Origin of the sequence: Streptomyces sp. CC228A (assembly GCF_021390935.1) — a bacterium.
In the GTDB taxonomy this organism is placed as follows: Bacteria; Actinomycetota; Actinomycetes; order Streptomycetales; family Streptomycetaceae; genus Streptomyces.
Genome location: NZ_JAJPUI010000015.1, coordinates 1 through 56,852, shown reverse-complemented (window position 1 = coordinate 56,852; position 56,852 = coordinate 1). Strand labels below are relative to the sequence as shown.

The 56,852-nt window shown below is 70.3% G+C and carries 53 protein-coding genes and 4 pseudogenes (1 of these 57 running past the window's edge); 23 read left to right on the top strand and 34 right to left on the bottom strand.

The window, feature by feature from the left end; translation table 11 throughout:
* The 5 genes and pseudogenes from L6E17_RS29085 to L6E17_RS29065 form a co-directional block, all read right to left on the bottom strand.
* Positions 1-1,067: pseudogene (locus tag L6E17_RS29085) on the bottom strand (IS1182 family transposase) (it extends 515 nt beyond the left edge of the window).
* 90 nt (positions 1,068-1,157) lie between these two features.
* Positions 1,158-2,252, bottom strand: coding sequence for an IS630 family transposase (locus L6E17_RS29080; RefSeq protein ID WP_236239806.1), 1,095 nt, complete (start codon positions 2,250-2,252; stop codon positions 1,158-1,160).
* A gap of 137 nt (positions 2,253-2,389) precedes the next feature.
* On the bottom strand, positions 2,390-2,563 hold the full coding sequence (locus L6E17_RS29075; RefSeq protein WP_236243621.1) for a hypothetical protein: 174 nt from the start codon (positions 2,561-2,563) through the stop codon (positions 2,390-2,392).
* Positions 2,564-2,565: 2 nt separating this feature from the next.
* Entirely contained in the window at positions 2,566-8,667 is a 6,102-nt protein-coding gene (locus L6E17_RS29070; protein WP_236243620.1) for a DNRLRE domain-containing protein, read from the bottom strand.
* Between the two features lie 473 nt (positions 8,668-9,140).
* A complete protein-coding gene (locus L6E17_RS29065) occupies positions 9,141-9,374 on the bottom strand; it encodes a hypothetical protein (RefSeq protein ID WP_236243619.1) in 234 nt (77 codons plus the stop codon).
* A 94-nt stretch (positions 9,375-9,468) separates the two neighbouring features.
* On the opposite strand from L6E17_RS29065, the gene L6E17_RS29060 reads away from it, so the two are divergent.
* From L6E17_RS29060 to L6E17_RS29050, 3 genes are read left to right on the top strand one after another with little or no spacing between them, the layout of a single operon-like run.
* Positions 9,469-9,930, top strand: a complete 462-nt coding sequence (locus tag L6E17_RS29060) for a hypothetical protein (protein ID WP_236243618.1) — start codon at positions 9,469-9,471, stop codon at positions 9,928-9,930.
* 4 nt (positions 9,931-9,934) lie between these two features.
* Positions 9,935-10,486 (top strand): TIGR02679 domain-containing protein, encoded by a 552-nt coding sequence (locus tag L6E17_RS29055; protein WP_268985778.1) that lies wholly within the window; start codon positions 9,935-9,937, stop codon positions 10,484-10,486.
* A 59-nt stretch (positions 10,487-10,545) separates the two neighbouring features.
* Complete coding sequence (locus tag L6E17_RS29050; protein ID WP_236241953.1) at positions 10,546-11,091, top strand: hypothetical protein; 546 nt, start codon at positions 10,546-10,548, stop codon at positions 11,089-11,091.
* Here L6E17_RS29050 and L6E17_RS29045 read toward each other — a convergent pair.
* Both L6E17_RS29045 and L6E17_RS31750 read right to left on the bottom strand, forming a co-directional pair.
* Positions 11,048-11,839 carry an IS5 family transposase gene (locus tag L6E17_RS29045; RefSeq protein WP_236241954.1) on the bottom strand — a complete coding sequence of 264 codons (792 nt, stop codon included), beginning with the start codon at positions 11,837-11,839 and terminating at the stop codon, positions 11,048-11,050. The genes L6E17_RS29050 and L6E17_RS29045 overlap by 44 nt on opposite strands.
* Positions 11,840-12,417: 578 nt before the next feature.
* Positions 12,418-12,870, bottom strand: coding sequence for a DUF2399 domain-containing protein (locus tag L6E17_RS31750; RefSeq protein ID WP_374109180.1), 453 nt, complete (start codon positions 12,868-12,870; stop codon positions 12,418-12,420).
* An 88-nt stretch (positions 12,871-12,958) separates the two neighbouring features.
* Here L6E17_RS31750 and L6E17_RS29040 point away from each other — a divergent pair, with 88 nt between their 5' ends.
* Entirely contained in the window at positions 12,959-13,750 is a 792-nt protein-coding gene (locus L6E17_RS29040; RefSeq protein WP_236241954.1) for an IS5 family transposase, read from the top strand.
* Here the strand turns inward: L6E17_RS29040 and L6E17_RS29035 are convergent.
* Positions 13,707-14,252, bottom strand: a complete 546-nt coding sequence (locus L6E17_RS29035) for a hypothetical protein (RefSeq protein WP_236241953.1) — start codon at positions 14,250-14,252, stop codon at positions 13,707-13,709. The genes L6E17_RS29040 and L6E17_RS29035 overlap by 44 nt on opposite strands.
* A 135-nt stretch (positions 14,253-14,387) precedes the next feature.
* Between L6E17_RS29035 and L6E17_RS29030 the strand changes: the two genes are divergently transcribed.
* Positions 14,388-14,717: a hypothetical protein gene (locus L6E17_RS29030; protein ID WP_236243617.1), complete on the top strand. Its 330-nt coding sequence runs from the start codon at positions 14,388-14,390 to the stop codon at positions 14,715-14,717.
* A 32-nt stretch (positions 14,718-14,749) separates the two neighbouring features.
* Here the strand turns inward: L6E17_RS29030 and L6E17_RS29025 are convergent, their stop codons facing one another.
* Complete coding sequence (locus L6E17_RS29025) at positions 14,750-16,252, bottom strand: ISL3 family transposase (RefSeq protein WP_374109182.1); 1,503 nt, start codon at positions 16,250-16,252, stop codon at positions 14,750-14,752.
* 216 nt (positions 16,253-16,468) lie between these two features.
* A complete protein-coding gene (locus L6E17_RS29020) occupies positions 16,469-16,747 on the bottom strand; it encodes a hypothetical protein (protein ID WP_236243616.1) in 279 nt (92 codons plus the stop codon).
* Between the two features lie 294 nt (positions 16,748-17,041).
* Between L6E17_RS29020 and mobF the strand changes: the two genes are divergently transcribed.
* On the top strand, positions 17,042-19,018 hold the full coding sequence (gene mobF / locus L6E17_RS30765; RefSeq protein ID WP_268985769.1) for a MobF family relaxase: 1,977 nt from the start codon (positions 17,042-17,044) through the stop codon (positions 19,016-19,018).
* A gap of 170 nt (positions 19,019-19,188) precedes the next feature.
* Here mobF and L6E17_RS29005 read toward each other — a convergent pair whose 3' ends face one another.
* A complete protein-coding gene (locus L6E17_RS29005; RefSeq protein WP_236243614.1) occupies positions 19,189-20,022 on the bottom strand; it encodes a transposase family protein in 834 nt (277 codons plus the stop codon).
* Between the two features lie 72 nt (positions 20,023-20,094).
* The gene (locus L6E17_RS29000; protein WP_236243613.1) at positions 20,095-20,331 is read right to left on the bottom strand and encodes a hypothetical protein; all 237 of its coding nucleotides are present in this window, start codon (positions 20,329-20,331) and stop codon (positions 20,095-20,097) included.
* Here L6E17_RS29000 and L6E17_RS28995 point away from each other — a divergent pair.
* A pseudogene (locus L6E17_RS28995) lies at positions 20,300-20,752 on the top strand (MFS transporter); the annotation flags it as partial. The gene L6E17_RS29000 and the pseudogene L6E17_RS28995 overlap by 32 nt on opposite strands.
* Positions 20,753-21,091: 339 nt before the next feature.
* Here the strand turns inward: L6E17_RS28995 and L6E17_RS28990 are convergent.
* Positions 21,092-22,039, bottom strand: a complete 948-nt coding sequence (locus L6E17_RS28990; RefSeq protein ID WP_236243612.1) for a ScbA/BarX family gamma-butyrolactone biosynthesis protein — start codon at positions 22,037-22,039, stop codon at positions 21,092-21,094.
* 130 nt (positions 22,040-22,169) lie between these two features.
* Between L6E17_RS28990 and L6E17_RS28985 the strand changes: the two genes are divergently transcribed.
* The 3 genes from L6E17_RS28985 to L6E17_RS28975 all read left to right on the top strand — a co-directional run bounded on the left by L6E17_RS28985 (position 22,170) and on the right by L6E17_RS28975 (position 25,885).
* Entirely contained in the window at positions 22,170-22,769 is a 600-nt protein-coding gene (locus L6E17_RS28985) for a ScbR family autoregulator-binding transcription factor (RefSeq protein ID WP_308310523.1), read from the top strand.
* Complete coding sequence (locus tag L6E17_RS28980; protein WP_236243610.1) at positions 22,766-24,490, top strand: NAD-dependent epimerase/dehydratase family protein; 1,725 nt, start codon at positions 22,766-22,768, stop codon at positions 24,488-24,490. The genes L6E17_RS28985 and L6E17_RS28980 overlap by 4 nt, the downstream gene beginning before the upstream one ends.
* Positions 24,491-24,703: 213 nt before the next feature.
* Entirely contained in the window at positions 24,704-25,885 is a 1,182-nt protein-coding gene (locus L6E17_RS28975) for a transposase (RefSeq protein WP_236243609.1), read from the top strand.
* 76 nt (positions 25,886-25,961) lie between these two features.
* Here the strand turns inward: L6E17_RS28975 and L6E17_RS28970 are convergent, their stop codons facing one another.
* The 8 genes from L6E17_RS28970 to L6E17_RS28935 form a co-directional block, all read right to left on the bottom strand.
* A complete protein-coding gene (locus L6E17_RS28970; protein WP_236243608.1) occupies positions 25,962-26,225 on the bottom strand; it encodes a DUF6253 family protein in 264 nt (87 codons plus the stop codon).
* Positions 26,222-27,031, bottom strand: coding sequence for a maleate cis-trans isomerase (locus L6E17_RS28965; RefSeq protein ID WP_236243607.1), 810 nt, complete (start codon positions 27,029-27,031; stop codon positions 26,222-26,224). Before L6E17_RS28965 ends, L6E17_RS28970 begins: the two co-directional genes overlap by 4 nt.
* A 10-nt stretch (positions 27,032-27,041) precedes the next feature.
* A complete protein-coding gene (locus L6E17_RS28960; protein WP_236243606.1) occupies positions 27,042-27,719 on the bottom strand; it encodes a transglutaminase family protein in 678 nt (225 codons plus the stop codon).
* 43 nt (positions 27,720-27,762) lie between these two features.
* Positions 27,763-28,881 (bottom strand): acyl-CoA dehydrogenase family protein, encoded by a 1,119-nt coding sequence (locus L6E17_RS28955; protein WP_236243605.1) that lies wholly within the window; start codon positions 28,879-28,881, stop codon positions 27,763-27,765.
* A gap of 94 nt (positions 28,882-28,975) precedes the next feature.
* The gene (locus L6E17_RS28950) at positions 28,976-29,350 is read right to left on the bottom strand and encodes an ectoine synthase (protein WP_236243604.1); all 375 of its coding nucleotides are present in this window, start codon (positions 29,348-29,350) and stop codon (positions 28,976-28,978) included.
* A gap of 137 nt (positions 29,351-29,487) precedes the next feature.
* On the bottom strand, positions 29,488-29,754 hold the full coding sequence (locus L6E17_RS28945) for an acyl carrier protein (protein ID WP_236243603.1): 267 nt from the start codon (positions 29,752-29,754) through the stop codon (positions 29,488-29,490).
* Positions 29,751-31,235: an AMP-binding protein gene (locus L6E17_RS28940; RefSeq protein WP_236243602.1), complete on the bottom strand. Its 1,485-nt coding sequence runs from the start codon at positions 31,233-31,235 to the stop codon at positions 29,751-29,753. Before L6E17_RS28940 ends, L6E17_RS28945 begins: the two co-directional genes overlap by 4 nt.
* Positions 31,236-31,616: 381 nt before the next feature.
* Positions 31,617-32,066, bottom strand: coding sequence for a MarR family winged helix-turn-helix transcriptional regulator (locus L6E17_RS28935; RefSeq protein WP_236243601.1), 450 nt, complete (start codon positions 32,064-32,066; stop codon positions 31,617-31,619).
* Positions 32,067-32,207: 141 nt separating this feature from the next.
* Here L6E17_RS28935 and L6E17_RS28930 point away from each other — a divergent pair, with 141 nt between their 5' ends.
* From L6E17_RS28930 to L6E17_RS28900, 8 genes and pseudogenes are all read left to right on the top strand, one after another.
* Entirely contained in the window at positions 32,208-32,528 is a 321-nt protein-coding gene (locus tag L6E17_RS28930; protein WP_114059150.1) for a multidrug efflux SMR transporter, read from the top strand.
* A 145-nt stretch (positions 32,529-32,673) separates the two neighbouring features.
* Positions 32,674-33,084, top strand: coding sequence for a multidrug efflux SMR transporter (locus L6E17_RS28925; RefSeq protein WP_236243599.1), 411 nt, complete (start codon positions 32,674-32,676; stop codon positions 33,082-33,084).
* 111 nt (positions 33,085-33,195) lie between these two features.
* Entirely contained in the window at positions 33,196-33,681 is a 486-nt protein-coding gene (locus L6E17_RS28920; RefSeq protein WP_236243598.1) for a nucleoside deaminase, read from the top strand.
* Positions 33,678-34,403, top strand: coding sequence for a DsbA family protein (locus tag L6E17_RS28915; RefSeq protein ID WP_236243597.1), 726 nt, complete (start codon positions 33,678-33,680; stop codon positions 34,401-34,403). Before L6E17_RS28920 ends, L6E17_RS28915 begins: the two co-directional genes overlap by 4 nt.
* A 1-nt stretch (position 34,404) precedes the next feature.
* On the top strand, positions 34,405-34,677 hold the full coding sequence (locus L6E17_RS28910; protein WP_236243596.1) for a hypothetical protein: 273 nt from the start codon (positions 34,405-34,407) through the stop codon (positions 34,675-34,677).
* A gap of 211 nt (positions 34,678-34,888) precedes the next feature.
* Positions 34,889-35,491 (top strand): annotated as a pseudogene (locus tag L6E17_RS31260) (transposase); the annotation flags it as partial.
* Positions 35,492-35,564: 73 nt separating this feature from the next.
* Positions 35,565-36,757, top strand: a protein-coding gene (locus L6E17_RS28905; RefSeq protein ID WP_374109179.1) for an IS3 family transposase whose coding sequence is annotated in 2 segments (ribosomal slippage) — positions 35,565-35,829 and positions 35,829-36,757 — 1,194 coding nt in all. Because the reading frame shifts where the segments join, the coding sequence is not laid out codon by codon here.
* A gap of 125 nt (positions 36,758-36,882) precedes the next feature.
* The gene (locus L6E17_RS28900) at positions 36,883-37,884 is read left to right on the top strand and encodes an IS630 family transposase (RefSeq protein ID WP_236240391.1); all 1,002 of its coding nucleotides are present in this window, start codon (positions 36,883-36,885) and stop codon (positions 37,882-37,884) included.
* Positions 37,885-38,537: 653 nt separating this feature from the next.
* On the opposite strand, the gene L6E17_RS28895 is transcribed toward L6E17_RS28900, so the two are convergent.
* Entirely contained in the window at positions 38,538-38,693 is a 156-nt protein-coding gene (locus L6E17_RS28895) for a hypothetical protein (protein WP_236243595.1), read from the bottom strand.
* A gap of 79 nt (positions 38,694-38,772) precedes the next feature.
* Complete coding sequence (locus L6E17_RS28890) at positions 38,773-39,153, bottom strand: peptidoglycan-binding protein (RefSeq protein WP_071283655.1); 381 nt, start codon at positions 39,151-39,153, stop codon at positions 38,773-38,775.
* Between the two features lie 301 nt (positions 39,154-39,454).
* On the opposite strand from L6E17_RS28890, the gene L6E17_RS28885 reads away from it, so the two are divergent.
* Positions 39,455-40,336 carry a GNAT family N-acetyltransferase gene (locus tag L6E17_RS28885; protein ID WP_236243594.1) on the top strand — a complete coding sequence of 294 codons (882 nt, stop codon included), beginning with the start codon at positions 39,455-39,457 and terminating at the stop codon, positions 40,334-40,336.
* Positions 40,337-40,479: 143 nt separating this feature from the next.
* Here L6E17_RS28885 and L6E17_RS28880 read toward each other — a convergent pair whose 3' ends face one another.
* On the bottom strand, positions 40,480-40,692 hold the full coding sequence (locus tag L6E17_RS28880) for a hypothetical protein (protein ID WP_143066050.1): 213 nt from the start codon (positions 40,690-40,692) through the stop codon (positions 40,480-40,482).
* Between the two features lie 230 nt (positions 40,693-40,922).
* On the opposite strand from L6E17_RS28880, the gene L6E17_RS28875 reads away from it, so the two are divergent.
* On the top strand, positions 40,923-41,111 hold the full coding sequence (locus tag L6E17_RS28875) for a hypothetical protein (protein WP_071283652.1): 189 nt from the start codon (positions 40,923-40,925) through the stop codon (positions 41,109-41,111).
* Positions 41,112-41,917: 806 nt separating this feature from the next.
* On the opposite strand, the gene L6E17_RS28870 is transcribed toward L6E17_RS28875, so the two are convergent.
* The 3 genes from L6E17_RS28870 to L6E17_RS28860 all read right to left on the bottom strand — a co-directional run bounded on the left by L6E17_RS28870 (position 41,918) and on the right by L6E17_RS28860 (position 43,032).
* Positions 41,918-42,184, bottom strand: a complete 267-nt coding sequence (locus L6E17_RS28870) for a hypothetical protein (protein WP_236243593.1) — start codon at positions 42,182-42,184, stop codon at positions 41,918-41,920.
* Positions 42,181-42,483 carry a hypothetical protein gene (locus L6E17_RS28865; RefSeq protein ID WP_236243592.1) on the bottom strand — a complete coding sequence of 101 codons (303 nt, stop codon included), beginning with the start codon at positions 42,481-42,483 and terminating at the stop codon, positions 42,181-42,183. The genes L6E17_RS28870 and L6E17_RS28865 overlap by 4 nt, the downstream gene beginning before the upstream one ends.
* 132 nt (positions 42,484-42,615) lie before the next feature.
* The gene (locus tag L6E17_RS28860; RefSeq protein ID WP_236243591.1) at positions 42,616-43,032 is read right to left on the bottom strand and encodes a hypothetical protein; all 417 of its coding nucleotides are present in this window, start codon (positions 43,030-43,032) and stop codon (positions 42,616-42,618) included.
* 393 nt (positions 43,033-43,425) lie between these two features.
* On the opposite strand from L6E17_RS28860, the pseudogene L6E17_RS31745 reads away from it, so the two are divergent.
* Both L6E17_RS31745 and L6E17_RS28850 read left to right on the top strand, forming a co-directional pair.
* Positions 43,426-43,521, top strand: a pseudogene (locus L6E17_RS31745) (ParA family protein); the annotation flags it as partial.
* Between the two features lie 446 nt (positions 43,522-43,967).
* Entirely contained in the window at positions 43,968-45,068 is a 1,101-nt protein-coding gene (locus tag L6E17_RS28850) for a ParB/RepB/Spo0J family partition protein (RefSeq protein WP_236243589.1), read from the top strand.
* A 485-nt stretch (positions 45,069-45,553) separates the two neighbouring features.
* On the opposite strand, the gene L6E17_RS28845 is transcribed toward L6E17_RS28850, so the two are convergent.
* The 3 genes from L6E17_RS28845 to L6E17_RS28835 all read right to left on the bottom strand — a co-directional run bounded on the left by L6E17_RS28845 (position 45,554) and on the right by L6E17_RS28835 (position 49,286).
* A complete protein-coding gene (locus L6E17_RS28845; protein ID WP_236243588.1) occupies positions 45,554-45,778 on the bottom strand; it encodes a hypothetical protein in 225 nt (74 codons plus the stop codon).
* Between the two features lie 224 nt (positions 45,779-46,002).
* Positions 46,003-48,216, bottom strand: a complete 2,214-nt coding sequence (locus tag L6E17_RS28840; protein ID WP_236243587.1) for a hypothetical protein — start codon at positions 48,214-48,216, stop codon at positions 46,003-46,005.
* Positions 48,213-49,286 (bottom strand): hypothetical protein, encoded by a 1,074-nt coding sequence (locus L6E17_RS28835; RefSeq protein WP_236243586.1) that lies wholly within the window; start codon positions 49,284-49,286, stop codon positions 48,213-48,215. Before L6E17_RS28835 ends, L6E17_RS28840 begins: the two co-directional genes overlap by 4 nt.
* Positions 49,287-49,921: 635 nt before the next feature.
* On the opposite strand from L6E17_RS28835, the gene L6E17_RS28830 reads away from it, so the two are divergent.
* Positions 49,922-50,923, top strand: coding sequence for an IS630 family transposase (locus L6E17_RS28830; RefSeq protein WP_236240391.1), 1,002 nt, complete (start codon positions 49,922-49,924; stop codon positions 50,921-50,923).
* 38 nt (positions 50,924-50,961) lie between these two features.
* On the opposite strand, the gene L6E17_RS28825 is transcribed toward L6E17_RS28830, so the two are convergent.
* From L6E17_RS28825 to L6E17_RS28810, 4 genes are all read right to left on the bottom strand, one after another.
* On the bottom strand, positions 50,962-52,164 hold the full coding sequence (locus tag L6E17_RS28825) for an IS110 family transposase (RefSeq protein WP_236243585.1): 1,203 nt from the start codon (positions 52,162-52,164) through the stop codon (positions 50,962-50,964).
* 543 nt (positions 52,165-52,707) lie between these two features.
* Positions 52,708-53,205, bottom strand: a complete 498-nt coding sequence (locus L6E17_RS28820) for a hypothetical protein (protein WP_236243584.1) — start codon at positions 53,203-53,205, stop codon at positions 52,708-52,710.
* Positions 53,206-53,454: 249 nt separating this feature from the next.
* Entirely contained in the window at positions 53,455-53,751 is a 297-nt protein-coding gene (locus L6E17_RS28815) for a hypothetical protein (protein ID WP_236243583.1), read from the bottom strand.
* A complete protein-coding gene (locus L6E17_RS28810; protein ID WP_236243582.1) occupies positions 53,751-56,276 on the bottom strand; it encodes a DEAD/DEAH box helicase in 2,526 nt (841 codons plus the stop codon). Before L6E17_RS28810 ends, L6E17_RS28815 begins: the two co-directional genes overlap by 1 nt.
* Between the last annotated feature and the right edge of the window lie 576 nt (positions 56,277-56,852).

Genomic DNA, 56,852 nt, shown 5'->3' with positions numbered 1-56,852 from the left:
GCTTCGAGGGCTTCGCGGAGTTCGCCGGTTCCGTAGGCGGTGTCACCGAGGACGGTCAGGTCCTGGTCCTCGTCGGCGAGGAGGTCTTGGGCGACGGCGGCCTCGTGGTTGCCGGCTCCGCTGCCGGCGGTGAGAGCGACCTCGGTGAACAGTCCCGCCTCGGGCTCGAACGCGGCATGCGCACGGAAGCCCTCCTGGTGGCGGGTCCGGTTCTTGTGGATGTGCCGGGCCTCGGGATCAACCGTGGAAACCACGCGGTCGGGTGCGGTCCCCCGGGTGATGCGCCAGCGTCCGTCACGGCCGTCGGACTCCTGGGCCGGTTCGACGTCCTGGCCTGCGACCAGGGCCAGCAGGCCGGCCGCGTTCGCGGCCTTCTCGCCGAGTTCCTGTTCGGGCAGGTGGCCCAGCAGCCGCAGTGCGTCACCGACGAGGGCGTCCACCAGGTCCGCCCTGGCCTGCCGGTCGTTCCAGGCGATCCTCGGTTTGCCAGGGTCGCTGTAGTCGTGGGCGGTGCACTGCACGGCCGCGGCAGGTCCGGCGCCGGGGACCTCACGGATCACCGCCCGCACGGCGGAGATCAGCTGGGTGACGGTGTCCTGGGTGGCCACCGCGTCATCGAGGACGGTGGAGTCCAGTGCCCGCCGGTGCTTTCCCTTCAGCACGCCGGTGGCCTTCACGACCTCGCGCACCGCCTCGAAGACCCGGTTCGGGCAAGCCGAGCGGGCCAGACGACGGCGGAAGTAGGCCAGCAGCGAAGGATCGAACGCCATATCGTGCAAGCCGAGCCCGCACGCGGCCTTCCACCGCAGGTCACAGCGTAATTCCTGGACCGTCTCGAAGTCCGACATCCCATGCAGGGCCTGCAGCGTGATCGCCGCGGCCAGGACCTGCGGAGGCATCGACGGACGGCCGTTCGCCGACGGATACATGTCCTCGAACATCACCGCGGGAAACAGCTGCCCACGATGCTCGGCCAGGAACGCGAAGACACTCCCAGCCGGGATCAACTCCCGGCAGGTCTCCCACACATCCGGCCCGATCGTCTCCCCAACCCACTCCCCTTGCACCACAAGACGAGTCTGGCCCCGCCGCTGACGCGGCGAGGCCAGAACCCAACATTTTCAGCAGTCTTCTAGTGTCTCGTGATCCTGTTCATGTCAGTTCGAGTTGTTATTGACGAGTTTCTTCACGTTGGTCGCGACGAGTTTGACCTTCGCAAGGACCTCGCCGGCAGTCGCGGTCCAGGTGAACGGCTTCGCCGTCGCGTTCCAGGAGCTGATGTAGTCACGGATCTGCTTGATCAGGACGTTGACGCTGGAGAACGTGCCGCGGCGGATGGACTGCCGGGTCAGGATTCCGAACCAGATCTCGATCTGGTTCAGCCACGAGGAGCCGACGGGGGTGAAATGGAAGTGGATGTGCGGGTTCTTGGCCAGCCACTCCCTGACCTCCGGAGTGGTGTGCGTGGAGAGGTTGTCCAGGACGACATGGATGTCCTTCCCGGCGTGCGGCTTCACCGCCTTCTTCAAGAAGGCCAGGAAGTCCTTGCCGTTCCGGGTCGGCTTGCACTCGCCAAGTACTTCGCCGGTGGTCACGTTCAGGGCAGCGAACAGATTTGTGGTGCCGTGCCGGACGTAGTCGGCGGTGCGCTTCTCGCTCGCCGCGAAGGCGACCGGCAGCACCGGCTGGGTCCGGTCCAGGGCCTGGATCTGCGTCTTCTCATCGATCGAGAGGACCACCGCGCCGCCCGGCGGGGCCAGATACAAGCCGATCACATCGGCCACTTTCGCCGCGAACGCGGGGTCTTTCGAAAGCTTGAAGGTGCCGGAGCGGTGCGGCTTCAGGTTCTCCTCCCGCCAGATCCGCGCGATGTAGTGCCAGGACACGGTGATGTTCTCGGTCCGCCTCAGGTACTTCGCCAACTCGCGCGTGGACCAGTGCGAAAGGCCGGTGCCGTCCGGCGGCGTCATGCGCGTCAGCGCGATCACGCGGGCCCGCACCCGCGCCGGCACTTGTTCCCGGGCTCCGCCGGGCCGGTCGCCTTCCAGCCCAGCCAGTCCGAGCTCGACATAACGCCGCTTCCAGCGGTCCACCGTCGGCAGGGATACGCCAAGCAGTTCAGCGATGTCCTTGCGGCGACGGCCTTCGCTCGACCACAGCACGATCCGGCCCCGCGTCGCTATGTCGGCGGGCACGTCCGGGCTATTTACCAACTCCCGCAACACGGCGGCCTGTTCTACAGAGAGCTCCACACCAAGCGACCCTGCCACACAGGATCAAGTAACGCCAACGGAATCACGAGACACTAGGCGGGGCCTCCCCCCTCAGTGCGTGGAGAGGGCCCGTCAGCCATGCCGACGGACCCTCTACAGCGGATCAATGTCCTAGATCATTGCTTCGACCCTGCCGAGTTACGCCGGTTGTAGACGCGTTTCACCGCGTCGGCGAGGAACGTCAGTGCCCCCGCGCCAAAGACCAGCGCCATCAGGTTGTCCCCTTGGGCCACGAAGATCGAGGCCAGGGAGCCGAGGACGGCGACCATGCCGACTTCGACGATGAGCACGATCAGTACCTTCCTCTAATGCATCCACGGGACCAAATCGTCGGTGGCGCAGGCAGCCACTGCCAGCCGTTCCAACGAACGAGTCCCGTGACGATCGTCGTGCATCTGCCGCGTGCGGCAGCGTAACCAGCAACGGTCGCGAAGTACCAGGAGTAGGCACGTGCTGCGTTGACCACGTGCTTCCAGTAGCCAGGTACGTAATCCTTGACGACGCCGAGTATGCCGCCAGCCGCTCCCGCGGCGAAGGCCATCCGGCGGGTCTCACGCTTGTTGAGGTTGATCCGCACCCAGTAGGTGGACGACCACCACGGACGCCACCATGAGACGGTGAACTGACCTGTCAGGTCGTACTGGTTGATCGGGTCGGCGGGGTAGCCGTAGGCGTTGGCGTTGCCCCCGTAGATGGGGTCCATGGAGAGGAAGCGGCCCGTGGCGGGGTTGTAGAGGCGCACGCCCATGAGGGTGAGGCCTGTAAGAGTCTCGCTGGAGCGTTGCTTGGCGCCGAGCCAGTCATAGCGGGACGCGGCTTGACCCACGCGAGGGTTGCCGTACTCGTCGCTGTCCAAGGCGACAGGGGCCTTGGAGACGTCCAGCGGGAGTTGGAGGGCCACATCGCCATGGACAGCCGTGAGCTGCAGAACGGTGCCCCCGGTCTTGCCGGTGACGGCCCCGAGGTCCCCAGAGCTCGATGCTACGTTTCGGGCGATCGCACCGGTTGTGGTGTCCTCGACGATCCAGCGTGGGTTGTCACCGTCGCTGTCGTAGTGGTTGATCTTGGACTGCTGTTGCGTCCAGGAAGTGCCACTGCCCGTCTCCACCTTCCAGGACCGGAAGCGGTGGGCGGCATCAAGCTGCCAGGTCTGGCGCTGGCCGTTCGCAGTCTGCTGGTAGGCGAGACCGTTGGCGTAATAGCCAATCGTGCCGTTACCTGGGGCCGCCGTAGTGCGGCCAAAACCGTCGTAGACGTAGCCAGCGTCGACGAGGCGGTCGGCGCTGTCATAGGCATGGCTCGTAGTTGTGCCTCCGGTCGCGGGGCAGTCGGCGCCCGGCATCCCTGTGGCCGCGGTGAGGGACTTGCGGTTGGCGCGGCTGTCGAAGACGTAGGTCCGTCGCGTGCAGACCGTGTCGGTGGTGTCTTCGACGGTGGTGAGGCGTCCAGTGGCGTCGTAGCCGTAAGTCTGGTCGGACCATCCGGCGTGGGCCGTGGTCTGGCCATGGACGGACTGGGTGACGGTGTCGGAGTAGACGGTCGTCCCGTCGCTGTCTCGTGTGTATGTGCGCTTCAGCGGGCTGCCGGTGGTGTCCTCTATCTGCGTGAGGGTGTACCCACCAGGAAGCTTCTCCGAGGTGACTGAGCCGTCGGCATCGTAGGTGGCTTGGAAGGCACCCGCGATGGAGTCGGTGGTCTTGGTGGCCAGGCCTCGCGGCTCGAGCGTGTGGTCGTAGGTGTAGGTGACTGTCGACGGGACTGTGTCGCTGACCTTGACTGGACGGTCCAGCAGGTCATATTCGGTGGTGGTGACGCCACCGTCGGCGTCGGTGTAGGACATCTGACGCCCGAGCTTGTCATACGCCTTGGTGATCGTTCCGCCCGTGGGCGAGACGGTCTTGACGGTGCGACCCGTGACGGGGTCGTACTCGGTTGTCGCCTCTGGTACTGCCTGGCCGAGGCCGCCCGTGACAGTCATCTTGGTGGTGCGGCCAGCGCTGTCCTGGGTGGACGTGATCGTGCGGGTAACGCCGTTCGCGCTCTCGGATACCTTGGCCGCGCTGCCCCACCAGCTGTACTCGGTCGTGGTAGTCGGCAGCTGCGCCGGGTTTGATCCGCCGCCGGTAATGGTGCCGGCGGGGCCGGTGGAGCACACCAGGTCAGCCCACTCCGGGCGCCCCTGGCAGGCACCTGTACCTGTTGCCGACCAGTAGGTTGTCAGCCTGGTTGCGGCATCCGTGCCGGTGGCGCCGGGCAGTTGCTGCTTGACGATGCGCCCCTGTGCGTCATACTCGGTGATGGTCGTGATCGCCAGGCCTCCCGGGTCTTGGATGGTCCGGGTAGGCAGGCCCTTCGCCCAGTCGTAGACCGTCTGAGTCTCCCTGGCCTCACCCTGGACGCCGGGGTACTCGCGCACCTCAGCGCCTGTGGTGACCTTGGTGATCTGGTCCTTCGTCTTGGCAGTGCCGTCGGTCGGACGAGCTGCGTCGTACTCGTTGACCGTCCATCTGCGAGCGGTGACCGAGGTGCCAGCAGCGACCAGTGTTGTCGTGCCGGACTTCAGATCCGCAGTGAGATCGACGCGGCGGAGCGGTCCGAACTCTTCCAGCTCTCGGGAACCCGCGGCGTTGTACACCGAGGTGCTGGACAGCAGGTTCGCACGTTCAGCGGTGGGAAGTTGCGCAATGCCCAGTTCGGCCTGGAGGGCGCGGTCAGCCGCGCTTAGCCCCAGGGCCACGGACCGGTTCGCGGCCGACAGCCCGCGGACGGTGTTGCCGAAGCGATCATACTCCGTGGTGGAGATGTACCCGCCCGGAGTAGCCGTGTTCACCGAACGCCCAGAGACACCCATGTACGTGACGGTGGCGCGCGCGTACGAGGCGGCGGTCAGCCCCGTGCCGTCATGCGACGCAGGAACCGAGTCGGCAGGGAATACGGCGGTTGCGTCGGTCGGGGAGTCCAGTTGGCCCCACGCCTTCACATCCGCCGAACCCATCTTGTAGGGGGCGTTCGTTCCGGTCAACGGAACGTCGTAGACAATCGAGGTGGACGCGGTACCGGACTCGATGTCCTTGCTGCCTTGCTGCAGACCGGATCGCGATGCCTTCAGAAGCATGCCGTCACCCGCGGTGGCGGCATTGCCCGCCTTGCCATAGGTGAATGTCCAGGGAATTTCACCGGCCGGGGTGAGGCCTGTGACCCGGCCCGCTGTGTCGTAGCCGTACTCGGTCTTCAGCGCGGGGCTGATCTGCGGATTCCACGCCTGGCGCAGCCGGCCGGCTGCGTCGTAGACGTACGTCTGCACGGCCTTGGATGTGGCCGAAGCCGCGCCGGGCTCCGTGGACCACAGGCGGATCTCCTTCACCTGACCGGCGAAGTCACCGAAGACGAGGTCTGTGGCCGTGGTTGAGGTGGCGTAGACGAACTCCAGCGCCCGGCAGCCCTTGGTCGATGGAGTCGCGGTGCACGTTGAGGCGCTCGTGGCGGAGGTCGGGGCGATCATCCGCTTGGGGCGGGCCAGCTTCTTGCTGTCCACGGTCACGATCTCGGAGACCACCGTGGTCGTGGTGTTCGCCAGACCGTTCAGGAGCGTGGAGGAAACCTGCCAAGTGGTGGCGGTCGCGTCCGGCTTGGTGAACGAGGTGACCGTTCCCTTGGTGTCCGAGAGCGTGAACGAGCTGGTCACACTGCCCGTGAGGGTCAGAGACTCAGACCCCACCTCGGGAATCCAGGCCGTCTTGGCCGCGTTCGCTGTGAAGTGCGTCTCGTTGTCCTCGGAGTCGACGACGGCGACGGCAGTGTCGGAGATCCGGCGGATGTGAGAGTAGTCGGACGCGGTGGCCTCGGCGACCACGCCGGAGACCCACTCCTTACCGAAGATCGGTACCTGGCCCTCTTGCTTGTCCCCGCTATCGGGGGTGCGGGAGGAGGCAGTGCGGGAGAGTGACATGCCGAACGCCGAAGCGTCGTCGGCGGACAGCGTGTAGTCGCCAGTGAGCAAGTTCAGCGAACCCGGGCCGACCTGCTCGGACGTGGCACTGGTCGCGTTGCGGTCGACAACGGCGGAGAGAGGCTGGGTGGCACCTGTGCCACCGGGGCCGGTGAAGTCGGCCTTGATCTGGACGGTGCCGTCGGGGTTGACGGTGTCTGTGGTGTTCCAGACCAGGGGAGCGTTCTTGCCCCCCGTCATCGAGACTGGCCAAGCAGTCAATGGCGTCCCGTCGGAGGTTACGTGACCTGCGGGGATCTGCACCCATGGGTCAGCTTCGGAACGCCTCCAGGAGAAGGACACCTTGTCGTACTTGGCGCTGTCGGCCTCGGCCGCCAGTGGCAGACGGCGTGCGGTGCGTTCGCCCTCGCTGGGCTGGACGAATCCGCCGGGGCCGGCGTGGAAGGTGTACTCGATCGCCTCGGACTTGTTGTCCGCCTTGTCGACCGACCGCACCTGCAAGGTATGGGTACCGTCCTTGGGCGGGGTGACCGTGATGGCCTTGGCACCGCTCGCGCCGCTGGTGGTCACCTTGGTCCAGGTCACGCCGTCCAGGGACCACTCCAGCCACTGGTGGTCCGCAGCGGGCGGGGTCACATTGAACGTGCCTGCCTGGCCGGCTCCCTTGACCCATGCGGTCGACGGGTAGTCCGTCGATGTGATCCCCGTCGGGGCGGACGGGGCGGAGGTGTCGACCGTGAAGGTCTTCCACTCCGACCAGCCCAGGTTGTAATGCGTGCCGTCGTAAGGGCTGGTGCGGAACTTGTACGTCTTGCCGTTGGTCAGCACTCCCGCCGGGACGGTCACGGAAGCGACCTGCCCGGAGTTCACCCACGGCGATACCAGAACGTTGCCGACCTGGGTATTGGAGGCCGAGTCGAAGATCTGGAAAGTGCCGTTGACCTTGTCACCGTTCGCGTCGACGAAGGTGTCGCGCAGCGTCGGTGTCACGCTGTTCACCACATAGGCACCGCCGTAGGAGAAGTACGGCGCACCGGCTTCCTGCTTCGTGCCGGTCCTCGGGCGGTAGTTGTACGTGACCGTCAGCTTGGGCACGTTGGAGGCGGCGTTAGCGGAGTTGACCCGCTTCCACTGCAGCGACGTGGTCTCGGAAGAGGCACGCAGGCCCATACCGGAGTAGGACCACTTTTCGTTCGCCCAGTGCTGCACCAGGTTGGTGACGTCCGCGTTGATCCACCCGTCCGCGGTACACGACGGATTGCCCTTGGTCTCAGTGGAGGTGGCCATCTTGGTCACCATCGCCGGCTGGTTTGTCCACCGCGAGGTAGTGGAGGCGTTGTTCGCCGTCCATACCTCCCAAGGCTCGGCCGTACACCCGGCGGTGCTGCTGTAGTTGGCCGAGTGGAAGTTCCACAGCGACAGCTTCGCGCTGGAGACCAGGGCGTCCGCGACCGGTGCCGTGTTCCAGGTGATGAACGAGCGCGCGATACGGTAGGTGCCGTCCGCGTTCTTCGTACCCGGGTTGCCGAGGTCGAGTTCGGTGTCGGCCGACCAGTCGACCGTCTCACCCTGCTGCACGTAGGTGTCGAACAGATTACCCAGCGACGACGTCGACGGGTCGACCGTGACCGGATACTTCGTGGCCGGGTCGGCCAGGAACGCCGCGTCGGGCGTGATGACCAGGTCCACGCCGCCCTTGGTTTGGACGACCTTCATGCCGACCTTGCCCCGACGGGTGTGCTCACCAGAGGCTTTGTCGACGGTGGCGTCCCACATCACCGGGGCCGGCATAACAGCGCTCTTCTTGGACTTCTTGTCGGTGAACAGAACACTGCCGTCGGCCTGCTGGGTGACCTTCAAACCCTTGGTCTTCAGCGGCAGTGTGTACGAGAACCCGGCCGCGGGCTTGGCCTTCACCTCGACGAACTGCTCGAACCCGGTACGCGTCGCCTCCACCACCACGTCCGCGGCAGGCACGGCTTCGGCATACGTGGCGCGCGTGCCGTCCAGCTTCGGGGCTGGCAGACCACCACGCCACTGCAGTGTGATCTGCTCGTCCCCCGCGCCCAACGTCACCAGGTCGGTGGCCGGTGTCGCCTGAGCCGCCTTCAGCGACGTGGCCTTGGTACCGGTCCTGCCCGCCAGCTTCAGCCCGCGCGGGTGGGCCTTCGAGACCACGGATCCGTCTGGTGCGGCAGCGAGTTCGACGTCGACGTCACGCCAGCGACCGGTGGCTGGGTCCTGGAAACGGGTCGGTCCGGCAGTCAGCTCCGTGGTGAGCGAGCCATCCTTGTTTACCCAGGTCGTCGAGGTATCCGTCCGCTCCGACAGCGCCTCTACCCGCTTGCCCGACAACCGTGCCGCCACACGCGCTGACGGAATGTCAGCTGCCTGAGTGACCGCTCCCTTCTTCGGCGCAGCGGACACCTGCCGCGACTCCGCCATGGCCGAGCTCGTGCCATCCAGTAGAGTGACGGCCAACGCCAGGGAAAGACTGCTCGCTATGTAGCGGTAACCCCTTCTGAGCCGGGTTCGCCTATGCCCTCTTAAGGAGGGTATGTGAGTCATTCGGATTCCTTAGATCTCTGTGGGCATTCACATCTGAACCACTTATGCGGCGCCGATGTGAACGTATCGACGACGAAAAGGGCACCAACTGGTACAGATAGCCACAAGATCCACTGCACGGTTCCCCATTGCTTTGTGATCTGCGCCACCATGATGGGTAGTGGCGGACTCGGTATTCGGTGTGCGACGTGGATGTCCACTTCATGACACCGCCCCAGCGAACCCAACTGTCGCTCATCCCCCTCGGCCTGACATCGGTTTTGACAGCCCCACCTCCTGAAGCTGATCGTCAACCCGTTGCCGTGCTCAGAAGGCCGTCGGCAGGACTGCAAACAACGCGAGCAGACTGGCTAGAGAACGTCCCCGGTGATGGCGTGGACGACGATCAGGTCCGACAGGTCCGGCTCCAGGCCGTGCGCGGCCGGATCGGGCCAGACCGGGACGCCGGCATACGCGACTACGTCCTGGCGACGCTGGGTGCGGCCCGCATCGTCGACGACGCCGTGCACGAGCTCACCGCCCTGCTCACTGCCGCGTACGGCCGCCCGGTCCAGCTCCTGGTGAAATGCTGGTACCGATGCCACCGCGCACCCGCCCTCGCCGAAGCGGTCGGCCGACGCACGCAGAGGGCAGGCGACCCGTGTCGCGGTCACCCACCACCACATCGACTGGCCCCCGGTGCCCGGCAAGCACCCGCGGCTCGACTGCCCGTTCTGCCAGATCGTCCACGACGCCGCCCCGGCACAGATCGTCCGCGAGTGGGCCGACACCCTCGCGATCGTGCCCCGCAGCGGCGGCTGCACCGAAGGCCACCTCCTAGTCCTTCACCGCGCCCGCTCGGCCGAGCGGGCCCTGCCGTTCCACAACCTCGGCGACGACACCGAGGTGGATGCGGAGGCCGCCCTGGACGTGATCGCCCTGCTGTCCCTGACGTCCAGCCGCCCCGGCGGCGCGGTCGTGCGCACCCGGTACGCGGACGACACCTCCCGGGTCCTCGGCTGGCGACTGCGCCACTGCACCGCCCACCCGCTCAACCGGGCCGAGATCTTCGACGCCTACTGCACGGACGCCGTCACCGGAGAGCCGATCCCGCCGGAGCCGGGCACGGAGTACGCCGACGCCCCGCCCGTAGGGGCCTGACGCCCTGGCCGCCGCCACCTCCCAGCTGCCGCACAGTCCCGCGGTCTCTCTGGCGAAGCTCTCGCACGACTGCGCGGGCGACCCGCACTACTTCGACCTGGACACCACCGCCGGCGCCCGACTGGTGGCAGCAGTCGCCGAACTGGCCAAGCGCCCCGAGCCCAGCCGCCCCGACCTGGTCCGGGTGCTGCTCGCCGACTACGGAGTGATCGCCGACCGGCTGTCGGCCACCGTGCTGCTGTATCAGGTGCAGGCTGTGGGCGACGGGCCAGTGGACCGGCGGCTACGAGAGGTGGCCACGCCCGTAGCCCTGACCCTGCTCGACCTGACCCACACCCCGCCGACGCTCGCGCCCCAGGTGCTCACTGTGGTCGAGAACCCCTCGGTCCTAGAAGCCGCCATGGCCTGTGACAGCCCCGGCCCGCTGGCATGTACCAGCGGTCAGCTCGGCAGCGTCGACCACACCCTCCTGCAGCTCGCGGTCGACCAGGGGATCCACCTGAGTAGCTGTTGTCGTACCGAACCTGAGGGCGGTGTTTTCGCTGGTCAGGCATAGGTTCGGTGCTCCCGTGGGAGGGGTGGCCTGTCGTGTCATCGTTCCTGGGGAGGCCGTGGATGCCGTCGGTCGTGGGGTTGCTCGAACAGCGTGAGCTGGGTGCTCGCCGTCGCGTGGACGAGTTGCGGGAGGAGGCCGACCGCGTCCAGGCCGAGCTGGTCGTGGCCGAGCGGGAATGGAAGGAGTGGGTCATCGCCCGCTCGCGGGTCGGCGAGGTGCTGGGTCCGGTGGACGAGACCGAGGACTACGCCCGGACCGAACGGGCAGTGCCGGCCCAGGGGCAGGCAGGGGAGGCATCATCGGTGTCGATGGCGGCGAAGCCGAAGTCGCAGGTGCCGGTGTGGCGTGAGGGGCTGGAGGTGTCCGTTCTGTCGATGGACTACCAGCGCATCCTGCAGGCCCTCGCGGACCGGCATCGCCTCCACCAAGGGCCTGTGACCTGCCAGGAGATGGCTGTCTTGTTCGGCCTGGACGCGGTGCCGGCCAAGGTGGAGGCGCTGCGGTCGAAGGCGAAGCGGCTGGTCGCGCGCGGCTGGCTGGCCGAGTCCGCGCCGGGCCGGTTCACCCTCGCACGGAGTGTGGCCGGGCCAGACGGCGGGTCATGATCATGGTCATCGACCAGTAGACCATCGCCTCGGCGCTGGTGGTGCGGCGTTCGAAGTCGCGCACCAGGCGGCGGCTTCGCATCAGGTGCGCGAAGAGCCGCTCGACGATCCACCGCTTGGGCAGCACCACGAACCCCTTGACGTCATCGCTGCGTCTGACGATCGCCAGAACCAGTGCGAACGCGGCCAGGCAGTGCCCGACGAGGCTGCCGGTGTAGCCGCCGTCGGCCCAGACGAGTTCCAGCCGGTGGCGGGCGTCGGCGACCTGGGCGAGCAGAACCTTCGCGGCGGCACGGTCTCCGATGTCCGCGCTTGTGACCATGACGCCCAGCAGTAGGCCGAGGGTGTCGACCACGACGTGCCGCTTGCGGCCGTTGACCAGTTTGCCGCCGTCGAAGCCACGGCTGTCGGCACCGACGACGGCGTCTGCCTTGACGGACTGCGAGTCGATCACACCGGCCGTCGGCTCCACATCCCGGCCCGCCTTCCGGCGGACCCGGTCGCGCAGCCGGTCGTGGAACTCCCTGACCAGTACGTGGTCGCGCCAGCGGCGGAAGAAGGCGTAGACCCGGTCCCACGGCGGGAAGTCGGCTGGCATAGCACGCCACTTGACGCCGTTGTCCACGAGATAGCGGATCGCGTCCAGTATCGCCCGGTGGCAGTACGCCTCCGGCTGCCCGCCCCGGCCCCGCAGCCAGCCCGGCACCGGCAGGAGTGGCCGGACCACGGCCCACTCCGCGTCCGTCATGTCCGAGGGATACCTCCGAACACGTTCCGGGTGATCGGCGGCATTCCCGAACCGGTGAGCGACGCAATCACACGACGGAGCAGCCGAGTTGAACTCCACCGGCGCGAGCACGTACAACTGCGGCAACAGGGTCTCCTGGATCTCGGTCGGCTTCGCAACCCCGAGCTACCAAGAGGCCCTGCCTTCATGCCCACGGCCGGCCGCGATCACCCGATCGAGACTCCCGTTCGACGCCCACCCCTCAAGATCGGAACGACAACAGCTACTTAGCAAAAAACTTTCGGCGGATCCGTTTTTGCCTCCTCTGCCTCCCGGCGGCCGGAAAGGCACAACAGATGCGGGGAGGGGGAGCCCGCTTCCTCTCAACTGAGCCGAGGCACCGGGCTCCCACTGCTCCGGCCGGGACAGCATCCGAGGGGGCACTCCGCCTCGCTGAGGTGCCGTCAGCACGCGCGCCGGCTCGAAGTCTTCCGCCACGGGGCGGCCGATCGTCGGGGTGCCGTCGATGACCTACTTGCGGCCATCCGGTTCCACCTGGAACGGCATCAGGCTTGGTGGCCGTTTGGCGTGAATGATACTCACGGGCCTGCCTCCGGCCAGCACTCAGCCTTTCCCAGCACCTGGCGCAGTACAGCGTCGTGCTCCTGGAAGACCACCCGCCCGCCTGCCCTCAAGGCATCCCGCACGGTGGCCTCTCCCGCTCCAAGAGCTGGCGCCAAAGGGACTGATGACGGCTCAGGGCCCGCCTCCTGCACCGTCGATGCATCCATCGCGATCAACTCGGCTCCGTACGTGCGGGCTACGTACTCAGCAATCCGCAGACCACTGCCATCCAGATCACCGCTGTATCTCAGTAGCTGTTGTCGTTCCGATCTTGAGGGGTGGGCGTCGAACGGGAGTCTCGATCGGGTGATCGCGGCCGGCCGTGGGCATGAAGGCAGGGCCTCTTGGTAGCTCGGGGTTGCGAAGCCGACCGAGATCCAGGAGACCCTGTTGCCGCAGTTGTACGTGCTCGCGCCGGTGGAGTTCAACTCGGCTGCTCCGTCGTGTGATTGCGTCGCTCACCGGTTCGGGAATGCCGCCGATCACCCGGAACGTGTTCGGAGGTATCCCTCGGACATGACGGACGCGGAGTGGGCCGTGGTCCGGCCACTCCTGCCGGTGCCGGGCTGGCTGCGGGGCCGGGGCGGGCAGCCGGAGGCGTACTGCCACCGGGCGATACTGGACGCGATCCGCTATCTCGTGGACAACGGCGTCAAGTGGCGTGCTATGCCAGCCGACTTCCCGCCGTGGGACCGGGTCTACGCCTTCTTCCGCCGCTGGCGCGACCACGTACTGGTCAGGGAGTTCCACGACCGGCTGCGCGACCGGGTCCGCCGGAAGGCGGGCCGGGATGTGGAGCCGACGGCCGGTGTGATCGACTCGCAGTCCGTCAAGGCAGACGCCGTCGTCGGTGCCGACAGCCGTGGCTTCGACGGCGGCAAACTGGTCAACGGCCGCAAGCGGCACGTCGTGGTCGACACCCTCGGCCTACTGCTGGGCGTCATGGTCACAAGCGCGGACATCGGAGACCGTGCCGCCGCGAAGGTTCTGCTCGCCCAGGTCGCCGACGCCCGCCACCGGCTGGAACTCGTCTGGGCCGACGGCGGCTACACCGGCAGCCTCGTCGGGCACTGCCTGGCCGCGTTCGCACTGGTTCTGGCGATCGTCAGACGCAGCGATGACGTCAAGGGGTTCGTGGTGCTGCCCAAGCGGTGGATCGTCGAGCGGCTCTTCGCGCACCTGATGCGAAGCCGCCGCCTGGTGCGCGACTTCGAACGCCGCACCACCAGCGCCGAGGCGATGGTCTACTGGTCGATGACCATGATCATGACCCGCCGTCTGGCCCGGCCACACTCCGTGCGAGGGTGAACCGGCCCGGCGCGGACTCGGCCAGCCAGCCGCGCGCGACCAGCCGCTTCGCCTTCGACCGCAGCGCCTCCACCTTGGCCGGCACCGCGTCCAGGCCGAACAAGACAGCCATCTCCTGGCAGGTCACAGGCCCTTGGTGGAGGCGATGCCGGTCCGCGAGGGCCTGCAGGATGCGCTGGTAGTCCATCGACAGAACGGACACCTCCAGCCCCTCACGCCACACCGGCACCTGCGACTTCGGCTTCGCCGCCATCGACACCGATGATGCCTCCCCTGCCTGCCCCTGGGCCGGCACTGCCCGTTCGGTCCGGGCGTAGTCCTCGGTCTCGTCCACCGGACCCAGCACCTCGCCGACCCGCGAGCGGGCGATGACCCACTCCTTCCATTCCCGCTCGGCCACGACCAGCTCGGCCTGGACGCGGTCGGCCTCCTCCCGCAACTCGTCCACGCGACGGCGAGCACCCAGCTCACGCTGTTCGAGCAACCCCACGACCGACGGCATCCACGGCCTCCCCAGGAACGATGACACGACAGGCCACCCCTCCCACGGGAGCACCGAACCTATGCCTGACCAGCGAAAACACCGCCCTCAGGTTCGGTACGACAACAGCTACTCAGCCGACAGGCGGCTGCGAACGTGACCGCGCTGAGGGAGAAGTTCCCAGCTCTGCCAGACGTCGTCCGATACCTGACGTCCAGGCCGGTGCGGCGGGGATTCCTCTGGGACTGCTTCGACGCCGGGATCGCGGCCGCTTTGGTCGGGGATCCGGACACGGCCCGCGATCACTTCGAGCGAGTCCTTCGAGAGAACCCGCTGGCCCCGTGGATGGTCGAAGCCCAGGAGAAGGCACGTGAGCTTCACGCGATCGCGCCAGATCGCGACGCCGTGACTGCCTGGGTCGCCCGTGCCGTCGACTCATGCCGGAGCAAGCTGGGCCTGGATCCTGTGCCGCTCGCGATCAGCTGAATGGACCCGCTCGTCGAGCTACAGAGCTGCGGTCAGGCCAGCAGGACTCGCTTCCGTAGCAACCCGAAGCCCGCGCGTCCGTACATCTGGCGCTTGATCATTTTGATCCGGTTGACGTGGCCTTCGACGACGCCGGAGCTCCACCGCAGGGTTAGGCCGGCGGTGACGGCGGCGAGATCGCGTTCGAGGCCGTTGACGAAGGTGTGGAGGCTGGGCAGGTCGTCGGCGCGGACCGCCTTGATCCATTGCGGGAGCTGGTCACCCTGGAGCTGGGTGAGTATCTTCCCGAACGCGCGGACGTGCCCGGTGAGGGCATCCAGTTCGGGGCAGTCGGCGAGGACGGATTTGAGCTTCACTCGCTCGTTCTCCGGCAGGGTGTCGGGGTGGGTCAGGATCCAGCCGGTGACCGTGCGCGGGGACGGCGGACGGGCTGCCGGTGCAGTCGGGGTTGTGCGGAACGGCTGGAGGTAGGCGCGGACGGCTCCGTAGCCGCCGGTGTAGCCGTGAGTCTTGATCTCTTCCCAGAGGGTCCAGGCGTTCGTGCAGCCTTCGGTCCATCGCTGGTGCAGGTAGGGCTTGAAGTCGTCGAGCTTGGTCCTGCGGTTCTGCCACTGCCCTTGGAACAGGTCTTCCGGCCTCGCGGCGTCGGCCAGGCGTCGGACGGTGCGGTAGGTCATGCCGAGCTGGCGCTGGATCGAGCGTCGGCTGTGGCCGGCGGCCAGCAGCGCGTGGACGGTGGCGTGCTTGGCGCGGGTGCGGTCGGCGAACCGGTGCCCGGTGGGCCATGGCGACCCGCTCTCGGCCGGTGCCGGAGCCTTCTCCGGTACCGACACGGTGAAGGTCGCGCGGAGGCACGAGCGGTGGCGGGAGACGCACCGCTCGGCCGCTTCGCCAAGGTTGCGCCAGAGGTGGAACCGGTCGGCGACCTGGACTGCGGTGGGTGCCCCGATCCTGGCGCCCTCGGCGAAGAACGGGGCACGGTCACGACAGACGACCTCGATCCCCGGATGTTCCGCCAGCCAGGCCGCCACAGTGCCTGCCTCGCGATCCGGCAGTAGGTCAACCGGCCTGCGGGTCTCGACGTCGACCAGCACGGTCCCGTAGACACGGCCCTTGCGCATCGCGTACTCGTCGACGCCGACCACACGCGGAACTTGCGGCTGTGGTTCCGGGAGGGAGTCGACCAGCCGCAGGACCGTGTTCCGGCTGACCCTCGCCCCGAAGACGTCGGCCAGCCGGGCGCCGGCGCGACCGGCCAGGGCGAGGCCGACCTCGGCCAGCACCGACCGCATTCGTTCGGTCCGTTGGCTGTACCGCCGGGTCAGGCCCGCGACCTGCTCGACGAACGTCCGCCGCCCGCAGGAGACGTCTTCGCATGTGAAGCGCCGGACACGGAGCCGCAGCACCACCCGCCGTCCCGCCACAGGGAGGTCAGCTGGAAACCGCAGATAAGAGCCGTGCACCCGCCCGGACCAGCTTCCGCAGCCCGGGCACCGAGCCCCGGCTGTCCGGCATCTGACACCGACTCGGATCACCTCTCCGTCGTCCTGTACCGACACCACCTTGATCCCCGGATGCGCCAGGAAGAGCAGCTCTTCCAGCCGGAGCAGTACCTCGCCCACAGCCCAGAACCATCAGCCCGAACGCGGTCAGCACCGGCAGTTTCCAGACGATCTCGCGAGACCTATCAGCAAGACCAACAGTCACAGGGAGTAGGCACATCACAGAAGTTGGACCAGAACCCGAACTCATCAACATTGATCATGAAGCGGGACCGGAGACGACTCCGGAAGCCACGTACAAACGCCTCCCGTTCTCACGTACGTAGCCACGGTGCCCATGGACCAGGTCAGTTCGTAGACGCCCGGTGCTCGCTGGACGCGCTTGATCCGGAGGCCGGCGCGAAAGTGTCCGCCGGTGCGCAGGTCCTCGACGAAGGCCGCCACGGCGTGGCGGAATCGGCGGCGCTGTTCGGGGGTGAGGCGGTCCAGGTCGGCGGTGAAGCGCGGCAGGGTCTCGAAGGTGGGCACGTGGTCTCCTCCGGGCAGCACGACGAAGCCCCCGGCGGGCGCAGGGGGCTGCTGTAGGCGGTGCTCGTTGGTGGTGTTCGTTCCGTGGCGCGTGGTGGTGCTCAGTAGTGCTGGATGGTGTTGTCCGGGCCGGGGTGTGCGTGCTGCCGGAGAGCGATGACATTCGCGTCCGGCCTGGGGCCGCTTCCCGCCCGGCGGGCACCTGAGAAGAAAGTTCGGCCGCTGCTCCCGCCTGGCGGGACGTGCCGCTGATCGGTCTTTTCTTGCAGGTCAGAGCCGTGTGGCGTGGTCTGCATGACAGTGGATATCAGGGTGATCCGGGCCGGTCAGATGTACCGCTACTACCTGCGCGAGATCGTCGTCGGCGACGGCCGCCGCCCGGCCCGCACGCCGCTGCGCGCCGCCCAGGAGCAAGCAGGTGTCCCGGCCGGGCGCTGGATGGGCCGCGGTTTGGCCGCGCTCGGACTCGCGCCGGGTGAGGAAGTCACCGAGGCGCAGCTGCGGAACCTGTTCGGCGAGCGGGGCCGCCACCCGTACGCGGACCGGATCGAGGCCGAGCAGCTCGCCGCGGGCGACTCCTCCCCGAAGAAGGCATTCAAGGCCGGCGCCCTCGGACGCCGGGTCACGGTTACGGGCGTGGACTTCGTGTTCCGGCCGCAGCCGACGATCTACCTCCTGTGGGCGTTCGGGGATGAGGAGACCCGTCTGGTGATCGAGGCCGCGCACGAGCGGGCGATCGAGCGGGTGCTGGAGTGGATCGAGGACGAGGTCGCCGTGATCCGGTACGGCAAGGACGGCATCTACCGGGCGCGGCCGCCCGGCGGTCTGGTCGCCGCCCGCTTCCGCCACTACGAGGCGCGTTCCGGGCGGCCCTTGTTGCATGACCATCTGCTGCTGTCGGTGAAGGGGCAGCGCCTGGACGGGAAGTGGGGCTCGATCCACACCACGGCCCTGCACGAGACCACGGTCGCGGCCTCCGCGCTCTACAACGAGCTGGTCGCCTCCGAGGTCTGCGAGGCGCTGGGGCTGGCGACCGAGCCGCGGATCGTCACCCCGGGGCGCCGGCCTGTGATGGAGATTGCGGGGGTGCCGCACGAGCTGATCCGCTGGACTGCCCGGCGCAGTGACCAGATCGCCGCCTGCCTGGCCGAGCTGGAGCACGAGTACGTCACCGCCGTCGACGACGACGGCGAGCCGCTGTTCCTGCCCGTGGTCTCCGAGCGGGCCCGCGCCAAGCTGAACGCCATCGCCGCCCGCAAGACCCGCCCGCCCAAGCAGTCGGCCCGGCCGCTCGCGCAGCTGCGCGCGTGGTGGAAGGCGAGCGCGATCCTCACCTCCGGTGTCGCCGCCGACGTCATCACCTCCCTCCTCGAGTACGCCCGTGCCGCAGCCGCCGTGGTCCGGGCCCGGGTCGCTGCCGTGGTCGACGTCGCCCTGGCGGCCGTCGACGTCACCGCGACCGTGTTCGTGATGAACGACGGGGGCCGCTTCCACCGCCGCCACCTGCTCGCCGAAGCCCGCCGCCACCTCGCGTTCGTCCTGCGCGGCCGCCGCCGCGACCCCGGCCTGGACGACCAGGTCGTGGCCGCCGCCATCTCCACCCACTGCCTGGACATCAGCGAGCCGAAGACCGTACGCGGCCTGGAGGCCGGCTATCGCCTCTACACCGCCCGGTGGGCCCTGTCCGACCTCCCCGCCCGGCCCCGCCCACCCACTCCCGCACCTGACCCGGACCGGCAGCCCCCGGCCGATCCCGGCGAGCCGGCTGCGCTCCGGCCGCCGGGCCAGGACGCGGGGGAGTGGGAGGTACCCCGCATCCCGCTCCAGTACGACCGTGCCGTCCTCGCCGGTGCGATGGTGCGGGAGAAGCTGCGCACCATCACTACCGCCACCGCCGTGCGGGGCCGGGCGTACGACGTCGTCGCCCACCAGCAGGCGGCGATGCCCGAGCAGCTGCTCGCGCCCGAGCCGGCCGACCCCGAACACGACGACCAGGAGCCGGAGGCCGGTCGCGGGGACGCGATCGACATGACGGCGCTGCGGGCCTTGCGGAAGTCCCGCACGGACGTGGAAGCCCTCGATCTCACCGCCGACCGACTGCGCCGCATCCGGGAGGCGGGGACCAAGATGGTCAACGACTCCCGCGCCCGCGTGGACCGCCGCACCCCACCAGCCGACACCGACGCGGTGCGCCCGGTGCGCCCGGACGACCAGCAGGCGCACCGCCCACAGCCGCCCGCACCGCACCGCGGCCGGGAGGCCGGCCACTGAGTGGACCCGATGGTGCGCACCTGGTGCGGTGGTGCGCACCGACGACGCCCGGCTCCACTCCACTGAGTGAGCCTCCGCCAACTTGAAGTCGCAGGTCAAAGGGCTGGTGTGACCGGTCCCCGGGGCGCTCATGCTGGTCGTGGGCGGAAGTCCACGAAGAAGATCATCCGTCAGCGGTTGACTTCGAGGTTCGTCAAGACGAGCAGGGCTCGCAGGAGCTGGGTGGCGCGGGCGGGGTCGGTGCGGAGCTTGGTGAGGATCCGCCAGTTCTTGAGGTGGGCGAAGCCGTGTTCGACCGGCGCGCGTCCGACGGCGAGGACGCGGTTGGCTTCCTTCTCGCCTGGGGTGAGCTTGTGGGTGCGGCTGGCGGCGTAGCCGGTGACGATCACGGGGTCGAGGATGTCGTTGTCCAGGCCGCGGAAGCCGAGGTCGGCCAGTGCCCCGAGGCCGGCGGCGCGCAGGTGGGCCAGGATGCGATCCTGGCGGGCGGCGGTGTTGTCGTGGGTGCGGCCGGGCCGGGCAGCGGATATCCAGATCAGGCGACCGTTCTCGTCGGTCAGGGCGAGGAAGTGCAGGCCATGAGTGCGGTGCTTGCCGGAGTAGTTCCGCCGGTCGGCTCTACCTGTACGGCGCTGGGTGCGTATGAGGGTGCCGTCGATCAGGACCACCTCCCCACCCTGCTTGACGACCTTCCGCAGGGCGCGGTCCAGGCGCGGGGCCTGTGCGGCGAGCAGTCCGATCAGCTCATCGCGCCAGCGGCGGACGGTGGACTCGGACACGTCGTTGCCGCCGGCGATGTCGGCCAGGCGCTGGTCGTGGCGCAGTACGGCCAGGACGATCACCGCGATCCTCCCGGGCGGCAGGATCCGCCATCGGGACCGAATCGTCTTCAGATGACGCCGCAGCAGGTCGGCGAGGTGGTTGACGGTGCGCGTGGACAGCGGCAGACGGCACTGGTAGACAAGCGTGCAGGTGTCCTCGGCGCGCTCTTTGGTATTCGTCACACAATTCCAACGGCCGCCGGGGGCACCCCGGTTACGCGCGTGCTGAGCCGCTCCGAGTGGCGGTGCTGCTGGTCACAGGCGGGTGGTGAACCGGCCGTCGGGCAGTTTGCGGAGCCAGCCGCGGTCGACGAGCCTGACCAGCTTGGCGCGCAGCGGTTCCAGCTTGGACTTCACGCTGACGTCCACCCCCACCACCTCGCCGACCTCGCGGGCCATGACCCTGCTGGCGGCGGCCGTCCGGCGGGCGACCGCGACCAGGGCAAGTCGCCCGCAGGGGGGAGCACTGGCGTCCCAGCTCGGATCGGTCACCGTGTCCGCAGTACCGCAGGCACAGAGCGCAGAGGTCGGCGGCGTCCAGAACGCCGTCACCAACCTCGGCGCCTCGATGGGTACGGCCCTCGCCGGATCGATCATGATCGCCGCACTCACGACCTCCTTCCTGACCACCATCGAGGCGAACCCGGCGGTCCCCGACAGCGTCACGAGCCAGGCGACCGTCCAGCTCCAGAGCGGCGCACCGTTCCTTTCCGACGCCCAGCTCCAGACCGCCTTCGACGAAGCGGGCGTGAACCCCGAGCTGTCCCAGGCAGCACTGGACGCGAACGCGGAAGCCAGGCTCGACGGGCTGCGCGCGGCGCTCGCCATCCTGGCCTTCGCCGCACTCATCTCGCTGTTCTTCACCCAGCGCATCCCGTCGACCCAGCCCCGCTCGCCGGAACCGTCGCCGTAGCCGCTGCGCGCATGCGACGCGTACACCCCACCACGCGCGCCCCGGAGGGCCGAGGCAGCTACGTGGCATGCGCCTCGTTCACAACCCGGCGTGCCGACGTGCGCCCCTCGCGCGCTGCTGCGCGCCCTGCCGTGTGCCGGACGGCTTCGCGATCACGGGCCGGACCGAAGTAGATCAGCAGCGAACCGCGCCACCGCGGGCGGGTCTTCCGCAGCACCTGGCACCGGTCATTGGCCCGGCTGACGATGGAGTGCCGGCGGGGACGCCAGACCTTGGCCCGTGCCGATTCGGCGGGCGGCACCCTGGCGGGGCGGCACCCGGCGGGGCCGCGCCCGGGGCTCAGCCCACGGGCGCCCCGACCAGGGTGACGATGTCGGCGAAGACCTCGACGTCGTGCTGGTGGGCGGTGACCAGCACGCGCGGCCGCCCGGCCTCGTCGGTGGCGTAGCGGTGGGCGTGGATCCGGCAGGGCGCGTCGAGTTCGGCGTACCGCATGAAGGCGGTGTCCATGCCGACGACCACGCTCGGCCGCGGCGACGCGACGGCCTGCGCCGCCTGACGGGCGGCCTCGAGCAGCAGCATGCCGGGGACGTGGTCGACCCGGTGGTCGAACAGGACGGGGTGGGTGGTGTCCACCCGCAGCAGCCACTGGTGCGGGCGGCCGGTGGGGGAGAGGACGACGTCCGCGGCGCGGGTGCGGCCCACGAGGGAGGCGGGCACCGGCGGTGCGGGCGGCAGTGCCCGGGCGTTGGCCAGGTCGAGGTCGGCGTACTGTGCGCGCAGGCGCTCGTAGACCGCGCGGTCCTGGATGGCGAAGCGGGTGCGGGCGCGCGCGAGCGGCCGGCCGGCCCGGTACACCAGCGCCGTCAGGAGCATGGATACCGCCCTCCCCCGGCGGTACTTCACCTCCGAACACGTGATGTGCAGCTCGACTTCGGTCTGCTGCTCGGCCACTGCCAGCGCCGCGGGGTCGAGCACCCAGCGCAGGTCGTGCCACAGCAGCTGGTGGCCCATCGGTGTCTCGTACGCGACGTGCGAGAGCAGCGGCAGCGCCTGCCGCACCGTCTCGCTCAGCAGCAGCGGATCGTGCAGCCCGTGCCCGGTGGTGTAGAAGTCGTGCGTTCTGGGCCACTTGGCCCGCACGACGAAGGAGTGCTCGTCCGTCCGCTGCCATTCGGTGAGCAGGACCTCGTCGGGGTTCGTCTTGTGGGTGTGCCTCTGGGCGACGAGTGTGGGGACTCCGTCTGCTCCCTCTGTCCGGCCGTGCGCAAGGTGCAGCTGTGACATGCCAGTTCTCCCCTACTGACTCAACAGGTGCGCTTGACTGGTGCGTGGCGGGCGCCGACTTTAACATAGTGATGATTCTTTTTTACTGAAAGAGAGTGAACAGTTGGCTCGGGTCATGCAGGAGCGGGCGGTGCGCACGCGGGAGGTGCTGCTCCGCGCAGCGGCAGAGGTGTTCGGCGAGGTCGGCTACCCCGGGGCGAGTATCGCCAAGATCATCGACCGGGCCGGGGTGACGACCGGCGCGGCCTACTTCCACTTCCGCTCCAAGGAGGGCCTGGCCCGTGCGGTCATCCGGGAGCAGGCTGCCGACCTGGACTTTCCCGAGGGCGAGGCGGGACTGCAGCGACTCCTCGACCTGACCCTCTACCTCGCCCGCGAAATGCAGCGCAACACCCTGCTGCGCGCCGGCGTCCGGCTCGCGGTGGAACAGAGCGAGGCCGGGCTGCAGGAGTACTCGATCTACGAGTGGTGGGCCGAACGGTTCGAGCAGGAGCTCAGGGAGGCACGGGAGCGCGGCGAACTCCTTCCGGAGGCCGACGCCGCAGTGTTCGCCTCGACGCTGGTCGCCGCCTTCACCGGGGCGCAGATCATGTCGCAGCTCGCCAGCGGCCGGGCCGACCTGCCTCGGCGCATCGCGAACCTGTGGCGGTGCCTGCTGCCGGGACTCGCTCCAGCCGATGTCATCGACAGGCTGGACATCACCGTCGACGGCCGGGAAAGCCCACGATGACCACCGTCCTGGTGACCGGGGCCACCGGCTTCATCGGTTCGAAGGTGCTGCGCCGACTGCTCGAGGCGGGCCGCGCAGGCCAAGGCGTGGACGTGGTGGTCGCGGGGCGCTCGGCGAGCACCCCCGGCGTCGCCTGCCGCCGCGCCGACCTGTCCGACCCGGAGTCCCTCCGCGGGCTCGCCCGGGGCGTCGACATCCTCGTGCACCTGGCCGCCCTGGTCGTGGGCGACGAGGCCGCCTGCGACGCGGTCAACCACCGCGGCACCGCGGCGCTTGTCGCCGAGGCCGAGCGTGCCGGGGTGCGCCGCATCGTCCACCTGTCCACGGCCGCCGTCTACGGCGCGGGCCCGCACCGCGGCATCACCGAGAACGAGGTCACGCCCGCCCCGCTGTCCCCTGCCAGCCGGTCCCGCCTGGCAGGTGAGGAGGCGGTGCTCGCCGCCGGCGGCACGGTGCTGCGGCCGGGCCTGGTCACCGGGGCGGGCGACCGGTGGGTGGTGCCCGCGCTCGCCGACCTGCTCGCCCTGGTGCCCGCCCGCTGGGACAGCGGCCGCGGGCTGCTGTCCATGGTCGACGCGAACGATCTCGCCCGGCTGATCGCGGCGCTCGTACTGGCCCCGGCCCCGGTACCCGCGGGCGTCCACCACGCCAGCCACCCCGCGCCCGTGCGCAACGGGGACCTGATGGACAGGCTGGCGGAACTCGACATCCTGCCCGCCGCGCCGGCGGACTGGTCCCTGCAGGAGTGCCTGGAGCGGCTGCGCAGCGGACCGGGGGGTGTGAGCGAGCGCCAGTTCGCGCTGCTGGCGACCGACCACTGGTACCGCAGCGACGGCATCTGGACCGCGGCGGCGCCGCCGCGGGCCCCGGCCCGCTGGCCCGCCTCGCGGCGGCGGCGCCCTGGTACCGCGCTCACCTGGAGCGCAGGGGCGGTGCCGTCCGCGCGGCGGTGTGAGGGAGGGTCGCAGGCAACTTGCCAAAGCCGCACACGCGACCGGGGGAGCGGTCAACGTTCACCGGACTGCCCGATACGGTTAAGGGGTTGTGACGGAAGCCGGCCACAGGAGTACGGGAGGAGCTGTGCAGCTCGCACGGAGTTCCCGGGGTACCCGGCCGGCCGGACCTGCCCTCCCGTACCGGGACGTACCGTCGTGGTGAGGCAGGTACGGGCACGTCAGACCCGGGCGGCACTGATCACCGCCGCTGCGGGCGAGTTCGCCCGGCTCGGCTACGCCGGTGCCACCGTGTCCCGCATCTCCACCGCCGCCGGCGTGACCTCGGGCGCGCTGACCTTCCATTTCCTGTCCAAGGAGGAGCTCGCCCGCGCCGTCGCCGACGCCGGCGTCGAGGCCGCCCGTGCGGCAGTGGGCGAGGTGGAGCGGATCACCGACCCGGGCATGGGCGCCGCCGAGAAGCTCACGCAGGTCCTCGCCGGCCTCCTGAAGCGGGACGTCCACGCCCGTGCGACCGTACGCCTCCTGGACGAGTGTCCCGACGAATGCGCCTCCTGGGAGGAGGCCTGGCGCCCCGCCCTCGACCACGCCCTGGAGCGGGCCCGGGCGGGCGGAGCGGACGCCACGGTCGTCGCCGACGTCCGGCTGCTGATCGCCTACCTGATGGCCGGTGCGGGGGCCCGGATGCGGGCCGGCCGCTCGGTGGACTCCGTCCGCGAGGAACTGGACCGCCTGTGGCAGCGGTTCGCCGCGGGCCTCCAGCTCTGATCCCCGCCCTTTCGGCCTTCGCCGCACCGATCTGCACCCCACCCGCGCGCGGTCGCCGGGTCCTGTCCTGGTCCGGCGCCGGGCTTCCGGCCACCCGGGAAGTTGGCGAAGTCGCAGCCGAAGGCTCCTCCCCCGTAAGAAAATAGTGCTCATTCTCTTTATTGTGATGCGCAGCCCACACGGAGCTGTGACGCACCGAGAGAGGGAGAGGGTATGAGGGGGACAGCCGGATCCGGGGGAGCGGATTCCGTCAACCGGTTCACTGACCAGCTCTTCGGAGATCTGCGCAGGATCGACCAGCGCAGGTGGGCCCACGCCTATGTGCTGGGCCTGCTCACCACACCGGGAAAGAAGTCGATGCGTCGCCTCGCCGCGGCGGCGAGCGACTCGCCGACGGCGTCGCAGGCGCTGCATCAGTTCATCAACGAGAGCCCGTGGGACTGGACGCCCGTCTGCGACCGGCTGCGGCACTGGATCGAGGGCCGGGTGCGGCCCCGGGCCTGGACGATCGCCCCGGTCGTCCTGCCCAAGCGGGGCGAGAAGTCGTGCGGCGTGCACCGCCGGTTCGTCCCGCACACCGGACGCACCGTCAACTGCCAGGTCGGCACCGCGCTGTTCATGTCGACGGACATCGGCGACTTCCCGTGCAGCTGGAGCCTGCTGCTGCCCGAGCCGTGGGCGCGGGGCGACCTGCGCGAGCGTGCCCGCGTCCCCGACGGCGCGGTCGCCCGGCCGGAGAGCCCCGTCCTGAGCCTGGTCGAGCTGCTGGTGAGGCCCTCGCGGCACGAGCCGGTCCCGGTGGTCGTCGGCGTCGACGGCTACCTGGACGTGCGTCCGCTGCTGCACGCTCTGATCCGGGCCCGGCGCGACTTCGTCGTCGCCGTCCCCGACGGCCTGCCGCTCGCGCCCTTCCCCGCCGCCCGGCCCGTCCGTGTCTGTCCGCGGGCTGCGGCCCGGATGCTGGACGGTCCGAGCGGACGGGAGCGGGGGGCACGGGGCCTGGTCCGCAACCAGCTGGTGCAGCTCCCGTTCACGCGGGACGAGCAGCGGCCGCAGCCGTTCCGGCTGTTCGCCGGGCCCGGCACCCGGGCCGGCGGCCTCGGCCGACTGTGGCTCACCAACATCGTGGACCGGCCGGTCGGTGAACTCATGCGGTACGCGGACCGGACCGCGGCGGTCGGCGAGACCGTCAACCTGCTCGAGCGCGGCTTCGGCTTGCGCGACTTCGAGGGCCGCTCGTTCCCCGGCTGGCACCACCACATGACGCTGGTCTCGGCCGCCTTCGCCTACAGCCGCCTCACGACCGCCGCCGACGGGTACGGCGCCCTCGACATGCCCGGCGACTGGCCGCGGGAGGACGACTTCGACCGGTCCCTGGACCTGCTGCCGGCGTAGGGAGGTCCCTGTGCGAGGGGCCCGTGACCCACCGGCTCGGTGGGGCACGGGCCCCTCGTTCCGCTCCGGGCCCCGGTCAGCGCAGTGCCGTGGGCACGGCGGCGGCGGCGTGCGGCGCGGTGCCGGGCGTGCCGGCCTCGTCGTCCGGCCCGGCCGCGGCCCGGGTGCCGTACCGCAGAAAGTGCCGCACCCGCTCCGCGCACCGCAGTTGTCCCCTGACCAGGACCATGCCGTACACCCGGTCCTCGTCCTCGCGCCAGCACACCAGCGGGATGCGGTAGGTGTCGCCCTCGGGCGTCGCAAAGACCGCTTCGTACCCGGTCGCGTTCAGCAGGCTCACGCGCCCTCGCCCTTCGGCATGGTGCTGAACAGGTGGCCGTAGTCGCTGATGCCCAGGGCGGTGTCGGCGGCACCGGCCAGGTGCAGGGCGTGCCACAGGATCACCTGGTTTGCGGTGACCACGTGGAAGCCGAGCTCGGTTTCGAGCGGCTTGATGGTGCCCACCGCGCGGATGCCGTTGCCGGCGACGAGCACAGCGTCCGGACGGTGCTCGGCGACCGTGCTGCGGATCCACGCGGACAGGTTGCCCGGCGTGATCGCCTTCTGGTCGGAGGGCAGTCCGCACGGGCCGTGGTGGACGACCTCGAAGCCGAACTCACGGAAGTAGGCGGCGCCCTGGCCGGAGAGATTGTCGTCGAACCACGGCGGGTTGACCACCGCGATCCTGCGCGCGCCCAGGGCGTCGAACGCGGCCCGCGCGGCCTTGGTGGTTCCGGTGATCGGCAGGTCGCGGGTGACCGGCCGCAGCCGCTCGTACAGCTTCCGCTCGCCCTCCGCCTTCAGGACGTAGCTGGAGGAGGTGAAGCCAAGGGTGAGGGCGTGCAGCGGGGACGCGGCCAGCAGTTCCACCGCCTGGTCGAGGTAGGGCGGCTCGACGAAGGCCCGGACGGGGGCGTGCGGTATCTTCTCGTCCATCTCGCCGCCGGCGCGCATCGCCGCGAAGTGGATGCGCGAGCCGTGGACTGACACGGAGGCGGGGGCGATGGCCTGCAGCTCGGCCTCCGGGCCGACGTCGGCGTGCGGCACGACGACGCCGATCCGAATCGAGGCGTCCCAGCCATCGGTGGGAGAGGTCGTTTCGGTCATGTCGGATCTCCTACCGGGTGAGTGCGGACTCGTCGGCCAGGCTGCCGCCGCGGACGGTGCCGGTGCCGTCGGCGTCGAGGAAACCCGGGTGCTTGCTGCGCATGTGGGACATGACGAAGTCGTAGGGGACGTCGTCGAAGGAACCGTGGTCCGTGAGGAACTCCATGGAGCCGCCGCCCTCGCCGAAGGGGTGGTAGAGGCTGTCGCTGACGCCGTCGAACTCCAGCGCCTCCATGCCGTAGAGCTTGCAGAGCACCTTGTTGAACACCGGCGTGGCCTTGATCCACGTGCCGTTCAGGTGGACCTGGGTGAGGCCGTGGAAGAACACGTCGCCGCCGATGTGCTTCAGCAGCCGCGGCGAGGCGAGGTGGTTGCGCACGTCGCCGTAGACGAGCCGGGACGGGATGCCGAGGGCGCGCACGCAGGCCGCGTAGAGCGCGGACTTGTGCAGGCAGAACCCCTCCTTGGAGGTGGCAGTGGTCGAGGCCCTCAGGCCCTCCCGGGAGAGGGGGGCGCCGTACACCTCGTAGAAGACGTCGTCGCGCACCGCGTAGTACAGCTCGATGGCGTTGGCCGTGCGGTCCGCGGCACGGTCCTTGACGGCGTGGTCGATGAAGGCCTGCACTGCGTCGGTCTCGTAGTCGAGGAACTCGGTGGGCCGGGTGAGTCGTTCCAGATGGTCGGTCATGCGGGTTTCCTGTCGGTCGAGGGCTCGGCCGGAGGCCGGTCGGTCAGAGACCGAGGAGCGTGGCGATGCGGTTGCGCTGGATCTCGGATGTGCCGGAGTAGATCGTTCCGGCGATCGAGTTGCGCAGGTCCCGCTCGATGCCGTGTTCGGTGAGCACGCCGCGGCCGCCGTGAATCTGCACCGCGTCCAGCGCGGTCTGCACATTGGCCTCGGACACGATCGTCTTGGTGGCCGCCAGGTCGAGTGAGGCGTCCTGGCCGGCCTCGACCTTCGCGCCGGTGTCGGCGAGCCACTTGCGGGCCGTCTCGACCCGCATCTTCATGTCGGCGATCTTGTGGGAGACCGCCTGGTAGGAGCCGATGGGCTGTCCGAACTGGTGGCGCTTCCTGGCGTAGGCGATGGTCTCCTCCAGGCGCCGCGTCATCTCGCCCAGCGTGATGGAGAAGCCGAAGAGGACCTCCCGCTTCATCACGTGGTCCAGGATGAGGAAGCCGGTGCCCTCCTGCCCGACCCGCTGACTGACGGGGACGCGCAGCTCGTCGAAGGAGAGTGTGCCGATCGGGCTCGTGCGCAGGCCGATCTTGTCGATTGCCGGGCCCGCCGTCAGACCGGGCGTGGCGGCCTCGACGAGCAGGGTGGTCAGGCCGAAGGGGCCCGGCTTGCCAGTGCGCACGTACAGCAGGAACAGGTCGGCGACGGGGGCGTTCGTGATGAACGTCTTGCCGCCGTTGACCACGTAGTGGTCGCCGTCGCGGCGGGCGGTCGCGGCCAGGTTCATCGCGTCCGAGCCGCCGGACTCCTCCGTGATCGCGTGTGCGGTGATCGCCTCGCCGGACATGATCCTCGGCAGGTGGCGTTCCTTCAGCTCCTGGCTGCCGAAGCGCTGCAGCGGCACGCCCACGGAGACGATCTGGGTCGAGGCGGAGAAGGACAGGCCGGCGTCGCGGCAGACGTAGCCCAGGCCCTCCAGAGCCCGCATGGTCGCCGTCACGCCGTGGCCGGCGCCGCCGAACTCCGGTGCGTAGTGCGTCCGCAGGAGGCCGGTCTCCTGCAGGACCTTCCACTTGTCGTGCGGGAAGGCGCCCGCCGCGTCCAGCTCGCGGGTGTCCGCGTTCAGCTGCTGGGCCCACGGGGCGGTGAGATGGAAGAGGTCGTCGGTCAAGGCGGGTCCTAGGTCGGCGGTGGTCGGGTGAAGGGCCCTTTGCCCGGGCCGGCCCACGACTGGGGTGGGAAGCGGGCCGGCCCGGCCGGGCGGCTCAGTACTGCGAGAAGCCGTCCTCGGAGAGGGTGTGCTTCTCGTCGCCGACGATCGGCGGGTTGAAGATCGACACCAGGTGCAGGTCCTCGTAGTCGGAGGCCACCAGGTAGTGCGGGTCGTGCTCGTTGAGGACGTAGATGGTGCCGGGCACGATCTTGTGGCGGGTGCCGTCCTTCTCGATGACCTCGCCCGAGCCGCCGATGCAGTAGCAGGCCTCCAGGTGGTTGCGGTACTGCAGGGCGCTGGTGGTGCCCTGGCGCACGATCGTGTCGCAGACCGCGAAGCCCATGCCGTCGGACTTGGTCAGCAGCCGTGTGCTCAGGCCGTTGCCCCACTCGACGGGAGCGACGTCATCAAGGCTGCGAACGAACATTTCAGGTTCTCCTTCGGTCGATAGAGGTACGTGGCGGTCAGGTTGTGCGTGCGTGGTGCGTCGAGCCCGTGGTGCGTGGCGGCGCGTCGCGCTCGGGGGTGCCGGGCGCTCGGCACCTGTGGGGGGTGCGGCGGAGGTCAGGCGGCCCGCGCCGGGGCGTGCGCCTCGACCACGGCGGTGATGGAGTCGAGGGTGCGGAAGTTGTCCGGCGTGAACTCGATGTCGTCGACGGCGATGTCGAAGGTCTGCGTGAGGTGCGAGAGCAGACGCACCAGGCCCAGGCTGTTGATGACGCCGGAGTCGATCAGGTCGTAGTCCCCGGTCAGGTCCGTGGTGTCCTCCCCGGCGAGGAACTGGCCCACGACGTAGGCGCGGATCTCACCGGCGATGTCCGTGGTGCTCATGCGTCGATCTCCTTCATACGGTTCTGCTTGATGAGGTTGCGGTCGGGTTTGCCCGTCGAAGTGCGGGGCAGCGGTGCGTCGGTGAGGTGTACGGAGGCCGGTATGGCGTGGCGGGGCAGGTGCCGGCCCGAGTGGGTGCGCAGGCGCAGGCTGGTGAGTCCGGTGCCAGGGCGGCGGGTGACGTGGGCGTGCAGCCGGACGCCGGCCTGCGGGTCGGGCAGCGGTACGACGACGGCCTCGGCGACGTCGGGGTGGGACGCGAGCACGCTCTCCACCTCCTGGAGGTTCGTGCGCACCCCCCTGACCTTGACGTGCCAGTCCGCGCGGCCTTCGAGGAAGTACAGGCCGTCGGCGTCGCGGGAGACGATGTCGCCGGTGCGGTAGAAGTCGCGGCCGTCGATGCGGGTGAACGCGGTCTCGTTCAGCTCCTCGCGCAGATAGCCGCGGGTCTGGAACGGGGTGGCCACCAGCAGCTCACCGGTGCCGGCCCCCTCCACCCGCTGCCCGTCGGCGTCCATGACGAGGGCGTCGGTGCCGCGTACCGGGAGGCCGATGGGCATCGGGCCGGTCGCCGCGGGGTCGACGCGGTGGATGAAGGAGTCGTTGGTCTCCGTGCAGCCGAACACGTTGTGGAAGGCGGCACCGGGGAACGCCGACGCGATCGGGGCCAGCAGGTCGGCCGGGAGCCGGTCGCCGGTGAAGACGGCGTGGCGCACGGTGTCGAAGGTGCCGCCCTCGCGGTCGCCCCCACTGCCCTCGAGGAGCAGCCGGTACATCATCGGCACGCCCTGGACGAAGGTAAGGCCGTGGCCGGCGGCGAGCGAGGCCAGGTGCGAGGCGTCGGTGGCGCGCTTGCTGTCGACCAGCACCACGGACGCGCCGAGGCGCAGGAACGTCCAGACGTCCAGGAGGGCGAGGTCGAAGTTGAGCGGCGCGTACGAGAGCGCCGTCTCTTCCGGCGTCAGGGCGAACTCGTCGACGGCCCAGTCGGCGAAGGCGTCGAAACCGGCGGCCTCGATCGGGACGATCTTGGGGGTGCCGGTCGAGCCGGACGTGGTCAGCAGCAGACGCGTCCGCTCCGGGTCCGGCGTCGCGAATCCCGTCGCCTCGTCCTCGTCGGGCGCCACGGGCGTCGCGTCGAGCACTCCGTCGGCGTCGACGGTCAGCAGGTGGCGGACCCGGGCCTGGCGGGCGATCCGCCTGCCGGCGGCGCTGCCCAGGTCGGGGGAGGGGGCCAGGGCGATGTGGCCCTCATGGAAGACGGCGAGCAGCAGCGCGATGGTCTGCGGCGTCTTGTGTGCCGGTACGCACACGGTGCTGCCCACGGGGAGGTCGAGGCGGTGCAGTTGGGTGCGCAGGTCCTGGGTCAGCTCGTGCAGGCGGCCGTAGGTGACGGCCTGGTCGTGGAAGTGGAGCGCGATGCTGTGGGGCCGGTGGCGACCGTGGACGGCGACGGTCTCGGCCAGGCGAGGCGATGGCACGGCGGATTCCTTGCGGTCGGCTCAGCCGCGACAACAGTGGTCGCTCGGCTGTTCGAATCTTGCGGTGTCGAGCAAGAAGGTATCCGGGCAAGTGCATGTTTGGTCAAGCACTTACTTGGCGAAGTGAGTGTGACTCAATGCATTCGCTTTTGCTTGATCAAGCAAGGATCCTCGATGTGGAATCCGTGCGGGGAGTCCGAAAACGGCCGCGACGCGGTGCAGCGGTCCGGAGCCGGAATGTCACCGGGCTCCGGACGGCTGCACCGCGTCGCGGGGCCGTGCTGTGGCGATGTCGGGGGTGGCGGCCGTGTCACGGCATGCCGCAGCGTGCCGTGGCGTGCTGTGCGGGGTGGTGGGGGCGGTGCGGGGGCGGGGGTCCCGTCAGTCCCGGGGCGTGCGCAGTGCGCGGACCGTCGCGCCGAGCTCGGGGTCGGCGGCGAACGTGTTCAGTGCGGAGGAAAGGGTTTCCGCGTAGGTGGCGCGCGCGGCCTCGTAGCGTTGGCGGCCCTCGTCGGTGATGACCGCGTAGACGCCCCGCTTGTCCGAGGGGCACAGGTCCTTGAAGGCGAAGCCCGCCGACTCCAGCCGGCCCACGAGGCGCGTCACCGACGACTGGCCGAGGCCCACCTTGTCGGCCAGGTCCTGCATCCGCAGCTCGCTCGTCTCGGAGCGGTGCAGGTGCTCCAGGGAGCGGAACTCCGACAGGCCGATCGCGTGCCGCCGCTGGAGGGCCGCCGCCAGCTGGCGTTCGACGTGCGCGTGGACCGCGAGCACGCGGGTCCACACGGCTTGGTCGGAGTTGTGCTGGGCTGCGAGGGGTGAAGTTGCCATAAGTGCGTCCTCGGGGAGTGCCTGTTTGACACCAGAGTACATGCTCATGCAAGCTCATCGCGTTTCTCCGATTGCGCCCCAGGGGGTAGTCGGCAATGATGTGCTTGCATGCACAAGCAATCAACGGAAGGGGCTTCCCTCATGCAGTGGCTCTACCTCGCCATCGCCGTCGTCTTCGAGATCGGCGTCGCACTCGCGGCAGGCAAGGCCGAAGGCTTCAAGAACCGCAAATGGACCGCGATCACACTGGTCAGCGGAGCCCTCGGCACCTACTTCCTCAGCCGTGCCCTGCTGACGTTCAACGTCGGCGTCGGCTACGCCCTGTGGACCTCGGTCTCCGGCGTCGGCATCACCCTGCTCGGCGCCCTGCTGTTCGGCCAGAAGCTCAACTGGAAGAAGGCCCTGGGCATCGCGGCCGTCATCGTCGGGGTCGTCGGCCTCCAGCTCAGCGGCGCCGCCTGATCCGCGGCCGCCCCCGGCCGACCGGCAAGCCCACCTCGGGCCTGCGCGCCTCCCCCTCATCGGCTCCGTGTGCCCCGCGGGCCTGCGCGCCGCGCGCCCTCCCACCCCCCAGGCCTCCACGCCTTACCGAAAGGAACCTCCGCTCATGTCCTCGAACAACAGCTCCGCGGCCAACGCCTGGCTCATGCTCCTCCTCGCCGGCATGTTCGAGATCGGCTACGCACTCTCCGTCGGCGGCAGCGACGGCTTCACCCAGCTGACCTGGTCCCTGGTCGCCGTCGTCTTCTTCCTGCTGACCCTGTGGGCGCTGAGCGTCGCCCTCAAGACCATCGACGTCGGCACCGGCTACGCCGTCTGGGCCGGCATCGGAGCCGTCGGAGCCGCGGCGCTCGGCCCCGTCTTCTTCGACGAGCAGCTCAACCTCGTCCAGTCGGTGTGGCTCGCCGTCATCATCGCGGGCGTCGTCTGGCTGAAGCTCGCCGACAAGACGAGCGGCGCGGACGACACCCAGGCAGCCGTCGAGCGGCCGCAGGCCGCCCAGAGCGCCGGCGTCTGAGCGCACCCAGCACCCCCGGGCTGCTCTCGGCGAGGACGACGGGCCGCCCCCCCGCGGCCCGCGCGGCACCTCCGCCCAACCGCCCCCCGTCTCCCAAGGACTCACTCCGCCATGCCTCTTGACTTACTCGACCAGCTCACCCCTCACGTGGAGGAAGCGGTCAGGATCAGCCGACAGCACGTCGCCGAGGGCGGCATCCCCTTCTCAGGGATCGTCGTACGCGACGGCCGCGTCCTGGGCACCGGCTTCAACCGCGTCGCCGAGGACAACGACCCCACCGCCCACGCCGAAGTCGTCGCCCTGCGCGCGGCGACGCGCAAGGCCGGCCGGTTCGGCGTCGCGGGAGCCACGCTCATCGCCTCGGGCGAGCCCTGCGCGCTGTGCTACATGGCGGCCCTCTACTTCGACGTCGAGCACATCGTGTACGCCGCCGACCGCAGGACCGCGGCCGCCTACGGCTTCGACTACGCCGGCTCGTACACCATCTTCTCCACCGACCCCACCGCGTGGCCACTGAAGGTGACGCACGCCCCCATCGAGAATCACGAAGTGCCGTTCCAGGAGTTCCTGGCACGCCGGAAGGGCGGACTGCAGTGAGCGACCAGGCAACCAGCGACAAGGCCCCGGCGGCAGACGACCGCACACCGAACGGCCAGGCCAAGAGCGACTCGGTGAAGATCCGGATCTGGTCCGACTACGTCTGTCCCTTCTGCATGCTGGCGGAAGGCCCCCTCGAAGAGGCGGTCGAGGGCCTCGGCATCGATGTCGAGATCGAGTGGAAGCCCTTCGAGCTGCGGCCCCACCCGCACCCCACCCTGCGCCCGGAGGACGAGTACCTGCCCGCCATCTGGCAGCGTGCCGTCTACCCCATGGCCCGCCGCATGGGCGTCGACATCACGCTGCCCACCGTCTCCCCGCAGCCCTACACGCGGCTCGCGTTCGAGGGCTACCAGTACGCCGCCGAACAGGGCAAGGGCACCGAGTACACCGCCCGCATGTTCCGCGCCTTCTTCCAGGAGGACCAGGACCTCGGACAGCCGGACGTCCTCGTCCGGCTCGCGGAGGAGATCGGCCTGGACGGCCAGGCGCTGCGCAAGGCCCTCGACGACGGAACGTACAGCGCCGCCCACCAGGACGCCCTGCGCGAGGCCGCCGCCCACCGCATCCAGTCCGTGCCCACCCTCCTCGTCGGCGACACCCGCATCGAGGGCGTCCCCAGCGTTCCCCAGCTGCGCAAGGCGATCCTCGACGCCCAGGCCGCGCGAGAGGAGGAGGCCGCGATCCACGGCGCCGCCTGCAGCGTGGACGGAGGCTGCTGACGTGAGCATCCGTGCCCACTTCACCTCCGCCACCGGCATACCCCGTACCGAACCGGGCCGGCACGTCCTGTCCACCCCCGCCTGCGGCGACACCGCCCGCCTCGCCTTCACCGACCGCGGCAGCCCCGACCCGTCCGCGCCCATGGCCGCCGCCGGCACCGGCGAACCGTACCGCGAGGTGCGGACCGTCCACGGCCGCCCCGCTCGCCCCTGCGCGACGAACCCGCGTTCTCGCGAGCCGCGTCTTCCGGATGTGGATCTTCGCAGTAGGTGAGGAAGGCCTGGGCGGCGGTGGCGAGGGCCCGGGTCGGCGAGTCCGCCGAAGACCGCCCGGGGCACTCCCGCCGGGTGGTGACCCCGTGGCGCCGCTTCCGTGGGCGGCTCAACGTGGACATCTGACGACCCGACCGAGGGCCGAGGGCCGCCACCCTCCAGGGTGGCGGCCCTCCCGCGCTCCCGGCTCCCTCGGCCGGGATCCGGACGGGTACTCGATCGCGTGCGCGCTGAAGCCGGGCCGCAGCTCGTGGACCGCCCCGCTGGACGCACTGCGTCTGGCGCCCGGGGACGAAGCCGCCACCGTCACGCCCGGCAGCTGCGCGACCTGGTCGAACCGCTGATCACCGCAGGTCAGTGGCCGAGCGGCGACCGGACGTCCCGGTCATCGCGGACGCTGGCTCCAACGCACCCCGCCTAGCCCATCTCCTGCGGGACCTGCCGGTGCAGGTCCTGGCCGGGATGCGCCCGGACCGCGTCCGCGCAGGCCGGCCCCGCCGCGGCAGCCTCACACCCGGGGCCGACCGCCCCGGCACGGCGGCGGGTTCGTCTTCGGCCAGCCCGACACCTGGGGCACCCCGGACACCGAAACCGTCACCGACACACGCCTCTACGGCACCGCCCGAGCACGCTCGTGGGACCGGCTCCACCCCAAGCTCACCCACCGCTCGTCCTGGGCCACAGCCGAGGGCACCCTGCCCATCATCGAAGGCACCGTGATCCGCCTGGACATCAACCACCTGACCACCACAGCCACCCCGAAGCCGGTTTGGCTGTGGTGGTCAGGCACCGACGCAGACGCCGCCGACACTGAGCTGAGCTGACCCGAGTTTCGTGGAGTCCCTGAAGCCAGGCTTATGATCCTGGCCCGAAGGAGAACCACGAGCAGTGCCAGCACCACGTAAGTACCCGGACGAACTCCGCGAGCGGGCCGTCCGCGAAGTCCGCACCACCGGCCGTCCGATCGCGCATGTCGCGAAGGACCTGGGCATCCACAAGGAGGCCCTGCGCGGCTGGGTCCGCCAGGCCGAGGCGGACAGCGGCAAACGCGACGACCGGCTGACCACCGCGGAGCACGAGGAGCTGAAGCAACTTCGCAAGGAAGTAGCGGAGTTGAGGCGGGCGAACGAGATCCTCAAAGCGGCGAGTGCGCTTTTTGCCCGGGAGCTCGACCGTCCCCGGACGAGGCCGACCAGGTGATCGACAGCCTGAAAGAAGACGGCTTCGGGGTCGGGCCCGTATGCCGGGTGCTCGGCTGGTCCGAGTCCGCCTACTACGCCCGCAAGAAGCGGCCGAAGTCCGCGCGCCGGCTCCGTGACGAGCAGCTCATGCCACTGATCGAGCAGGTTCACTCCGAGTCCGGCGGCACCTATGGGGTTCGGCGGATCACCCGTGCGCTGCGGCGCGAGGGTGTGGTGGTGGCCCGCTGCACCGTCGAGCGGCTGATGGGCGAGCTGGGCCTGGAGGGCGTGATCCGCGGGCAGCGGCGGCGGACCACCGTGCCGGAGCCGTCGGCGCCCCGCCCGCCGGACCTGGTCGACCGGGATTTCACCGCCTCGCGGCCGGACCAGCTGTGGGTGGCGGACATGACGTATGTGCGCACCTGGTCCGGCTGGGCGTACGTGGCGTTCGTCCTGGACGTGTACTCGCGGATGATCGTCGGCTGGCAGGTCGCGAACCATATGCGGACTGAACTGCCGTTGGATGCCCTGGAGATGGCGTTGTGGAGGCGGAGGATCAAGAAGGGCTCCGGCCTCATTCATCACAGCGACCGCTGGTCGCAGTACGTATCCATTCGGTATACCGAGAGGCTGTCCGAGATCGGGGCTTCGGCCTCGGTCGGCTCGGTCGCGGACAGCTATGGCAACGCGATGGCCGAGGCGTTGAACGGCACCTTCAAGGCCGAGCTGATCGAGATGCAGGGCCCTTGGCAGGACGTCGACCAGGTCGAGCGGGCGATCTTCCAGTGGGTCGCGTGGTACAACGAGGAACGGCTCCACTCAGCCCTCGACTACGTACCGCCCGCCGAGTACGAACGCGCCTGGCGTCGACAACAGGAAGCCACCCCGCAGTCCGCCTGAACGAGATCACCAGACTCTACGAAACTCGGGGCAGCTCAGTTTGGGTTCTGGGTCGTTGGGTGGGTGTGAGCGATCTGGTGGGGGACGCGCGGCATCTGTCGCCGTCGGCGCAGGAGGCCCTGCGGCTGCGGGCGGTGGCCGCTCTGATGGCGGGGCGGGACCGCGAGGACGTGGCGGCAGTGTTCGGGGTGTCGCTGAAGGCGGTCGACGGCTGGTGGGCGAAGTGGCAGGCCGGTGGTCGGGAGGCCCTGGTCATGCGTCCTCGGGGTAAGCCGGTCGGTGTGCACCAGGTGCTCGGGGAGGCCGAGCAGGCCGCGGTGCGGCAGGCGGTCCTGGACCACCGGCCGTGTGACGTGGGGCTTTCCGGTCAGCTGTGGACACGGCGGCTGGTGGGCGAGCTGATCGCGAAGCTGTACCGGGTGCGGCTGACCGAGGTGGGGGTGGGCAAGTATTTGAAGCGATGGGGGCTGTCCTTCCAGCGCCCGGACAAGCGGGCCGTCGAGCAGGACCCCGAGGCCGTCCGGCGCTGGCATGAAGAGACCTGGCCGAAGATCCGCGTGCAGGCGAAGAAAGACGGCGGCGAGATCCTCTTCGCCGACCAGGTCGGCATCCGATCCGACCAGGTCACCGGCCGCACCTGGGGTGAGAAGGGGAAGACGCCCGTCGTGCGGCGGAGCGGGAACCGGTTCTCCGTGAACGCGATGTCGGCGATCAGCACCAAGGGCCGGATGCACTTCATGGTCTTCACCGAGTCCTTCACCGCCGAAGTGATGTGCCGCTTCCTGGGCCGGCTCGCCGGCCACTTCGACCACAAGGTCCACCTCGTGGTCGACGGTCACTCCGCGCACCGCTCGAAGAAGGTCCGCGACTGGCTCGCCGCCCACCCCGATGATGTAGAGCTGCACTTCCTGCCCCCGTACTCGCCCGAGCTGAACCCCGACGAGCTGGTCAACGCCGACCTCAAGCACAGCCTGCCCAAGCAGCACCGGGCCCGCGACCAGGCCGAACTCGCTGCCGAAACCCGCCGCTTCTTCCGCAGGCGTCAGCGTCAGCCGCACATCGTCCGCGGCTACTTCGGTGGCCCACACGTCCGCTACGTCATGGACGAGAACCCCATGAGTTTCTGATCAATATACGCAAGCAGGGGCCAATCCGTTAGGCCGACAGGCGCCGGTCCCTGCTGAGTGGGGGTACACCTACGTCTCGGCCGATGGCGCCTGTCTTCCGAGGACTCCGCGCCGCCGCCCGCACGGCCGCGCGTCACTCCCCTCTGGCCGGGCGTCATCGCGTTCTCGGGGAGCGCCAGCCGGGCCAACGCGTCCGCCCCGGACTGCGCGGGCTCCGCCGATACCCGGGCTGCCCTCGATGCGGCACGGGCTTGCTGTAACACCACCAGCGGTACGTCGAAGTATCCGGCGATCTGCGCCAGCCAGTACGGCCCCGGCGTTCGGCCGTCCCGTTCCAGCTCCCACCGGCTGATCTCCGTGGCCGTCAGCGTCGGCCGGCGTGCGTATCCGCCCAGCCTCTCGGCCGTCTCCGCCTCCGTCAGCCCGCGGGACTCCCGCAGCCGACGCAGCATCGGCCCGATCCGTCCACCGTGGTCGGGAGCATGCGACACGTGGTCCTCCGTTCCGGCTTCGACGCCAGGACGGTACCCGCCCAGGCGCGTGGGAACGGCGACGGCACGGCGCGCCGGGCAATGCGGGTACGGGCGTTCGCGGCCGCGCGCGGTGGTCCGACGGGCCCGCTGCGCCCGCAGCCGCAGATCCGGTGTCCCGGCCTACTCGGTGGTGCACCCGGGGTCGGGGAGGTCCGGCGGGAAATGCCGCTCCAGTATCCGCGCCCACGTGGGCAGGGTGACGAAGCCCGTGGTGTCGGCCTGCGCCTGGCCCAGCTCGGCCAGAGCGTCGACAAACGGCTGCAACGACAAGCTCACCGGGGCGGCGCAGGCGGCCGCCCCGGCGTTCTTGCTGCCGCGCCGGGCCCGCAGGCGGACGGGCAGTGGTCGCTCGGTGTTAGCGGCGCGTGCTGGGGATGTAGCCGTAGCAGGCCGACCGCCAGGTGCCGTCGTTCGTGAGGTTGTCCAGGATGCTGTTGCCGGTGTTCTTGCCCACGATGCCGTCGACGGACAGCCGGGACGCCCGCTGGAACTTCTTCACCCACGCCTCGGTCTTGGACCCGAACAGCTTGTCCTCCACGAGAGGCCGTCCCTGCCCGGTGCGCTGCGCCCAGTTGTTGACCCCGCGCTGGACGCACAGGACACCGGCGCGGTTGCCGCTGCCCTTACTGATGTTGGGTACGTTGGGCGCGGCCTGGGCCGGGCCGGCGGTGGCCAGAGTGCCCCCGACCAATGCCACGGTGGTCAGGACGGCGGCAAGGTGGCTGCGGTAGGTCATGGATCTTCCCCCTTCTCTTTCTCTGATGCGGCGCCACTGGTCTGATGGCGCCGCGCGTGACGAGGATCGTAGGACGGGGCCCTCGTCCGCTCACGGTCGCGAAGGGGGAAATGACGTGAAACATGCCACAGGTTGACGCACCCCGCCCCCTCGACGCACGCGGCAGCCCAGCGGGGGGCTCCGCCCGAGGGCCGGGGAGACGGGGAGCACGCCCGGACCTCACCCGGGGGGTGATGGCGTGCGGGCGCCGGACGGGGCAGGCTGGAGGGGAGAGATCCGGCGAGGAAGGCGGAAGCAGTCTGTGGCGATCACGACCCCCGGTGCGGCGACACAGCTGTCGGTGCGGCCTTACCAGGACGGCGACGAGGCGGCGGTACTGGATCTGGTGGCTGCCGACCGGCTGGCCGGCCAGCCTCTGACCACACCGGCGATGCTCGCTGAGGCCCTGGCCGGTCGTTCACCGGTCGACGGCGGATGGTGGGCGGAGCTGGCGGTGCCGGTTACCGAGGTGATCTGCAACGCGGCGGGCACGGTGCTCGGCGCGGTTTCCTACTCCACCCGTCACAGCGACGGCGCGGGGTTCATCCTGTGGCTGCACTGCCGCGAGGACCGGGTCCTCGCAGCGGCCCTGATCGCCCGCGCGCTGGACCGGCTCGGCCCGCGCACGGTGCACGCCTTCGAGTTCGCCTCCGCTCTGGCCCTCGGGTTGGAGGGCCTGCCGGCCAAGCACCGCCCGGCGACCCGGGCTGCCTTGGAGGCGGCTGGGTTCGCCGGCCGTGACCTGTGGCGCTACATGCGCGCGGATCTGCCGATCGGCGGCCTGCCGCACGTCGCCCGGTACACCGTCACCGACTGCGAGGACCCGCCGGGCAAGCGCCTGGAGGTGCGTGAGGGCGGGGAGCTCCTGGCGGAGGCCACCATCGGGCGAGCGGTCGCCGGGATCGGGGTGCTGTGGTGGATCGGCGTCACCCCGGCCGCCCGAGGGCGAGGCCTGGGGCTGGCCCTGCTCGGCTCCGCTTTGGACGTGCTGGCCGGGCTCGGCGCCCGCGAGGCGATCCTCTACGTCGACGATGACGCCCTTGCGGGGGACCCGGAGCGGGACCGAACCGCCGCCAACGGCATGTACGACCGGGCCGGCTTCACCGAGGTCGACCGGCTCCATTCCTTCACATCCCGCCCCTAGCCAGTCCCCGGGACCCTCGGAGCTGCCCGGTGGCCGTGCGGTTCCCGAGCTGAGCGTGCTCCAGCGCCGCGACGACGCGGGGCCAGCCAGCGCCAGAGGTGGTCGGCGGCTGCGGTAAGCCGACGCAGGGGTGGTCGGCGTCTTCAAACCCCGCCCGCCGCCGTGGGCGGCCGGCCGACGACTCCGCACTCGCGGTACGCGGCAACGTCGAGCTGCCCACCGGGCCGGTGGAGCGGAGCGGTGCCTGCGTCCGCCTGCGCGGACGTCACCCTGGGCACCTCCACCGGCGGCCGCGGGGCGTCGGGCGGCGCAGGCTTCGGTCCGTGGCCGAGCGGTCGGCGTGCGGTGCTGCTCATGACCGGTGATCGTACGGGCGCCGCACGCGCGGGCGGGGTGGAGGGGACGTGGCCGGGGCCCCGGTGATGGCGCCGTGCTCCGTGCGCGGCAGCGTGAGAGGGCCGGCCGAATGCCTCAGGATCCACCCGAACGGCCTACCCGCACGCGCGCCGTTCGCCCGTTCGGCTCAGCCTGGGTCCAGGAGTGCCCGCCGCGTTTCGCGTGAACACCGCTCCCGTCGGGAGGCGTCATGATCGTGGTCGCTCTGCTCCTGCCTGTGCTGATCATGCTCATGCTGTTCGGGCTGGACGCCCTGGAGAACCTCCTGTTCCCCCGGCCCGAGCAGCCTCACCGCGCCGACGCGGGAGCCTCGGGGCCGCAGGTGGGCCCAGCGACGACGGGCCCGGTGCGGCCCGTGCCGCCGAAAGACTCCGGCTAGGCACCACCGGCTCTTCGCCTGCCCCTGGTCGTCGCCGGCCCGGGGCAGGTGGCGGCTGCAGCAAGGGCCGCCTGTTCGGGAAGCGGCCCCGAGAAGCCGGGGCGCGGGGTATCGCCCGGCGCCCCGGGGTACCCGGCGCAGGGGAAGAGGGTTCCCCGCCCGTCACCGACAGGGCTGCCCGGTGGCGGGCACCCACCCTGCGGCCCCCGGAGGTGACACGCGCGGCACGCCTGCGCAAGAGGGGTGAGCGGTTTCGCAGACGGCACGGCCCACCCCCGGGGGGCGTTTACCACCCTGCGCCAGCGCAAGGGCCCGCGCACACCGCAACAGGGCAGGGCCCCGAGTCCACCCGGACGGCCGCGCGCAAGGGAGCACATGTTGTCCCGCAGCCTTCGCCGCCGCCATGCCCTGACGCCGCCCCAGCCGGGCGGGTGCCGCCCCTGCACCGGCCACGGCGAGCATCCAGAGCGCCGCAACCGCGGCCGCGTCCGCCTGGCGCCGGAACTCCCCGGAGGCGCAGCCGCCCGGGCACGCCCTGAGGGGCCAGAAGGAACGCACCGGGCGGGATACCGCCCCCGGAGAGCCGTTCCCACCCTCCGCCAGGCCAGACCCGCGCGCACCCGGGGCGAGGCCACCAGAGACACAACCACCAGGGCGGGAGCGGTGTGGGGCCGCACCGCGCAGCGAACCGCGGCAGGGCCGGGCGTCGTGAAGGCCGCCGGGCACGCCCTTCGGAGGTGAAGGGTCACGTGTCGCCGCTCCCCCAGACTCCACGAAGGACGCGGCAGGCCTGCCGGGGCGGGCGGCTATGGCCCGGCGATCAGCCACAGGATGAGCGCGGCGTCGAGATCCCGCGCGTAGCGGTACACGACGCTGATCCCGCGGCCGCCGGTGCGCTGGGGGAGCAGCTCGACGACGTACGAGGCGCTGCGCGGGTCGGCGTCCGGCAGACCGCGGCCCTGCTCGGGGTCCTCTTCGAGCGCGCGGCGCACGGATTCGACGGCGGTCTGCTCCGAGCGGCTGAGTTCCCGGCAGGCCTTGGCGGCAGCGTCGGAGTAGAAGACGTGGGTCACCGGGCGCCGGGCTGCTTCAGCTTGTGGCGCAGTTCGGCCTCGACGTCGTCGGTGGTCCGGGCAAGCGCGGCCATCCCCGCGGGGTCGTGGCGCAGCAGGACGCGGTGCCGGTAGGCCTGGGCGAGTTCCCGCACCTGCGTCAGGTCGTCCAGGTCCAGGGCGTCGAGTTCCTTCTCGAACCGCTCCCGGTCGCCGGGAAAGCCCCAGGTGCTGAGCGCGCTGCGCAGCTCGGCAAGCGTGCCCATCGGCGGGCGAAAGCCGAAGGGCGGGACGGCGTGATGGTCAGGCTGTGCGGTCACGGTGACCTCCTCGTCGCTGCGGTACCGAAACTACCCGCCCATCCCGCCTGCGGGTACGGCAACGTCCGGGTCGGCCGCCGCGACGCTCGCGGGCGCCCAGGCGCCGACCCGGCGCACCGCCGGCCGGCCGGGCTACTCGGTGGTGCGGTTGATGTCGGGGAGGTCCGGCGGGAAGTGCCGTTCCAGGATCCGCGCCCACGTGGGCAGGGTGACGAAGCCGGTGGTGTCGGCTTGCGCCTGGACCAGCTCGGCCAGGGCGTCGACGAACGGCTGCGCGGCGGTTCCCGGCGGCAGCGCGGCGGCGGCCCGCCTCAGCCGCTCGTGCGCGGCGGGGAAGACGCCCTGGGCCCACTCCTCCTCTTCACGGACGCGCTTGCTGCCCTCTTCCCACTCGATCCGCATGATGGCCAGGCCTGGGCAGTCGTGCAGGTGCCACGTCTCGCTGATCCCCCCGCCGTCCTTCACGTACGAGACGCGGGACCTGTCGGGACCCGGCAGAGCCTGGCAGTCAGGACACTCGACACGCTCCGTCTCCAGGTGATCAGTCATCGCAAGCCCCTTCCGTCAGCAGGGGCCAGATCCTGCCACCACAACCGAAATCAGCCAAGAGCCTGCGCTGAGGACGGACCTTCCAGCAGCGTTCAGAGCGGCCCACCTCGCGCGAGTGGGAAGGCGTGGAGCACATGTTGACGGCAGTGCTACGGGTTCTATACCGCGGTATACACAGGCGCCACGCATGCCCCAACAGATCCGATTTGGGTGTCTGGCATGCTGTGCGGGTCCGAGTACCGGGGTCGTCCCGGGAAGCACACGGAACGGAGCCGCATGGATTCCTCCATCCTCGTCGTGTCCACAGACCCCCAGGGGTCGACCATCTGGTGGGCCGACCGCGTCAACGACTTGCCGTTCAACTTCGCGACCGCTCACGAGGACCCGAGCAGCCTGGCGAACCTCAAGTCCACGGGTGCGCAGATCCACGTGATTGCCAATCAGAAGGGTGGCGTCGGCAAGACCACCACCGCGGTCAACCTTGCCGCCGTTGCCCACGATGTGCTGGGCAGTACTGGTCGCCTTGAGCACATCTTCATCGACACGCCCGGCAGCCTGGAGAACGAGCACATCCTGGCTGCCGCTCTGGACATCGCAGACGACGTGCTGGTGCCGATGCCACCCGAACCCCTCGCTTTCGACCCGACGGCCCGCACGATCACGAAGGTGATCGAACCGCGCGGCCTGTCCTACCGGGTCTTCATCAACGCGTGGGACCCCCGGGACGGCAAGGCCGATCGCGACGAGACCATCGCCTACATCGACGCGCGAGGCTGGCCCCGGGCCAACACGGTGATCCGCCGGTACAAGGTCCACGCTCGGGCGGCCGCGGAGGGCAAGGTCGTCACGCAGTACGCGGACAACGGGACCACGCTCCGCGCCCGTGAGGACTACTTCAGGCTGGCCCTGGAGCAGGGCTACGGAGGCCGTCGCTGATGGCAGGCAAGCGGATCAACCTCTCCACCCTCGCCGCACAGCCCGTGGAGGAAAGCCCCGGGCACGGCAAGCCGGTCCTGGTGCACCTGCCGCCCCGCCAGATCGCGCCCACACCGCTGAACCCGCGCCGCGACTTCGCGGAAAGCAGCCTGCGGGAGCTGGGCGAGAGCATGCGCGCCGGCCAGCTCCAACCCTGCGTCGGAGTGTCCCGGGCCGCCTACCTCCGGCTGTTCCCCGAGCACGCGGACGTGATCCCGGAGTGCCGCATCGTCATGGCAGCCGGCCAACGCAGGTGGGAGGCGGCGCGCCTGGTCGACCTTCCCAGCCTCGATGTTCATGTTCGCGACGACATCGCAGAGTCGCGGGTGCGCTTCCTGTCCGCTGTCCTCGATGAGAACCTCGACCGGCGCAACTTCAACTTCATCGAGGAAGCGCGCGGCCTGCGTCAGATGCTGGAGCTGTCCGACGGCAACCAGGCCAAGGCAGCTGCCCAACTCCGCAAGTCCCCGCAGTGGCTCAGCCAGAGGATCGGCATTCTGCGCCTCACGCCTGAGATGCAGAAGCTGGTCACCAGCGGCAAGCTCACAGCGTTCCGGGAGATGCGACGGTACGCAGCGATGCCGCCTGAAGAGCAGATGCCCGCGTGGCTGGCGGATCAGGAAGCGGCGAAGGCAGCTCGCAGCGAACCCGCCCACGAAGGCGAGGCGGCGGAGATGTATACCGCGGTATACGCGAAGGGCGCGGACCGGCAGCTAGCTGACGTCGGTGCGCCCGACGGCGGCGGGACCGGGGCGGGTATCCCGGACGCATCGGGCCCCGGCACGTCGGCGCCCACTGCGGCCGGTCCCGCACCGCAGGCCGACGTCTCCCTTCCAGCCCAGGCACCCGCCGGCACCACTGCGCAGAGCCAGGCGCGCTCCAAGTCGTCGGCGCCTCCTCAGGTGAAGATGCCGTGGCACAACGGCGTAGAGTGCGCCGAGCTCGCACTGATGAAGATGTCGCGGGACCAGCGAGTGGCCTTGGTGGAGCACCTCGTGCGGCGCATGCTCCAGGCCGGGGAGCTTCAGCCCACGGCCGTACAAGCCGCGCTGGAGCTGTAGGGCCGCTGGCTTCTCCTCTGCCCTCCGCCTCCGCCGGGCGGGCACCTGGCCTTCCGTGAAACGCAGAGAAGCCCCGTACCCCCGCGAACGCGCAGCGTCTGCGGGGGTACGGGGCTTCTCTGGGCGGACGGCCGGCCCCGCCTGGCGCGGTGCACGGGCGGTTCGGCGGAGGACCGGCGATGTATACCGCGGTATAGACGTGGAAGGGCGGGGCCACCGCCCGGCGATCTATACCGCGGTATAGATCCGAGGCGCCGGGGGCCACCGGCAACCTATACCGCGGTATAGTCGAGCACGAGCGACCCCGAGCTGCGCCGTCGGCGCACGGCGACGAGCGGCCGGGACAGACCGCCGGTGTATACCGCGGTATAGACGCGGAAGGGCGGGACCACCGCCCGCGGGACCGGCGGTGTATACCGCGGTATACACCGGGGCAGGTTGGGGCCACCGCCGGGAACCTATACCGCGGTATAGGCGAGGACGGTTCAGACGGCATGTCTGAGGGCCGTGTGCGTGTGGTGGGTGCTGGGCGTGGTCGGTGCGGGTGTGGTGTGTCCGGGGCGCGGGTGCTGCTGCGGGTCGGGGACTGCTTGTGCGTGGCTGCCGATCAGGTAGCCGCAGATCAGGCCGGTGACGAGGTAGACCTTGTGCCGGTTGGCCTGCCACCAGGACGGCGGGGTCGGCTCGGTGAGCACGCCTATGACAGCCACGGTGTCTCCAGTTCGGTGAGGGACGGGGGATGGTGGTGCGTGGGGCGGGTGGCCTGTCCGGTCCTCCCTCGCCGTGTACGGGAGCACGGGGGCGGGGAGGGCCAGGCGGAGCACCCGGGGAAGGACCGCATACGGATGGCCCACACCCAGGGGGTGTGGGCCATCTCGTCGCGGGGGTCGTGCCGGAGGGCCAGGACGTCGTGGGCGTCGGCCCGGCCGGCCTGCTAGCGCGGCGCGGTGTCGCGCTGTGCGAGGGGCGCGCCCGTGTCGGCATCGACGGGGGCGCGGTCGGGGTGGAACTCGATGGTGCGGTGGGGGGCGCGGGTGCCGGGCTTCCAGTCCGGCCCTCCGATCATGACGCTCATCCGGACCGGCTGCCGGCGGTTGTCGACGGGCACCTTCACCTCCATTCGGAGCGGCTTCGCCGGCTGCCCTTCGGCCCTGGGCAGGACTTCCTGCTGGGCTGTCTGGTCGGCTGAGTCGATGCGGACGAACTGCGGCCGCTGCTGCGGGTCGATGGTGGCGGACAAGAAGACGGAGCGACCGTCCTTGCTCCACTGCGCCAGGATCTCCACCTTCACCCCGTCGATGTGTACCTCGGTGGCGGACGCACCCTGGCGGGCGGCTCCGGCGGCGGCCTGTTCCTGGCGTTCGCGGGGTGGCTGGTCGCCCTCGCCGGTCTGGGTGGCGACGGCGCCGGCGATTCCGAGGGCTGCGATGGCCGCGGTGGCGAGCCAGACGCGGCCGCGGCGCCGCCCCTGCGGTTCGCCGCTGGCGTGCGGAGAGGGGCCGGGCGAGGGCGCTCCGGGTTCGCGGTCGGGCTCCGGGTCCGCGCTGCCGCCCGCCGCGGCCTTCTCGAACCAGTCGATGTCCTTGCCCATGCGGGCGACGGTGGCGCGCAGCCGCGCGGCCTGGTCGGGGCTGCCGCACAGGTCCGCGACCCGGGCGCGGGTGGCGAGCCAGGAGACGGCCTGGTCGGAGTTGATGCCGTGGGTGGTGATGTCCTCGCGTTCCCCGATCGCTGCGAGCTGCGCGGCCTGGTCGCAGTGGCCGGCCATTGCGGCCTGGATGACGTCCTGGTGGCGGGTGTCGATGACGTTGGGGGGCATGTCCCAGTCCCACTCCGCCTCGATGTCGTCGGTGTACGGCTCGACCGGCGCCGCCGGGGCGTCGACGGGGGCGGTTTCCTGGTCGACGGCCTGGAGCACGTCGCCGTCGTCGCCGTCCTCGGCGCGGTCGTCGCGGTCGGGGTCTGCTTCGGCTGCCAGGGCCTGCTGCGCCGTGCGCCGCCGGGAGGAGGTGTCCGTCAGCCGGGCCTCCTCCTCATCGAGGAGGGTCTCGATGATGTCGACGTAGTCGGGGCCGACCTTCCATACGGCCTGCCCGGGGCCGAGGGACGGGATCCTGGCCACCGCCCAGGCCGGCAGGCCCAGCAGCGCGCCGACAGCGGCGGCCTCTTCCGGGCCCAGGCGCCCGACGTGGGCGATCTCGATGAGCCGCGCCAGGTCCTGCGCCTTGCCCTCCCCGAGGTCGGACAGGGTGTGCATCACGACATCCAGCGACAACGCGGCCTTGCGGCTGTTCTTCAGCAGCCGCTGGATCAGCGCGGCCGTGGCCGGGGACAGCAGGATCTGCCAGGCCTCCTCCAGCACCAGGTGGCGGTGCGGGGCGGTGGACTGGCGCAGCCAGACCTGTTCCACCCAGCACGACACGGCGGCCATCAGTGCGGGGATGGCGGGGCTGTTGCGGTCCAGGCGGCTGAAGTCGAAGGACAGCATCGGCAGGTCGGTGGGCGGCAGGGCGGCGTCCTGGCCGTCGAACAGGCCGCGCAGGCTGCCGTCGGTGTAGCGGGACAGGGCGATGGTGGCCTTCTCGCCCCACGCGGTGAGCGTCGCCGCGGGCCAGCGTCCGTCCTCGGGCTCTGCCAGGGCGTCCACCAGGCCGTTCAGCGACGTCGCCTTGGGGTGGTTCAAAGCGTGCTGGAGCGCGTGGGTGGCGTGGTCGTCCAGGGCGTTGGGCGCGGCCGCGAGGATCAGCGAGTGGATGAGCTGTTCGCGGACTTCCTGGGGGAACATCTCGCTGCACGGGTTGAGCGTGAAGTCTCCGGCCTGGATGATCTGGCCGCCCACGGAGCGGGTGAGGGCGCCCCATTCGCCGGCGTTCTCCTCCCCGAAGCTGTCGATGACGACGTACTGGTGCCCGTGATCGAGGATCTCGCGGCGGGCGCGGACCTTCGCTGTCGTGGACTTGCCGGACCCCAGTCCGCCGAGGGCGATGCTGTTCGTGGACGGCAGTACGTGGTCGGAGACGAAGACGGGCGAGAGGTGGAACGGGCGGCCGTCCAGCAGGGACCGGCCGACCGGGATGCCGGGGAAGACGGTGTTGGAGGCGACGAGCGGCGCGGTGATGGCCGCGTGGGTCGACGGCAGGCGGATCACAGGATGGCCCCCTTCCTGGTGGCGGCCCCGTGGGGCGTGGTCATCACATGGGCGCGGTGCTGCTGGCCGGCCAGCCAGTCCAGGTGGATGCGGTGCCGGTCGGCCGCGAGGGAGGCCTGCCAGCGCGCGTCCGTCACGGCGCCGGGGCTGTCGCCCCACACGGTGACGTAGGCGTCCAGGTCGACCAGGGTGGCGCCCTCCACCAGGGCCCCGCGCATGGTGGTACCGGCGACCGCCTGCGCCTCCTTCTTGACCTGATCGGTGGTGAAGGCCTCCGACGCCGCGATCTGCCACTTCGCGGACCGGCGGGACTGCGCCGCCGGGAGCGGCCGGTACAGCACCGCCAGCGACCGGTCGGTGTCCTGGCCCAGCAGCAGCGTGGGCATCAGGTCCCCGTCCGCCTCGTCGGGCCACGCGGTGATTCGCGCGGTCGCGGCATACCGGCCGTCGTCCAGGCCGACCCACCCGGGCCCCCGCTCCGCCACCGTGGGCGGCGGCTCCGGGGTCAGCGGCGCGAGGGCGCCGAGGGCGGCGAACTCGCCCTCCAGAGTGTCCAGGATCCGCTCCGGCTGCCCGACCAGCCCCCTGGGCAGGTGGACGGACACGGTCTGGGTGTGCGTGGTGTACCCGGCGACGGTGGCGTGGTGGGTGACGTGGACCTGGATGCCGGCGGTGCGCGCCTGGCCGCCCGCGAATACCAGCGCACGGCCGAACGCGTCATGGAACGCGGCCCGGCGCAGCGCGTCCTGCATGGTGCCGTGGTGCGGGTACACCGCCCAGGTCCTGGTCGTTCCGGGCTGGGCGCACATCGAGGCCGGCGCGGTGCGCTCACGCAGCCTGCGGTAGCCGACCGCCGCCCACCGGGCGACCGACCGCGGCCCCGGCGCCAGGTTCAGCAGCGCCGCCGCCGCGCCGACCGCGCCGAACGTCCACATCGGGGGCGGGGACAGCAGCGCGGAAGCCAGCACCGCAGCCCCTGCCCCCGCGTTCACCTTCGTCAGCAGCGTCTCGGCAGGGCTCAGCCCGCGCTGGAGAGCGGGCACACGGTAGCCAGGAGCAAGGGAGTACATGAAGGGTCCTCTCAACACGTGGTGGCAGGGGAAGGACCTGGCCCCGGCCTCCGCCCCACCACCGCCCGGAGGCGGAAAGAGGGGTGGAGGCCGGGGCCAGGAGGTGAAGGGTCGGTCGGCCGACTCGGGGCCGGTGGTGGTGACGGTGGGCCCCAGTGGCGGGCCGGGGACGGCACGTGCCAGGTCTATGTGCCTCGCCGAAGCGACCGCGGAAGCCGCTTGCTAGTCCTGCTTGAGACGTTCTCCGGTGTCGGCATCAAAGGCCGTGTAGTCCGAGTGGAACTCAATACTGCGAGCAGCGAGCCGCGTGCCCTTCTTCCACTCAGGGCCCCCGGCCATGACACTCATCCGAACTGGCTGGAATCGATCCTCGACCGGCACCTTGACCTCCACCCGAGTCGACCAGGAGAACTCCCCTGGCTGGAGAGGCAGAACCTCTTCCTCGGCTGTCCGTCCCCCCGAGCTGATTCGGACGAACTTCGACGTATCGTCCCGATAGACCCGGGCGGACAGGATGACGGACCGTCCGTTCTTATTGATCAGAAACGGTTTGGGTTCTGGGTCGTTGGGTGGGTGTGAGCGATCTGGTGGGGGACGCGCGGCATCTGTCGCCGTCGGCGCAGGAGGCCCTGCGGCTGCGGGCGGTGGCCGCTCTGATGGCGGGGCGGGACCGCGAGGACGTGGCGGCAGTGTTCGGGGTGTCGCTGAAGGCGGTCGACGGCTGGTGGGCGAAGTGGCAGGCCGGTGGTCGGGAGGCCCTGGTCATGCGTCCTCGGGGTAAGCCGGTCGGTGTGCACCAGGTGCTCGGGGAGGCCGAGCAGGCCGCGGTGCGGCAGGCGGTCCTGGACCACCGGCCGTGTGACGTGGGGCTTTCCGGTCAGCTGTGGACACGGCGGCTGGTGGGCGAGCTGATCGCGAAGCTGTACCGGGTGCGGCTGACCGAGGTGGGGGTGGGCAAGTATTTGAAGCGATGGGGGCTGTCCTTCCAGCGCCCGGACAAGCGGGCCGTCGAGCAGGACCCCGAGGCCGTCCGGCGCTGGCATGAAGAGACCTGGCCGAAGATCCGCGTGCAGGCGAAGAAAGACGGCGGCGAGATCCTCTTCGCCGACCAGGTCGGCATCCGATCCGACCAGGTCACCGGCCGCACCTGGGGTGAGAAGGGGAAGACGCCCGTCGTGCGGCGGAGCGGGAACCGGTTCTCCGTGAACGCGATGTCGGCGATCAGCACCAAGGGCCGGATGCACTTCATGGTCTTCACCGAGTCCTTCACCGCCGAAGTGATGTGCCGCTTCCTGGGCCGGCTCGCCGGCCACTTCGACCACAAGGTCCACCTCGTGGTCGACGGTCACTCCGCGCACCGCTCGAAGAAGGTCCGCGACTGGCTCGCCGCCCACCCCGATGATGTAGAGCTGCACTTCCTGCCCCCGTACTCGCCCGAGCTGAACCCCGACGAGCTGGTCAACGCCGACCTCAAGCACAGCCTGCCCAAGCAGCACCGGGCCCGCGACCAGGCCGAACTCGCTGCCGAAACCCGCCGCTTCTTCCGCAGGCGTCAGCGTCAGCCGCACATCGTCCGCGGCTACTTCGGTGGCCCACACGTCCGCTACGTCATGGACGAGAACCCCATGAGTTTCTGATCAATAGATGATCACGGGGGGTGCCTCTATGTCCTTCGTCAAGCGAGTCGAGGGTTCCTCGGCTCGTAGAAGGTTGCGTCGCGGCGCATGGCGAACAGGACGCTGATGCGGTGGCGGGCGAGGCGGAGGAGGGCTTGAGTGTGGGTCTTGCCGCGGGCTCGGCAGCGGTCGTAGTAGGTGCGGGAGTCGGGGTCGTGGAGGGCTGCGAACGCGGAGAGGAACATCGCTCGTTTCAGTTGCCGGTTGCCGCCTCGGGGTGCGTGTTCGCCGTGAATCGACGTGCCGGACTGCCGGGTTGCCGGGGCGAGGCCGGCGTAGGAGGCGAGGTGGGCTGCGGTGGGGAAGCTGCTGCCGTCGCCGACGGTGGCCAGGAGGACGGCGGCGGTCCTGACACCGATGCCAGGCATCGAGGTCAGGACCTTCGAAAGAGGGTGAGCCTCCAGCAGTGCCTCGATCCGGGTTTCCAGGGCCCGGCGTTGTTCGTGGACGGCGGCCAGCGACTTCGCCAGCGACGGGACGATCACGTCGAGGGTGCCGGTGCCCGGGACGACGACGGTCTGCTCGTCGAGTGCGGTGAAGATGTCGTCGACCAGCCGCTCGGCCATGCGCGGCGCCCGGGGCCGGACGACCTCGACCAGCTTGCGGCGGCCTGCCTTGCGCAGGGCGGCCGGGGATCCGTAGCGCTCCAGCAACCAGGTCACGGCCTGGTGGTCCAGGCGCGGGCCCAGGACGCGCTCCAGCGAGGGGTGGAACTGGGTGAGCAGACCGCGTATCCGGTTGGAGGTGCGGGTGGCCTCGGCGGCGAGGTCCTGGTCGAAGCCGACGAGCACGGTGAGCTCGGCAGTGATCTCGTCGGTCAGTTCCAGCGAGCGCAGGGTGTGCGGCATAGTCCGTGCGGCGTCCGCGATGACGGCGGCGTCTTTGGCGTCGGTCTTGGCCTCGCCCGGGTAGAGGTCGGCGATCCGGCGCATCGCGAGTCCGGGCAGGTAGGCGACCTGGCAGCCGGCGTCGCGGGCGACGGTCAGCGGCAGGGCGCCGATGGAGGCGGGCTGGTCCACGATCACCAGGACGGTGCCGAACTTGTCGCGCAGCTTGTCGAAGACGGCCCGCAGCCTGGGCTCGCTGTTGGGCAGCGGTTTGTCGAAGACCTTCTTCCCGCCCGGGGTGAGCCCATGACCGTGGTGGGCACTCTTGCCGACGTCCAGGCCCAGGAACACGCCCACGTCTTCGATCTCGAACATCGTGCCCCTTCCCAGGGGGTGTTGGCGGTGCCGGCCTCGGCTCGGGTGTCGTGCTCGCGCATCCACGTTATGCAGACCTGCCGCCCGCGAACTGTCCGGCATTGCGCCGGACCGGACGGTGGCCGGACCTCTGATCAGCGTCTCCGACGAACACCCCCGGACCCGGTGACACCACCCCCCAGGTCATGCCTTCGACAGGGGGACACAGTCATGCCGGGCCCGGAGGCCAGCGGCCCCGTTGCGGAGCCGCAGAAAACATAACGGGGGTAGAGGGGACTGGAACGCACTGTTCACCCGATCGGGCACGAAGAGCGGCCGTGAGCGCCTTCAACGCATCAGCATGGCGGGGCAGGCGGAGAACCTGTGCCTCGTCCAGCTCCCGGCCGATACACGGTGCGTGCCGATCACCGGTGGGGTGATGGTCTACCTCCCTGGCCAGCAGGCAGCCCCGTAGCACTTCCCCTCTCGGCACAGGCACTGACGAGACGACAGCGGGGCCGGACAGGATCACCCTGCCCGGCCCTGCTGCTGTTTCCCGGCTGCTCACCGGCTGAGGCGGATACGCGGCCCCCACACGAACTCGAGGTCGTCCAGGAAGACCGTCTCCAGCTCCTTCTCCCACTGGCCGCGCAGGAGGAACGGGGCGCTCTCCATCCGCTCCACGATGACCAGGGTCTCGGGCTGTCCGATCAGCGCGTACCGGCCGTGCGAGGCGGGCTTGCTGCCCGGCCCGTGCGTGCGCAGCATCTCCTCCAGGCGGGCGCGGTGCTGCTCCACGAACGCCTCCAGGCGCTCGATGTACCCCTCGCGTTCCTCGGGGCGCACCGTGCTCAGGGCGACGTCCAGGAAGTCACCGCCGTCCGGCCAGTGCCGCTCGCCCGGTGCGGCCACGGCCCACGGGAAGCGCTCCGCGGCCGCCAGGATGTCCTTCGCGTCCAGCTCCACGGCCGGGGCCGGGTCTTCCGCCAGGGCCTCTGCCGGGGCGGGGGAGTGCGGCTGCTGGAAGTGGGCGAGGAGCATGGCGCTGGAGGCGGCGGACACCGGCGAACCAGCCGTCCTCGAACCGCTGCTCCGACCCGTGCGGGGGACTGCTCTCGGAGATCCAGGTGTGGGCGCCGGCCACCGCCCCGGCCTCCAGCTTCGCCACGATGTCGTCGGCCTGCTCGTGTCCGATGCCGACGGCGGCCAGGGCCTGGAAGACCGTGAACCGCGCGTCGGTGGCCTCGTGCTGGTGGTGGCTGATGCGGGCCAGCTCCTGGCCGTACGCGTCGGCGTCGTGCTGCTCGGGGCTCACGCGGTGCCTCCCTGGTCGGTGCGGGTGCGGTTGGCGACCCAGTCCGGATCGCGTACGGGCACCGGCGCTCGGGTCTCGGTGGCCGGGGCGCGCATGATGCGCCAGCTGGTGCGCGGCGCGGTGACGGCGTGGACCAGGACGACGACGCCCTGACGCCCCGCGCCGCCCCGGACCCACGCCCCGGTGAAGCGGACCTGATCGGCCGCCCAGTCGCCCAGCCGCTGCCACGGGCGCAGCCGCCCGAGCAGATAGCCGGCCGTGAGCGCGGCGGCCGCGGTGACGACGACGCCCATCACGACCAGCGCATTCCGATGGCGGACAGCAGCTCCATCCGCTCCGGCGTCAGCGTCGCCGCCCTGCTCCGCTGATTCCCGATCCAGGCTCCCAGCTTGTGCTCCCGCTCCTCCTGGTCCTCGCCGACGATCCGTTCGACGTGCTTCCTGGGGACCTGGAGGTGTCCCTCGCGCTCGTAGAACTGGCGGGCGGCCTCGTAGTTCATCGCCCACTTGTCGGCCTGCGTACGGCGCTTGGGCTTCTCGTCCTCGCTGGCGGGCTCGATCCCGAGGACCTGCTCGCACATCCACTGCTGCACGGTCGTGAGCTGGTCCCAGCCGAGCCGGACCGACTGCACCCACCGCCCGAGATCCTCGCCCTGGCGCACGACGTCGCCCGTCTCGGTGGGCAGCGCCTCACCGGCGTCCAGGTGCATCCTCACCAGGTGGAAGCACCGCTGCCACGTCACCGGCCACGAGGGGCACCAGGACGCGTCGATCTCCTCCAGCTGCTCCCGCCGCTCGTCCGACAGCGCCCCGGCCGACGACTCCACCGGCAGCCCCTCCGCACGCCGCTGCTCGATCTCCTGAGCCTTCCGGGCGGCGGCCCGCGCGTTCTTCAGGAAGATGCCCACCCGGTACCCCTGGAACGTGGCGTCCAGCGGGGCCAGGAGGTGCCCGTGTTCGGCCGCCCACCCGCGCGCGGCAGACAGACCCTCCTCCCACGCGACGTCGAAGTGGCTCCAGATCATGCCGAGCTTCTCCAGCTGCGCGACGCGGTCCTCGTCCATGTCGCCGCGGGCGTAGAACCTGCGCGCGTCGGCGGTCCACTGCCCCAGCGGGAACCCGGCGAGCGAGGCCGGCCACACCGCGCCTTCCTCCCCCTGCTCCTGGTCGTCGACGGCGGGCACCCGGAACGTGAACGGCACGCGGAGGTCACCGTGCTCGCGGGCGTAGATGACGGCGGCCTCCACGCCGCGCCGCCAGTGCTCGTGCTCCGGGTTGAGGACCCGCAGGTTGATGAACGCGGCCAGGGCGGCCGGGTCGCGGGGCGTGGAGAACCTCAGCAGCGCCTTGGCAGGGGCGCTGACGCCTCCGGAGCCCTCGCCGCTCCCGTCCGTGCTCTTCCCGCTCTCGTCCTTGCTGACGGGCTTGTAGCGGCTCGGGGCCTGCTGCTCCGCGAGGCTCTCCACGATCCGCGCGTCGTGCGCCCGCAGCGCCTCCAGCAGCTTCGCCAGCCCGCCGAACGCCCGGCTCGTGAGCATGTTGTCCGCCGTCTCGCCCGGCCCGAGCAGCACCGGCACCACGAGCGAGGCCACCTTGCCCTCGCCCGGCTGCATCCGCAGCGCCCGGCCCACGGCCTGGACGAGGTCGGGCATGGAGCCGCGTACGTCCGCCCAGTACACGGAGTCGCAGTTTTTGGTGTCGACGCCCTCGCCCAGGACCTTCACCGAGCACAGGAAGCACTTCTCCACGACGGTGCCGTCCGTGGCGATTCCGGCCGCGAACTCGCCCAGCAGCCGACGGCGGTGGCCCGGCTTGTGGTCGCCGCACAGCCAGTCCGCCCAGATCGTCTTCGGGTACAGCTCGGGGTCGGATGCGTGCAGCTGCGCGGCGACGTCCGGGAGGCCGGCCGCGAACGCTTCGGCCTCGCGGATCTGGTGGTGGAAGACGAGCGTGCGCCGGAAGTTCTCCTCCGCTGACGCCTTCACCAGGGCGGTCTGCAGCGCGGCGAGCCGCGCCCCGCGGACCTCTGCCGACCGGCTTTCGGCGCCCAGGAGCTGCGCGGCCTGGAGCGCGGTGTCGGTGACGTCCACGCATACGACCTGGTAGGGGGCACAGATTCCCCGGTCGATGGCCTCCGAGAGCGTCAAAGTGAACGCCCTGCTGCCGAAGGGGCCCTCGGGGTCGTCTTCCATGCTTGCGACCAGCTCGCCGGGTGCGCCGGCCGCGTCCTCGTCCCCGAGCTGCCACAGCCGGGGCGTGGCCGTCATGTAGAGGCGGCGCAGGGACGGGATCTTCTGGTTGTCGTGGACGACCGCCCACGGCTTCCCGATCCGGCCCGAAACCCGGTGGGCTTCGTCCACGACGATCAGGTCCCAAGCCGCGAGGCCCCCGGCGTGCGCCCGCTCCAGCGTGCCCAGACCGAGACTGGCGTACGTGGCGTACACCGTCACCTTGTCCAGGCCCCGCGTCCACTCCACCAGCTCGTCCACGTCCGTGGTGTTGGGGAAGGACACCTCCTCACCCCGCAGCGAGGAAACCCCGATCATCGGCCCCCGGCGGCCTCCCTCGCGCCACGCGGCCTCGGTCTGGGCGAGCAGGTCCAGCGAGGGCACGAGCACCAGCACACGGCCCGCGTGGAGCTCCTCCGCGCTGCGGACAGCCACCCGAGTCTTCCCGGACCCGGTCGCCATGATCACCTGCGTTCGAAGCCCTCGTTCGGGCACAAGTGATCTTGCAGGCAATTCGAGGGCGCGCACGACCGCGTCAATGGCTTCTCGCTGGGCTGCCTCGCGCTGGTCAACGCGGTCTGTGCTCGACATATTCGCCTGCCTTCTCCTGGGGTGCTGCCCGGTTGATTCGAGCGGCGGGAAACGGGAAACCTGCACGTAGAGGAGCCTTGAGGGCTACGGTTGGACGGATGCGATCGGCTCGGTGCTCTGCCTCACCAGTGCACCGGCAAGGCCGGGGGATGGATCTCGATATCGCTCCGGAGGGGTCCGGGGTGGTGTGCTCTGAGTCCATAGCTTATCTCGGCTTCAAAAATGAAGCACGCAGAATCCCGAGATTCCCTCTAACGTGGCCGAAAGCTGCTAGTCTCGCCTTATTGCAAGCGAATCCAGGGCCTTGATGCTCCCTCAGTCCCCGCCCTCTCCGGGAGTGGCCGGCCCCCGCGTTCCCGTCACCCGCCCGACTGCCTGTCACCCCCCTCCTCTTGCTGCTGCTCGGGCCGCAGGCCCGTGGGTGGGCCGCGCGGAGCGTGGCGCGCCTCGTAGTACGGCGGGTGACGTGGGGTCAGGCGGTGGGATGGTGGGTGGCTGGAGCGCAGCGGAGGCCACCGGTCGGCCGGAGGCCGGCCCCGGGCCGCAACGCGGCCCGGATGCCCTGCCCTTGGCGGT

What these genes read in the sequence shown, in the direction of transcription:
- L6E17_RS29070 (WP_236243620.1), bottom strand. Translation starts at nt 8,667, where the DNA reads ATGGCGGAGTCGCGGCAGGTGTCCGCTGCGCCGAAGAAGGGAGCGGTC.
- L6E17_RS28890 (WP_071283655.1), bottom strand. Translation starts at nt 39,153, where the DNA reads ATGACCTACCGCAGCCACCTTGCCGCCGTCCTGACCACCGTGGCATTG.
- L6E17_RS28945 (WP_236243603.1), bottom strand. Translation starts at nt 29,754, where the DNA reads ATGAGCACCACGGACATCGCCGGTGAGATCCGCGCCTACGTCGTGGGC.
- L6E17_RS29035 (WP_236241953.1), bottom strand. Translation starts at nt 14,252, where the DNA reads ATGCCGTCGGTCGTGGGGTTGCTCGAACAGCGTGAGCTGGGTGCTCGC.
- L6E17_RS28850 (WP_236243589.1), top strand. Translation starts at nt 43,968, where the DNA reads ATGGCAGGCAAGCGGATCAACCTCTCCACCCTCGCCGCACAGCCCGTG.
- L6E17_RS28825 (WP_236243585.1), bottom strand. Translation starts at nt 52,164, where the DNA reads ATGTTCGAGATCGAAGACGTGGGCGTGTTCCTGGGCCTGGACGTCGGC.
- L6E17_RS28975 (WP_236243609.1), top strand. Translation starts at nt 24,704, where the DNA reads ATGAGGGGGACAGCCGGATCCGGGGGAGCGGATTCCGTCAACCGGTTC.
- L6E17_RS28980 (WP_236243610.1), top strand. Translation starts at nt 22,766, where the DNA reads ATGACCACCGTCCTGGTGACCGGGGCCACCGGCTTCATCGGTTCGAAG.
- L6E17_RS28880 (WP_143066050.1), bottom strand. Translation starts at nt 40,692, where the DNA reads ATGAGCAGCACCGCACGCCGACCGCTCGGCCACGGACCGAAGCCTGCG.
- L6E17_RS29045 (WP_236241954.1), bottom strand. Translation starts at nt 11,839, where the DNA reads ATGACGGACGCGGAGTGGGCCGTGGTCCGGCCACTCCTGCCGGTGCCG.
- L6E17_RS28860 (WP_236243591.1), bottom strand. Translation starts at nt 43,032, where the DNA reads ATGACTGATCACCTGGAGACGGAGCGTGTCGAGTGTCCTGACTGCCAG.
- L6E17_RS28935 (WP_236243601.1), bottom strand. Translation starts at nt 32,066, where the DNA reads ATGGCAACTTCACCCCTCGCAGCCCAGCACAACTCCGACCAAGCCGTG.
- L6E17_RS28950 (WP_236243604.1), bottom strand. Translation starts at nt 29,350, where the DNA reads ATGTTCGTTCGCAGCCTTGATGACGTCGCTCCCGTCGAGTGGGGCAAC.
- L6E17_RS28930 (WP_114059150.1), top strand. Translation starts at nt 32,208, where the DNA reads ATGCAGTGGCTCTACCTCGCCATCGCCGTCGTCTTCGAGATCGGCGTC.
- L6E17_RS28920 (WP_236243598.1), top strand. Translation starts at nt 33,196, where the DNA reads ATGCCTCTTGACTTACTCGACCAGCTCACCCCTCACGTGGAGGAAGCG.
- L6E17_RS28835 (WP_236243586.1), bottom strand. Translation starts at nt 49,286, where the DNA reads ATGTACTCCCTTGCTCCTGGCTACCGTGTGCCCGCTCTCCAGCGCGGG.
- L6E17_RS28875 (WP_071283652.1), top strand. Translation starts at nt 40,923, where the DNA reads ATGATCGTGGTCGCTCTGCTCCTGCCTGTGCTGATCATGCTCATGCTG.
- L6E17_RS29040 (WP_236241954.1), top strand. Translation starts at nt 12,959, where the DNA reads ATGACGGACGCGGAGTGGGCCGTGGTCCGGCCACTCCTGCCGGTGCCG.
- L6E17_RS28990 (WP_236243612.1), bottom strand. Translation starts at nt 22,039, where the DNA reads ATGTCACAGCTGCACCTTGCGCACGGCCGGACAGAGGGAGCAGACGGA.
- L6E17_RS28925 (WP_236243599.1), top strand. Translation starts at nt 32,674, where the DNA reads ATGTCCTCGAACAACAGCTCCGCGGCCAACGCCTGGCTCATGCTCCTC.
- L6E17_RS28965 (WP_236243607.1), bottom strand. Translation starts at nt 27,031, where the DNA reads ATGACCGAAACGACCTCTCCCACCGATGGCTGGGACGCCTCGATTCGG.
- L6E17_RS29050 (WP_236241953.1), top strand. Translation starts at nt 10,546, where the DNA reads ATGCCGTCGGTCGTGGGGTTGCTCGAACAGCGTGAGCTGGGTGCTCGC.
- L6E17_RS28815 (WP_236243583.1), bottom strand. Translation starts at nt 53,751, where the DNA reads ATGGGCGTCGTCGTCACCGCGGCCGCCGCGCTCACGGCCGGCTATCTG.
- L6E17_RS28810 (WP_236243582.1), bottom strand. Translation starts at nt 56,276, where the DNA reads ATGTCGAGCACAGACCGCGTTGACCAGCGCGAGGCAGCCCAGCGAGAA.
- mobF (WP_268985769.1), top strand. Translation starts at nt 17,042, where the DNA reads ATGACAGTGGATATCAGGGTGATCCGGGCCGGTCAGATGTACCGCTAC.
- L6E17_RS28960 (WP_236243606.1), bottom strand. Translation starts at nt 27,719, where the DNA reads ATGACCGACCATCTGGAACGACTCACCCGGCCCACCGAGTTCCTCGAC.